Origin of the sequence: Cellulosimicrobium sp. E-16, from assembly GCF_049913115.1 — a bacterium.
Lineage (GTDB): Bacteria > Actinomycetota > Actinomycetes > Actinomycetales > Cellulomonadaceae > Cellulosimicrobium.
The window spans coordinates 964,582-1,022,252 of sequence record NZ_CP183974.1; the positions used below are offsets into that span (position 1 = coordinate 964,582).

Genomic DNA, 57,671 nt, shown 5'->3' on the forward strand with positions numbered 1-57,671 from the left:
CCGCGAGCGCTACCCGGACGTCGAGACCGTGACCGTCGGGTCGTTCCGCCCTCGGGTCGAGGGCGGCCGCGCCGCCGCCGACCTCGTCGTCGCGTCGGGCGCGACGGCGGTCCTCGCCTACAACGACCTCGTCGCCCTCGGCCTCGTGGCCCGCCTGCGCGAGCGCGGCGTCGACGTCCCGCGCGACCTCAGCGTCGTCGGGTTCGACGACACGTTCGTCGCGACCCTCGCCTCGCCCCCGCTCACCACGGTCCGCACCGACCTCGCGCGCCTCGGCGCCCGCGCCGTCGACCGCCTGGTCGCCGCGCTCGGCACGCGTCGCGGGGCGGCCGCCGACGCCGACGGGTCGCCCGACCCCACGGCCGCGCCCGACGACGTCCTCCCCGTCGAGCTCATGGTCCGCGACTCCACGACGCTCGCCCCCACCCGCGAGCTTCCCGCGAGATAGAGCCTCCGGTCTCGGCGTAGAGCTCGCCGGGCTCTACCTCGCGACGGGGACCTCTATCTCGCGCGCCACCTGAGTTCTCCCATGGCCGACGACGGACCCGGGGCCGCCTCGCGCGCCGGGTGGCGCGCGGGACGACCCCGGGTGCGGACCGAAGCGTCAGCCGCAGGACGGCTGGCCGTGCTCCGGTGTCGCGACGGTCTGCCGCTCGTCAGAGGTGTCGGACGGACGGGCGGTGACGGTCACGGATCCGGCCGCCGGGTCCTCCACGCCCCGGACGGCGAACGACTGGTAGGCGTTCTTGCCGGGGGCGACGTCGGTGAACGTCTTGGACCCGAACGGCGTGTCGAGGACGACGTCCAGAGGGACGGTGTCGTCGTTGACGGCGCGCACGGCGACGTACGGCGCGCCCGCGAGGCACCGGACCTCGGCGGTCGCGGTGACCGCGACCTCCTCCTGGCCGGGCTCCTCCACGCTGGGGAGGCGCTCGATCCAGATGTTGCGGAACCGCGGGTTGAGCCCGGGATCGCCGTGGTCCTGGAGCTTGATGTACCCCGACGTCGGGCCCTCGTTCTTGCCGTTGCCGGTCTTGCCGGTGACCGCGACGTCGTCGTGCACGACCTGCCCGTTCCACACGAGGGTGATGCGGGCGTCCTCGGTCTTCTTGCCGTCGGGGCCGTAGCGCGCCGCCCGGAACTCGAGGTCGTACGTCTGCCACGTGCCCATCGGGGTCGCCGCGTTCACGTCCGGGGCCTTCTGCAGGTAGATCGCCCCGGCGTCGTTGTTCTTGGGCGGGTCGATGCCGAAGGACTCGAGCACCTGCACCTCGTAGCGCTCCTGGATGTAGACGCCGCTGTTGCCGCGCGCCTGGCCCGTGACCTCGGGCGCGTGCTCCGGCTGGTACCACTCGACGTGCATCCGGAAGTCGTCGAACTTCTCCTTGGTGCGGATGTCGCCCCCGAGCGACTCGACGGACCCGTCGGCGATCGGCCACGTCGCGGGACCACCGCCGTTGACGGCTGCCCACCGGTCGAGGTCGTCGCCGTCGAAGAGCGCGATGCGCTCGGTCGGCGTGACGGTGAGGCTGTCGAGGTTGACGTGGCCGATGTCGTCGTCGTCGTGCCGGATCGTGATGGTGTTGGCGCCCTCGCGTAGCGGCACGGTCTCGACCTGGGTGGCCCAGGTGGACCACGCCACGGTGCTGTCGAACCAGACCTGCTTGAGCTTCTCGCCGTTGACGTAGAGGCTCAGGTTCCTCGGCAGCGGCGCGGGGTCGCTGTTCTGGCCGTTGGCGTAGCGGATCGCGAGGTCGTGCAGGCCGGCCTCCTCGGTGCGGACGGCGAACGTCGTCTGCGCACCCGGCTCCCAGTTGCGGTCGACGAACCCGGAGCCCGAGTAGCCGGCGTGGTTGCTGTTCCACCCGGCGCCGCCGCTGATGTCCGCGGCCTCGGCCTCGTAGACCGGCGGTGCGACGGACCCGTCGGGCAGGCGCGTGAGCGTGTACCAGGTCTCGGTGCTCCACAGCTCCTTGCCGCTCTCGGACGCGAACGGGCGCGGGGAGTGGACGTTCACGACGCGCCCCGGCTTGAGCCCGTCGATCTGGAGCGTGACCGTCTTCCGGTCCTCCGACACGGTCGCTGCCGTGACGTCGAGGTCCTCCTCGTCGACCTTCGGACCGCCGTACTGCGGGGTCGCGACGTAGCGCCACTGCGCGGCGGTGTACTTCGACGCGAGGTCCTCCGCCGTCTCCTCGGACAGGGGCTGCGTGTACTCGATCTCGAAGCCGCCCTCGACGGCGCGCATCGCGAGCATGTCGAACGCGTTGTTGTCGTCGTAGGTGAGCTTCTGCAGGCCGTAGGAGAGCTTGCCCGCCTGGCCCCAGTTGCCGGACCAGCCGATGCCGCCGACGTAGATCGCGCCGTCGGGCCCGACGCTCGTGCGGCTCACGCCCGACTCCAGGCCCTGCGTCATGCGGAAGACGGCGCCCTGCTCCTGTCCCGCGACGTCCTCGAGGTAGGCGCGCTGGAGCCCGCCGTACGTCACGTCGCCGATCGCGAGCTGACCGGCGAACACACCCTCGGTGAGCACGACCGGGTTGCTCGGCGAGTTCGAGATCTCGCTGTGCGGCATCCACAGGACCGGCTCGGTGACGGGCTGGTCGTCGTAGGGGCCGTCGGGGTTGGTGAAGTGGTTGTAGAACGCGCCCTCCTCGACGCGCACCAGCTTCGAGGTCGGGATGCGGACGCCCTGGTTGTCGGTGACGTACATGGCGCCGTCGGTACCCCAGCCGAGCCCGTTGGGGGTGCGCAGACCGCCCGCGACGTACTCGACCTCGCCGGTCTCCTTGCTGATCTTCATGACCGAGCCGCGGTTCTCCGCGAGCTGCGGGTCGAGCGAGTTGCCGCCCGGCACCATCGCGATGCCCGTGGTGACGTAGAAGTAGCCGTCCTCGTAGAGCAGGCCGAACGCGAACTCGTGGTAGTTGCCGCCGAACGGCCAGGTGGCGATCGTGTCGTACTCGTCGGCGACCTCGTCGCCGTCGGTGTCGACGAGCGCGGTCAGCCCGTCCTTCTCGGACACGTAGATCGTGCCGTCGACGTACTTGAGGCCCATCGGCTCCGTGAGCCCCTCGGCGACCTTGGTGTAGGTCACGTCGTCCGCGCCGGTGTCCCCCTGGACGTGGTCGATCAGGTAGACCTCTCCGCGCTGCGTGAGCCGGTCGCCGCCCCAGGTCGAGATGGCCAGACGGCCGTCGGGCAGCCAGTCCATGCCTGTCACCTGGGGCTGGAAGCCCTCGGGGCGCAGGTCGGTGAGCGTGTAGTCGGGGTGCACCTCGGTGAGCGGCAGCCCGTCGCCCGGGGCCTCCGTGACGCCCTCGCACTCCTTGCGGCCGGGCGAGGTGACGCGGGTGACGTCGGCGTCGGTGCTCAGCACCGAGTTGGGGACGACGACGTAGCCCGACGCGCCCGGCGGGCGCCACTCGAGCTTGAGCCGCTGGTCGAACTCGCCGTCGAAGTGGTCGACGCGCAGCGCGCGGTAGCCCGCGTCGAGCTGGATCGACCCCTCCTTGGGTGTCGCGCCGTGGCGGCCCGGGTGGTCGACCACGAGCTCGTCGTCCAGCAGCAGCCGCGCACCGTCGTCGTTCGTGATCCGGAAGTCGTACGTGCCGGCCTCGGGGACGTTCAGGTACCCCGTCACCTCGGTGACGAACTTGTCCGTGAGCCCGAAGTCGGCCGCCGTGGTCCAGTCGATGGTCGGCATGATCTTGTCGACGTTGGGCGTCTGGCCGGGCTTGAGCGTGCAGTAGTCGTCGAGGATGACCTGCACGTCGAACGTCCGCAGCGTGACGCCGGGTTCCTGGGGGCGGATGTCCGCCTGCGTCGCGGCGGGTGCGACGGCCGGCGCCGCGGTCGGGACGGCGGCCTGGGCCGTGAGGACGCCGGACGGCACGGCCAGGGCGGCGAGCGCGGCGACGACGGCGCGCCGTCTTCTGCGGCGGGGCCGGGCCGTGGCGTGCGGGGGCGGTGCGTCGGTCGAGGGGTGTTCCATCAGCCTGCCTCTCCATCGAGGACCGTGCGTCGGACTGCGCACAGGGCGCGCATCGGTGCGCTGTGCCGTCACTATCCGGGGGCGCGCGCGGTCCGGGCAACGAGTTGCCACTTGTTGCCCCTGGCCCGCCGGAGGCCGCGCCCGCGGGGTGCGGTCAGGCCGGGCGGGCGGTCGAGCCGCGCTCGACGAGCTTCGCCGGGAGCAGCGTCGGCCCGGCGGCGGGCGCGGGCGCCGTGCGGAGCTGGGCCAGGAGCCGCTGGACCGCGAACGACCCGAAGTGGCGCAGCGGTGCCGCGACGGTCGTGAGCGGCGGGGTGCAGAAGTCCGAGCCGAAGATGTTGTCGAACCCGACGATGCTCAGGTCGCGCGGGACCTCGACGCCGAGCCGCCGCAGGCCCCGCATCGCGCCGATCGCGATGAGGTCGTTGTACGCGACGGCCGCCGTCGCGGGGTGCTTGACGAGCGACTTGGCCGCGGAGAGCCCGCCGGCGAGCGTCGGCGCGAACGGGCCGATCCGCCGCGCCTGGACCTCGGCCTCGCGCGTCGCCTCCCGGAACGCGCGCCAGCGCATCCCGTCAGCCCACGACGCCTCAGGCCCCGCGACGTAGGCGAGGCTCGTGTGCCCGAGCCCGGCCAGGTGCTCGACGGCGCTGCGCATCCCCTGGGCGTTGTCCGTCAGGACGCTCGGCACATCGGTCATGTGCCGGTTCATGACGACGGTGGGCCGCTGCTTCGCGGCGACCCGGATCGAGGAGTCCGAGAGCCGGGAGGTCGCGAGGATCAGGCCCTCCACGAGGGGGAGCGTCCGGTCGAGCGCGCGGCGCTCCGCCTCGTCGGACTCGTGGGCGTCGACCATGAGCAGCGTGTACCCGGCGTCGCGGGCGGTCTTCTCCGCGCCGCGGATGATCTCGAAGAAGAACGGGTTGGTCACGTCGGCCACGACGATCGCGAGCAGCGACGTCCGGCCCGTCGGCAGGCCGCGGGCGAGCGGGTTCGTGCGGTAGCCGAGCTCGTTGGCGACCTGGCGGATGCGCTCCGCGGTCTGCGCGTTGACGCGGCCGGGCCGGGAGAACGTCCGGGACACGGTCGAGGGGGCGACGCCGGCCGCCTGGGCGACGTCGTAGATCGTCGGGCTGGCACCATTGCCGGCTGAGGTCATGCGGTCGGACTGTAACGCTCGTGACAGCGCTGGACAACAACCGCTTGTCGTCCTCGTGTCGCATGCGCGCGCCGCGACGACCGGATAGCCACTCCGTCCCGGGACCCGCGCGCGGCAGGTCCCGCGGCAACCGACGGCAACCGACGGCAACTCCTTGACGGCCCTTCGCGGGCGTCCTCCAATGGCTCCGTGATCTCGCGTGCGAACGCGTCCCCCCGCCCGACGGCGGCACGTGGGCGGCCAGGACCCGGCCCCTCCGGTGCCGCTCCGGTCGCGCCCGGCGGGCGGCGTCCATGAGCCGTACCGACCAGGCGCCGACGGTCGGCCTCGCCGTCGGCACGACGCGCGAGGGCGAGGCCGCCGTGCAGGTCGAGGCGGCCGAGAGCGAGCTGCGCCGGCTCGGCCTGGAGGACCTGCGGGTCCACCACCACGGGGAGCTCGCCCGGGTCGAGGCTCCCCAGGCCGAGCTGCCCGTGGTCGCCAGCGAGCCCCTGCGTGGCGAGGTCCTGCGGGCCGTCCGGTCGGCGGGATTCCGGCTCGTCGCGCTCGACCTCGGCACCCCGCCCGACCGCGTCGTCTGACGCACCGGCGCGCCCGGCGGCAGGGCCGCCGAGCGGGAGACGTCGCCCGGTCGGCGCCGACCGGTGGCAACCGACGGCAACCCCTCCGTCCTGCGTGAGTCGCGCCCACGTCAAGGTCCGGCTCCCGCGGATCCACGCGGTCCGCATCCGTCGGCCCGGTCTTGCGCTGTCAGGTGCAACAAATGGCAACTCGTTGTCCATGCCATGGCCCGCACCTACTGTCCATGCCAGGCGCACGGAGAACGAGCTCCGCGCGCAGGACCTCGACCACCGTCCCGTACGACCCCGCGTCCTCGCCCCCGGCCCCGCGCCGCCCCTCCGTACAGCCCCTCCTCGGGTCGGAGGCTGCGGCCAGCGGCTCACGGTGCCGGCCGCGGCGCCGCCCGGGGCCCTCAGCCATGGAAGGGAAGGCGCGCCATGTGGACGCTCTCGGGCTTCGCCGACGAGATCTCCCCCGACGTCGAGACGCAGTGCGTCGTCGCCTCCGAGCTCGGGCTGGGGTTCGTCGAGCTCCGCAGCGCGTGGGGCACCAACGTGCTCGACCTCGACGACGACCAGCGTGCGCGGGTCGCCAGCCTGCTGCGCCGGCACGACCTCCGCGTCTCCAGCATCGGGTCTCCCATCGGCAAGATCTTCGTCGACGACGACTTCGAGCCCCACCTCGACCGGATGCGGCACGCCGCCCGCGTCGCGCAAGAGTTCAAGGCCCCGTACGTGCGGGTGTTCTCGTTCTTCGTGCGCCCCGGGACGGACCCGGCGTCGTGGCGCGACGTCGTCCTGCGCCGGATGGCGGCGCTCGCCGAGGTCGCGCGCGCGGCCGACGTCGTGCTGGTCCACGAGAACGAGAAGGAGATCTACGGCGACACCCCGGAGCGGTGCCTGGACGTCGTGGAGTCCGTCGGGTCGCCGCACCTGGCGCTCGCGTGGGACTCGGCCAACTTCGTCCAGGTGGGTGTGCGGCCCCATACCGACGGCTACGCGCTGCTGCGCCCGTACCTGGAGTACGTCCAGGTGAAGGACGCGCTCGCGGCGACGGGCGCCGTCGTGCCCGCCGGGCGCGGGGACGGCGAGGTCCCCGAGACCGTGCGGGCCCTGCGCGACGACGGCTTCGACGGGTTCTTCTCCCTCGAGCCACACCTGAGCGAGGCCCACAGCCTCGGCGGGTTCTCCGGGCCGGAGCTGTTCACCGAGGCCTGGGAGGCCTTCACCACGATCCTCGACGCCGAGGCGGTGCCGTTCCGATGACCGACGCGCCCAGCCCGGACGTCCCGCCGACGACCAGGACCACGACCATGGAGGACCGCACGATGACGACTGCCCAGGAAGTGCGACCGGCCCGCCAGGCGGCGCGACCGCCCGCCGGGGCTGCCCGGCGCCCCGGCCCCCGCGGGCGCGGCACGACGTCGGCCGGCAGCCGGGTGGTCGCGGTCGCCGCGGCGGCCTGGCGCCCCGCGCTGGTGCTGCTCGCCCTGTTCGCCGTGTGGTGGTTCGTCGCGTGGCGCGAGCTCGTGCCGGCGTACCTGGTCCCGTCGCCGGGAGCCGTCTGGGACACGATGGTCGAGGACTGGGCCATGCTGGCCGAGCACACCTGGGTGACCACGATGGAGACGGTCGTCGGGTTCGTGCTCGCGTCCGTGATCGGCGTCGCGACCGCCGTCCTGCTCGTCTACTCGCCGACGGCCGAGAAGTCGCTCTACCCGCTCATCCTCTTCGCGCAGGTGATCCCTAAGATCGCGATCGCCCCGATCCTCGTGGTCTGGTTCGGGTTCGGCGCGGCCCCCAAGATCATCCTCGCGGTGCTCATCGCGTTCTTCCCGGTCGTCGTCTCCGCCGTCGCCGGGCTGCGGTCGATCGACCCCGAGCTGCTGGAGATGTCGGCGACCATGGGCGCGTCGCGCTGGAAGACGTTCCGCAAGATCCGCTTCCCGGGTTCGCTGCCGCAGCTCATGTCCGGGCTCAAGGTCGCGGTCACGCTCGCGGTCGTGGGCGCCGTCGTCGGCGAGTTCGTCGGCGCCGACCGCGGCCTCGGGTACGTGCTGCTCCTCGCGAGCGGCAACCTCGACGCACCGCTCCTGTTCGCCGACCTCATCCTCATGTCGCTCATCGGCGTCGTGCTGTTCCTCCTCGTCGAGCTGCTGGAGCGGCTCCTCATCCCGTGGCACGCGTCGCGGCGCGGGAACCTCGTCCTCGCGTCCTCCTGACGCACCCCTGACCCACCCCAGAGTTCGCCGCCCCGACGACGAGGCGGCGCGAGCAGAAGGAGTCTTCCCATGCGTGGTGCACGTCTGACAGTCTCGCTGGCCGTGGCCGGCGTCGTGGTGGCGGGGACGGCGGCCTGCGGGCAGTCGGCAGACCCGTCCGGGCCCGCGGAGGGCGAGGGCGGCCTCACGGAGGTCGCCGTCACCCTCAACTGGGTGCCCTACGGCGAGCACGCGCCGTTCTACTACGGCGTCGAGCAGGGGATCTTCGAGGAGGAGGGCATCGACCTCACGATCCAGCCGGGCAACGGGTCGGGGAACACGGTCCAGCAGGTCGCGCAGCGCAACACCGACTTCGGCTGGGCCGACACCCCGCCGCTCGCGAACGCCATCAGCTCGGGGATGCCGGTGCGCAGCGTGGGCGTGTTCCTCCAGACCGGGCCCAGCTCGGTGGAGTTCTTCGCCGAGCAGGGCATCACCGAGCCCGCCGACCTCGTGGGCAAGACGGTCGGCGGCATGCCGGGCGACGCGATGTACGGGACGTTCCCGGCCTGGCTGGAGCTCAACGGCGTCGACCCGGCGGACGTGACGGTGGTCAACGTCGACGCGGCGGGCAAGATCGCCGCGCTCATCGAGGGCAAGGTCGACGCGATCCAGGGCTTCCACCACGACCAGGCGCCGACGATCGAGAACCAGACCGGCGAGGAGGTCGACGCGCTGCCCTTCGCGGACTTCGGGATGAACCTGCTCGGCACCGGCCTGGTGGCGAACGAGGCGCTCATCGCGGACGACCCGGAGCTCGTCGAGGCGATGGTGCGCGCGACGTCGCGCTCGTTCCTCGCGGCGTCCGAGGACCCCGACGCGGCGGTCGCGGCGATGGCCGCGGGCGCGGAGCAGGCGCCCGACGAGGCGGTCCTGGCGGCCCAGCTCGCCGCGACGATCGACCTGCTGAACCTCGAGGACGCTCCTGCCCCCGGCGTGAACACCGAGGAGCAGTGGGCGGACACCCTGGCGTTCCTGTCCGAGAACACGGACTTCGACGGCGGCACGACCCCGGCCGACTTCTGGGACGGCGCGTTCGGGGCGGACCTGTGACCGCGACGGAGCTCGCCGCCCCCGTCGACGCGGTCGGCACCGACCCCATCATCGAGGTCCGCGACCTCACGATGCGCTTCACGTCGAAGCGGTCGGAGACCGTGGCGCTCGACGACGTCTCCCTGAGCGTCCAGCCGGGAGAGTTCGTCACGATCGTCGGGCCGTCCGGCTGCGGCAAGTCGACGCTGCTGAAGATCGTCGCGGGCCTCACCGCCTACACCGAGGGCGAGGTGCGCTTGTACGGGCAGCCCGTCACGCGGCCGCAGCGCGACATCGGGTTCGCGTTCCAGCGCTCGGCGTTGCTGGAGTGGCGCGGGGTGCGCAAGAACATCCTGCTCCAGGCGGAGATGCGGGGCATGGACAAGCGCCGGGCGCAGGAGCGTGCGGACGCGCTCATCGCGCTGACCGGGCTCACGGGCTTCGAGAAGGCGCTGCCGCACGAGCTGTCCGGCGGCATGCAGCAGCGCGTCGCGCTGTGCCGGGCCCTGCTGCACGAGCCGCGTGTCCTGCTCATGGACGAGCCGTTCGGTGCCCTCGACGCCCTGACGCGCGAGCAGATGAACATCGAGATGAACCGCATCTGGCGCGAGACGGGCACGACGATCGTGCTCGTCACGCACTCGGTGCCCGAGGCGGTCTTCCTGGGGAGCCGGATCGTGGTCATGAGCCCGCGCCCCGGGCGGATCGTCGAGACCCTCGAGCCCGGGCTGCCCGACGAGCGCGACTACGGCACGACGCTCGTCGACCCCCGGTTCACGGGGGCCGCCGAGCGGCTGCGCGACCTGCTCGGCGCCAGCCACGTCGCCGAGTGAGCGCGCTCGTGCGGGGGTCTGGCGTCGGCGTCGGCGTCGGCGTCGGCGTCGGGATCGTCGGGATGGGCAGCATCGGCGTGCTGCACGCGCGGGCGCTGCGCGACCTGGCGCCGCGGGCGCGGCTCGTCGCGTACAGCGGGGGCGCGGCCCTCGACGAGGACCTGACTCCGTCCGGGCGCGCAGTGCACCTGGCGCCGGACGAGGTGGTCCGCCACGAGGACGTCGACGTCGTGGCGGTCTGCACGCCGAGCGGGAGCCACGCGCGGCTCGCGCTCGCGGCGCTCGAGGCCGGCAAGCACGTCGTCGTCGAGAAGCCGCTCGCGGTGACCGTCGAGGACGCGCTCCTCGTCGAGCGCACGGCGCGCGAGCGCGGACTCGTCGTCTCGATGGTCTCGCAGCGCCGCTTCGAGCCCCAGCACCAGGCGCTCCGGTGCGCGCTCGACGACGGCGCGCTCGGCGAGCTGCGCCTCGTCGCCACGCACGTGCCCTGGTACCGCGACGACGACTACTACGCCGCGGCGCGGTGGCGGTCGTCCATGGCTGAGGGAGGTGGTTCGCTCATGAACCAGGGCGTGCACAACGTCGACCTCCTGCGCTGGCTGTGCGGGCCGGTCGAGTCCGTCACGGCCCAGGCGGGGACGCTCGCCCGCCCGGTGGACCGCGGGGCGGGGGCCGACGGCGACGCCGCCGAGGACACCACGGTCGCGACCCTGCGCCTCGCGTCGGGAGCGCTCGGCGTCGTCACGACGACGACGGCGACGCCCCCCGGGTTCCCGGCGACCCTCGCGCTCCACGGGTCCCGCGGCTCGGTGGAGCTCGCGCAGGACGAGGTGCTCTGCTGGGACGTGCCGGGCGTCCCGGCGCCCGCGTCGGGCAGCTCGACGGGCGGCGCGGCGGACCCGCTCGCGATCGGCCACGCCGGTCACCGCACCCAGTGGGAGCGGGTGCTCGCGGCCCTCGACGGCGCCGCGCCGCCTCCCGTGGGAGCCGCCGACGCGGTGGAGACCGTCCGGCTCCTGTGCGCGATCCGCGAGGCCGCCGCGACCGGACGGACCGTCCGCCCGGCCGACCTCGCGGTGCGGGGGCCGGCGACGCCGGTGCGGTGACGCTGCCGGCACGGCTACCACCCCCGAAGCGGGCCCTGGCACCCAGGTCGGTGCGAACGTTTGCACATCACGCTCGCAAGGCTCGTAGCGAACAGCGCCCTTATGGCTACAATCGTTCGCATCAGCAACCCGGGGCCCGGCCCCGTCCTCGACGACCCGGCGACACCGTCGCCGACCCGACACCGCAGGAGGTCGCGTGACCGCCCCGACCGACGTCCCGAGCCGACCCGGCCCGACGTCCCCCGCCGCACCGCCGGCCGACACCGCGCGACCGCGCCTGCACCGGGACGCGCACCCCGCGTTCCCGCCGGCTCCCGTCCGCCCGACGCAGGTGGGGATCGTCCACCTCGGGATCGGAGCGTTCCACCGCGCGCACCAGGCGGTCGTCACCGAGGACGCCGCGCGGGCGACGGGGGAGACGTCCTGGGGAATCCTCGGCGTGACGCAGCGCTCCGCGTCGGTGCGCGACCAGCTCCGGCCGCAGGGCGGGGTCTACACCGTGCTGACGGTCGGGCCCGACGGCGCGTCCCCGCGCGTCGTGGGGTCCGTGACCGACGTCGCGTGGCCGGCCGAGGAGACGCCCCGCGTCCTCGCGGCGCTCGCCGCGCCCACGACGCACGTCGTGACGCTCACCGTCACCGAGAAGGGGTACGCGCGTCGCGCTGACGGGCGTCTCGATGTCGACGCCGTCACGGCCGACCTCGACGTGCTGCGCTGCGAGGAGGAGCTCACCGGCGCGTCCGGCGCGGACGTCGCGAGCAGCGAGTCGGCGGCCGTCGCCCCAGCGACCAGCGCCGTCGGACTCCTCGTGCGCGGGCTGGCGGCGCGTCGTCGAGCCGGGGGCGCGCCGCTGACCGTGCTGAGCTGCGACAACCTCGCCGACAACGGGCACGTGCTCGCGCGCCTCGTGGAGGAGGCGGTCGTCGCCGCGCTCCCGGGCGCCGAGGGCGACGCGCTGCGCGCCTGGCTCGCGGCGTCGGTGACCTTCCCGTGCAGCATGGTCGACCGCATCGTGCCCGCGACCACGCCCGCGCAGCGCGACGAGGTCGAGACGCTGCTCGGCGCGCGCGACGAGGGTCTGGTCGTGGCCGAGCCGTTCGTGCAGTGGGTGATCGAGGACCGCTTCGCCGGTCCGCGCCCCGCGTGGGAGCGGGGCGGGGCGACCCTCACGAGCGACGTCGCGCCGTACGAGCGCGCGAAGCTGCGCCTGCTCAACGGCGCGCACTCCTACCTCGCGTACGCGGGCTCGCTGGCCGGGCACGCGACGATCGCCGGGGCCGTCGCCGACCCGGCGCTCGCCGCGGGCGTCCGAGCGCTCCAGGCCGACGCGCTCGCGACGCTCGAGGCGCCCGACGGCGTCGACCTCGCCGCGTACGCCGAGACGCTGCTCGACCGGTTCGCGAACCCCGCGACGGGGCACACGACCCGGCAGGTCGCGATGGACGGGACGCAGAAGATCCCGTTCCGCTGGGGCGCGACGCTCGCCGACCTCCTCGCCGCGCGGCCCGACGCCCCGGCGCCGCAGGGCGTCGTCGCGGCGCTCGCCGCGTGGGCCGGGTACGTCGTCGCGGAGGCGCGCGCGGGGCGCACGGTGGACGACCCGCGCGGCGACGGGCTGCGCGCGGTCGTGGAGAGCGCGTCGGACGACGCCGCGGCGGTCCGCGCGCTCGTCCTCCTCCCCGGCCTCCTGCCGGACGTCCCGGAAGGGCGCCTGCCCGAGGTCGCCGACGCGGTCGTCGCCGCGAGCGCGGACGCGGGCGGCACGACGACCACCACGAGGAACGAGGAGGCTGCCCCGTGAAGATGGGCTTTCGCTGGTACGGCGACGGGAACGACACGGTCACGCTCGACCACGTGCGCCAGGTGCCCGGCGTGGAGACGATCGTGTGGAGCCTGCACGGCAAGCAGGCGGGCGAGGTCTGGGAGCAGGCGGAGATCGACGCCGAGGTCGCGAAGATCACCGGGCTGAGCGACGAGGCCCGCGCGCGCGGGATCACCCGGACCTTCGACGCGGAGGTGGTCGAGTCGGTCAACGTGCACGAGTCGATCAAGCTCGGCAGGACCGTGCTCGGGCTGAGCCGCGACGAGGCGATCGAGAACTACGTGACGACCATCCGCCGGCTCGGCCGGGCCGGGGTGAAGGTCGTCTGCTACAACTTCATGCCCGTCTTCGACTGGCTGCGCACCGACCTGTGGCACCCGTTGCCCGACGGCTCGACCGCGCTGTTCTTCGAGCGCGCCGTCGTGGACGCGATGTCGCCGCAGAGCCTCATCGCGGACATGGAGGCGAACACGCACGGGCTGACGCTGCCCGGCTGGGAGCCCGAGCGGCTCGCGAGCTTCGCCGAGCTCGACGCGGCGTACGAGGGAGTCACGCGCGAGGACATGTACGCCCACTACCGGTACTTCCTCGACGCCGTGATCCCCGCGTGCGAGGAGGCCGGCGTCAAGCTGGGTGTGCACCCCGACGACCCGCCCTACGACGTCTTCGGGTGGCCCCGCGTCGTGTCGACCAAGGACGACCTGGCGCGCGTGCTGTCCCTGAACGACAGCCCGTACCACGGCCTGACCCTGTGCCTCGGCTCGTTCTCTGCGAACCCCGACCAGGACGCGGTCGACGCCGTGCGCACGTTCATGGACCGCATCCACTTCACCCACGTGCGCAACATCAAGCACCTCGGGAACGGCGACTTCACCGAGGTCGCGCACCGCGCGTGCGAGGGCAGCGTCGACACGACGGGCATCATGCGCGCGTACGCCGAGGCGGGCTATCAGGGCTACGTGCGTCCCGACCACGGCCGGCACCTGTGGGACGAGAACACGACCAACAAGCCCCGGCCCGGGTACGGCCTGTACGACCGCGCGCTCGGCATCCAGTACCTGCTCGGGGCGTGGGACGCGTTCCGCTACGGCGCCTGACGGTGGGGCCGGCGCCGGGGGAGCGGGCTACGCGTCCCCGGCGGCGGCCTTCGCCTCCCCCCAGCCGTACCAGCGCTCGACCTCGATCCACGCGCTGACGCGCGGGTTGTGCCGGTTCGCGTACTCGTGCCCCGTGTAGTGGCGCGAGATCCGGTCGATGTCGGCCAGGCCTTCGTCGACGCGCAGCTCCGCGACGCGGCCAATGAGCGTCACGTGCGTGTACCAGTTCTCGTCGAGGACGGTGAGCGAGACGCGCGGGTCGTTCTGCAGGTGCTTGAGGCGCACACGCGACTCGTCGAGGTTGACGAGCACACGGCCATCGTCCTCCCAGACGTACCAGGTCGCCGCGGTGACGGGCGCGCCGTCGGAGCGCACGGTCGCCATCACGGCGGCGTTCGGGCGGCGCAGCAGCTCGACGAGCGGGGCGGGCAGCGGGGGACGGGACACGGCGGTTCCTCCAGGGTCGGGACGGCGGGACCTCCCGACGCTACGTCACGCGGGGATCGTCAGCGCGTCCAGGGCGCGCCGAGCTCGGTGAACGTCCGGGCCGAGCGCGCGGCCTCCTCGCACCATCGCGCGACGTCGTCGACGACGGGGCGGCGGTCGTCGCCCTCACCCGTCCAGGTCACCGCCGCCGGGTCGAGGGGCCGCGGGTCCGCCGTCGTGCGCACGGCCTCCATGACGCGCATGAACGCGCCGGTGTCGCGCACGTCGCACGCGAGCCGGCGCTCCGGGTCGCGGCGCGCGGCGAGCAGGTCCTCCAGGAGACCGGTGCGGCCGTACGTCTTCTCGACGTGCGCCCGGGGGGTGCGGACGAGCACGCGGTCGTGCTCGTACTCGAGCGTGACCTCGCCGTCGGTCCCGAGCACGAGCACGCGGGCCGGGGTGCGCTCGGGCGCGCAGAGCGTGAGCCCGAACCCGTAGGGCAGGCCGTCGCGCGCGACGACGCGCAGCGCCGACGTGTCGTCGGACTCGATCGGGTTGGCACGCCAGAGGTCGGTCACGACGTGGGCCACGTCGTCGGCCGTGCGGGCGCCGCCGATGCGCAGCGCGGTCGCGACCGCGTGGGCGAGCGGGTTGGTGACGACGCCGTCCACGACGTCGCGCCCGTCGAGCCGGCGTCGGCCCGCCCACGGGGCGCGGCGCCAGTACCCGGTGGTCCGCACCCACGTGCCGACGGCCCCGATGCCCACGACGTCGCCGATCTCGCCGTCCGCGACGAGCTCGGCGACCGCGTCCACCGCGTGCGAGCCGAAGGTCTGGAAGCCCACCTGGCACCGGCGGCCCGTGCGCTCGGCCACCTCGACGAGCGCGAGGTGCTCCGCGAGGGACGCGGCGGTCGGCTTCTCGAGCAGGACGTCGACGCCCGCCTCCATCGCGGCGCGCGCGAGCGGGAGGTGGGTCGGGATCGGGGTCGAGATCACGACGACCTCGGGGCGGACGGCCGGGTCGGACGACGAGAGCAGGTCGCCGAGCGTGGGGAACCAGGGCGCGGGGGCGTCGTCGGGGCGGCGCGGGTCGACGACCGCGCTCAGCCGGACGCGGCCCTGCTCCGCGAGCGCGGCGACGGTGCGCAGGTGGGACCCGCCGTGGCCGTGGACCCCGAGGACGGCGACCGGGACGGCTGCCTGCGCCCGGTCGAGCACGTGGTTCGTCCCGGAGGCGGCCCGGGTCGAACCGGTCACCGGACGCGCTCCGCGAGCGCCGCGGCCTCGTCGAGGTCGAGCCCGCGGTCGACGAGCACGGCGCGAGCGCCCGTCTCGAGCGTGCCCCCTGCGGGGATCGTGCGGGGCGCGTCCCAGGCCAGGGCCGGACCGGCCCCGGGGTACTCGGACGCACGCAGGAACCACGGCACCGTCTCGCCCTGCTGGACGAGGAGCAGCGTCGTGGTGTGGGAGGGGTGCTCCTGCACGAACGCGACCCACGGGGACGTGCTGCCGTGAGCGCTCTCCTCGCCACGCCCGTGCGCGCTGAGCACGCTCGTCGAGGCCGCCGTGCGCAGGCGCCAGAAGAAGCCGCCGTACCCGGCGCCGGGTCGCCCGTTGGTCGCGGGCGAGCCGATGACGAGCGCACCACGCTCGGCGCGCAGGGTCGAGCGCCAGTCGAGGACCCAGGACTCGTCGTCGAGGATCCACGCGTCGAGGCGGCGGTCCTCCTCGAGCTGCGGGACGCCCTGCTCGTCGTGCCAGCGCACGCCGTCGTGCAGCAGGTGCTGCTCCACGGGGTCGACGGCGAGCGCGTGGCTCACCTGGCGGCCGTGGTTGGGCAGGAGCGTCGGGCCGACGTCGGCGACGAACGTGCGCCCGCCCCAGTAGGACGTCCCGTTGACGTCGGCGACGGCCATCGAGGCGCCGTAGTGGTGGCGGTGGTCGACGGGCCCGGCGTCGGTGAGCGGGACGCCGGCGAGGGTGTGGACCGGGTGCAGGTAGGAGCGCGGCGCGTGCACGGCGGGGATGCGGTCGCCCTGCTGGTAGCGCGCCAGGCGCAGGTCGCCGGCGCGCAGGACGACGGCCTCCCCGTCGGGGGTCCAGCGGACCTCGCGGGACGCGGGCTGGGCCGACCCGGCTCCGGAGCTCTCCGCGACGACCGCGCCGGCAGGCTCGGCCGGGGGGACCACGCGGGCGCGGGCGACCTGGCGCGGCACGGGCCCCGTCGTCGCGCGGACCTCGAGCCGGGGCTCGAACCGCGTCGTGCGGGACGCGGGCACGGTGTCGTCGATGAGCGCCGAGAGCTCCTTCCAGGCGTGCCGGCCGAGCTCGGCCTGCGGCACGGCGACCGTCGTGAGCGACGGCGTGGCGAAGCGGGCGAGGTCGATGTCGTCGAAGCCGACGACCGACATGTCCTTGGGCACGGCGACGCCGGCCTCGTTGAGCCCGGCGAGCAGGCCGAACGCGACGAGGTCGTTGAACGCGACGACAGCGGTCGGCCGGGCGGTGAGGACCTCGTCGACGGCGGCGTGGCCGGCGGCGATGTCGGGCCCGGCGGGGAGCTCGACGAGCTCGAGCTCGGGCGTGCGGTCGAGCACGCGGCGCAGCCCGGTGCGGCGCAGCGCGTCGGACGCGCTGCCGGGCGGACCGGCGAGGTAGGCGACCCGGCGGTGGCCGAGGGAGAGCAGGTGCTCGAGCACCTGGGCCGCGGCGTCGGCGTAGTCGACGACGAGCGACGGCACGGCCGCCTCACCCGTGTGCGCGAGCTCGCGGTTGACGAGCACCACGGGCGCGACGTCGGGGACGAGCTGCGCGAGCTCGGCCGCGGGCATGCGCGGCGAGACGAGCACGAGCGCGTCGCAGCGCAGCCGCGCCTCGAGCGCGATCGCGGCCTCCTCGGTGGGGTCCTCGGCGGTGTCCGCGACGAGGACGCGGTACCCGGCCGGGGCGGCCGCCGAGGTGACGCCGCGCAGGATCTGCTGGAAGACCGGGTTGCCCAGGTCGGGGACGACGAGCGCGACCGTGTTGGTCCGTCCGAGCGACAGGCTCCGCGCGACGTTGCTGGGTCGGTAGCTCAGGTCGGCGGCCGCCTGGCGGACGCGCGCGCTGATCTCCGGGTCGACCGTCGCGCGGCCGTTCATGACGCGCGACACCGTCGCCCGGGAGACGCCCGCGGCGGTCGCCACGTCGGCGATCGTCACCCCGCCTCGCCGTGTGCTCACGCTTGCCATCGTTCTCCCTCGAGTCGTGGTTCGCGCGCCGCGGGCACGCACGACTGCGTGGTGCCCGCGCTCGCCGGGGTCGGCCGGTGCCGCGCGATGACCTGACCGTACACCATGGGAAACCGGTTCCACATGTGCTACGGTCCTCACCCAGCAACCGGTTTCCCCTCGACGGGGGAACGCAGGACTACCGATCGACGACGACCGGAGGGTGACGGATGACCGGCACGAGGTGCGAGGAGGGTCTCGCATGGCGGTGACCGAGCTCGCGCGAGGGACCGCCACGCGGCGGCCCGCACGCAAGAAGGGGGACGGGAAGGCGGCGGCGCTCTTCCTCGCCCCCTGGTTCGTGGGCCTCGCGCTCATCACGGCGGGCCCGATGGCGGCGTCGCTGTACCTGTCCTTCACGGACTACAACCTGCTCCAGGCGCCGAGCTGGATCGGGTGGGACAACTACGAGCGGATGTTCGCCGACCCGCGGCTGCTCAACTCGCTCCAGGTGACGTTCACGTACGTGTTCGTCTCCGTGCCGCTCCAGCTCGCGGCGGCGCTCGGCCTCGCGCTCCTGCTCGACAAGGGCCTGCGCGGGCTCGCGGTCTACCGCTCGATCTACTACCTGCCCTCGCTCCTGGGCGGGAGCGTCGCGATCGCGATCCTCTGGCGCCAGGTCTTCGGCGCCGACGGGCTCATCAACCAGGTCCTGGCGCTCGTCGGGATCGAGGGGCAGGGCTGGGTCTCGCACCCCGACTACGCGCTGGGCACGCTCGTCGCCCTCAACGTGTGGACCTTCGGGGCGCCGATGATCATCTTCCTCGCCGGGCTGCGCCAGATCCCGCGCATGTACTACGAGGCGGCCTCGATCGACGGTGCCGGCCGGTGGCGCCAGTTCCGCTCGATCACGGTGCCGATGCTCACGCCGATCATCTTCTTCAACCTCGTGCTCCAGCTCATCAACGCGTTCCAGTCCTTCACGCAGGCGTTCGTCGTGAGCGGCGGGACCGGCGGGCCGGCGGACTCGACGATGTTCTACACGCTCTACCTCTACCTCAAGGGCTTCGGCTCGCTCGAGATGGGCTACGCGTCGGCGATGGCCTGGTTCCTGCTCCTGATCATCGGCGGGATGACGTTCGTCAACTTCCTCGCCTCGAAGTACTGGGTCTTCTACGATGACTGACACCACGCACCCCGCCACGGGGACCCCCACCGACGCCGCCGTCATCGAGGACGCGGCCCCCGGGACCCGCTCCCGGTCGACGCTCTCCCAGCTCGCGGCCGACGCGCCGCCCACCGCTCCGCGACCCCGGCGTCGTGCGCAGTCCGCGCGAGTCCGGTCGGTGCTCAAGCACGCGCTGCTCATCGCGTTCGGGCTCGTCATGCTGTACCCGCTGCTCTGGATGCTCGCGAGCTCGTTCAAGCCCTCGGCGCTGATCTTCCGCGAGCCGGGCCTCATCCCGTCCGCGGTCGACCTCGGCAACTACACCGACGGGTGGAACGCGCTCACCCACCCGTTCGGCCACTACCTGCTCAACTCCGCGGTCGTGGTGCTCGGGTCGGTGCTGGGCAACCTCGTCTCGTGCTCGCTCGCCGCCTACGCGTTCGCCCGGCTCCAGTTCCGGGGCCGCGGGGTCTGGTTCGCGATCATGCTCATGTCGATCATGCTGCCGATCCACGTCGTGATCGTGCCGCAGTACGTGCTGTTCTCCTCGCTCGAGTGGATCAACACGTTCCTGCCGCTCATCGTGCCCAAGCTGCTCGCGACCGACGCCTTCTTCATCTTCCTCATGGTCCAGTTCTTCCGCGGGATCCCCAAGGAGCTGGACGAGGCGGCGCGGCTCGACGGCTGCGGCCACGGCCGGATCTACCTGCGCATCATGATGCCGCTCGCGCTCCCGGCGCTCGCGACGACGGCGATCTTCACCTTCATCTGGACCTGGAACGACTTCTTCAGCCAGCTGATCTTCCTGACCAAGCCGGACATGTACACGGTCCCGATCGCGCTGCGCACCTTCGTGGACGCCACGGGCCAGAGCTCGTGGGGCCCGATGTTCGCCATGTCGATCGTCTCCCTGGTCCCCGTGTTCCTCGTCTTCCTCTTCGGTCAGAAGTACCTCGTCAAGGGCATCGCCACGACGGGGATCAAGTAGCTCCTCCGGCGCGGGGGCACCCGCCCGCGCGTCACCCGGTGCCGACCGGCACCGCTCCGCACGACAGAACGACGACGTCCCGTCACGCACAAGGAGAGTCATGAACACCTCGATCCACCGTCCGCGCCGGCCCGGCGCACGCCGCGCGGCGCTGGCCGCCGCACTGACCGTCGGTGCCCTCGCCCTGACCGCCTGCGGCGGCGACGGCGGCGTCGCGAACCCGGGCGGCGACGAGTCCTCGTCGTCCGAGGAGTCCGGGCCGGTCCAGATCCGCTTCTCGTGGTGGGGCTCGGACACGCGCCACCAGACGACGCAGCAGATCATCGACCTCTTCGAGGAGAAGAACCCCGACATCACGGTCGTCGCCGACTACACCGACTGGGGCGGGTACTGGGACAAGCTCGCGACCTCGGTCGCGGCCGGCGACGCGCCCGACGTCATCACGCAGGAGGAGCGATACCTCGCGGACTACGCCTCGCGCGGCGTCCTGGCGGACCTCGGGGCGCTCGACATCGACACGAGCTCGATCGACGAGTCGGTCGTCGGCTCGGGCGAGACGGGCGGGGCGCTCTACGGCATCCCCACCGGCGTCAACGCCTACGCGGTGCTCGCCGACCCGCAGGTGTTCGCCGACGCAGGTGTCGAGGTGCCGGACGACGCCACGTGGACGTGGGAGGACTACGTCGAGGTCTCGAACGCGGTGACCGCGGGCTCGACCGACGGCATCTACGGCACGCAGGACTACGGGTTCAACGAGGCCGGCCTGTCGATCCTCGCGCGCCAGCGCGGCGAGGCGCTGTACACCCCCGAGGGCGAGCTCGGCGTCTCCGCGGAGACCGTCGCGGACTTCTTCCAGCTCTCCCTCGACCTCCAGGCGGGCGGCGGCCAGCCCGACGCAGCGCGGTCCGTCGAGCTCGAGGGCGCCGGCCCGGAGGGCTCGCTCCTCGGGACCAACCAGGGCGCCATGGGCATGTGGTGGACCAACCAGCTCGGCGCCATCAGCACCGCGTCGGGTCGTGACCTGGAGCTCCTGCGCCTTCCGGGCGAGACCGAGGGCGAGCGCACGGGCATGTACTTCAAGCCCGCGATGTACTACTCGGTCGCCAAGACGTCCGAGCACCCCGAGGCGGCAGCGAAGTTCGTGGACTTCCTCCTCAACGACCCCGAGGCCGGGGCGCTCATGCTCTCCGACCGCGGCCTGCCCGCGAACACGGAGGTGCGCGCGGCCGTCAAGGACAGCCTCTCCCCGGCCGACAAGCAGGCCGCGGACTTCCTCGAGGCGCTCGGCGCCGACGTCGTGGACGGCCCGCCCGTCCCGCCGCAGGGCGCCGGCGACGTCGTCGAGATCCTCAAGCGCATCAACACCGAGGTGCTGTTCGAGCAGAAGTCTCCGCAGGACGCCGCGACGCAGTTCCTCGACGAGGTGGGCGCGGCCATCGGGCAGTAGCCCCGCCGTGGCGTACCGCCACCCCTGACCGGCCGGGCCGGTCCGTCGCCCCACGGACCGGCCCGGCCAGGCCCGACCAGGACTCGACCGGCACGACCCCCAGACCGTCGCGCACACCCCGTGGCCAGGACCCCGAGAGGACCGCAGACCCGTGCACCACCCCGGCACCACCCCGACCGAGACCGTGACGACCCGCCGCCCCCGGCGCTACGCCGTCGCCGGCACCGGGCACCGCGCCCGCATGTTCGTCGACGCGCTGCTCGGTGAGCACCGCGAGGACGGTCACCTGGTCGCGTGGTGCGAGCCCAACCCGGTGCGCGCCGCCTGGTACGACCGTCGCCTCGGGGCCGCGGGTCTCGTGCCGCTGCCGCGCTACGAGCCGTCCGACCTCGGTCGGATGCTCGCCGAGCAGGCCGTGGACGCACTGATCGTGACGACGCCCGACCACGCCCACGCGGACTACGTCGTCGCGGCGCTCGGGGCCGGTGTCGACGTGGTGTGCGAGAAGCCGCTCACGACCGACGCGGCCGGGATGGCACGGATCCGCGCGGCCGCCGAGCGCTCGTCGGCCACCCTCACCGTCACCTTCAACTACCGGTACTCGCCGCGCAACACCGCGCTGCGGCGCGTGATCGCCTCGGGCGAGATCGGCGACGTCGTCTCGGTGCACTTCGAGTGGCTGCTCGACACCGTGCACGGCGCCGACTACTTCCGCCGGTGGCACCGCGACAAGGCCGCCTCGGGCGGGCTCGCCGTGCACAAGGCGAGCCACCACTTCGACCTCGTCAACTGGTGGCTCGACGACGTCCCCGAGACCGTCGTCGCGCGCGGCGGCCTCCGCTTCTACGGCGACGACGGAGCCGGGCGCCCGCCGGGGGACCGCCCCGGCCTCGGGCGCGACGCCGCGCCGGACGACCCGTTCGGCATCGACCTCGCCGGGGACGACACGCTGCGCTCGCTCTACCTCGACGCGGAGGCCGAGGACGGCTACGTGCGCGACCGCGACGTGTTCGCGCCCGGCGTCACCATCGAGGACACGATCGGCGCGCTGGTCGGCTACCGCCGCGGCGCGACCCTCACCTACTCGCTCACCGCGCACAGCCCGTGGGAGGGGTACCGCGTCGCCGTCAACGGCACGCGCGGCCGGGTCGAGCTCGACGTCGTCGAGCGCGCCCACGTGGAGTCCGGGCACGCCGCCGAGGCCCTCGGGCCGGACGGCAAGCGGCGCCCGGTCGTGGACCCGAGCGCCGTGCACGACCCCGGTGCGGGCGACGTGCGACCCTACGGCGCGCGGCTCGTCGTGCAGCGGCACTGGGAGCCCGCGCGCGAGGTGGTCATCGAGGAGGGCGAGGGGTCGCACGGGGGCGGCGACCGCCTGCTCCTCTCCGACGTCTTCCGGGGGGCTGGCGAGGACCCGCTCGCCCGCGCGGCGGGCTACGTCGACGGCCTGCGCAGCGTCGCCGTCGGCGTAGCCGTGAACCGCTCGCTCGAGACAGGGCAGGTCGTGGCGACCGCCGACCTCGGGGTGTCGCTCGAGCGCGTCGCGGCGGCCCGGCCCGAGGCGGTGCCGTCGTGACCGCGGCTGCGCGCGCGACGGACACGCCGCTGCTCGTCCTGCGCCCCGAGGACGACGTCGCCGTCGCGACGCGCGACCTCGCGCCCGGGGACGTCGTCGACCGCCCCGGGGGCGGGACGGTCGCCGTGCTCGACGCCGTCCCGCGCGGGCACAAGGTCGCCCTGCGGGACGTCCCCTCCGCCGGTCCCGTGCGCAAGTACGGGCAGGTGATCGGCGTCGCGACGCGCGACGTCCGCGCAGGCGAGCACGTGCACACGCAGAACCTCGGGTACGCGCCGGGGGAGCGCGCGCACGAGCTCGCCACGGTGCACACCCCGCTGGCGGCGCCGCCCGGACCGCGCCCGACGTTCCGGGGCTACCGCCGCGCGAACGGCACGGTCGGCACGCGCAGCTACGTCGCGATCCTCACGTCGGTCAACTGCTCCGCGAGCACGGCCCGCATGATCGCCGACCAGTTCCGCGGCCTCGCGCTCGACGCCTACGACGACGTCCACGGCGTCGTCGCCCTCACGCACCAGTCGGGGTGCGGGCTCGTGCCGACGAGCGAGGGCGCCCAGGTGCTCCTGCGCACGCTGCGCGGGTACGCCGCCCACCCCAACGTCACGGGCGTCCTCGTGCTCGGCCTCGGCTGCGAGATGATCGCCGTCGACACCGTGCTCGCGGGGGCCGACCTGTCGCCGGACACGGTCGTGCGCACGCTGACCATCCAGGAGACGGGCGGTGTGCGGGCCACCGTCCGCGCAGGCGTCGACGCGGTGCGCGAGATGGTGGCGGAGATCGACGCGCGCTGGGAGCGCACCGACTGCGACGTCGCCGACCTCGTCCTGGGGCTCAACTGCGGTGGCTCCGACGGCTACTCCGGCATCACCGCGAACCCCGCGCTCGGGATCGCGTCCGACCGCCTCGTCGCGTACGGCGGCACGTCGGCGCTCGCGGAGACGCCCGAGGTGTTCGGTGCCGAGCACCTGCTCACGCGCCGGGCCGTCACGCCGGAGGTCGGGCAGCGCCTGCTCGACCGGCTCGAGTGGTGGCAGGGCTACGCCGCCGCGGGCGGCGGCACGCTCGACAACAACCCGTCGCCCGGCAACAAGGCCGGTGGTCTGACGACGATCCTCGAGAAGTCGCTCGGCGCCGTGGCCAAGGGCGGGCAGGCCGACCTCGCCGCCGTGCACGAGTACGCCGAGCCGCTCGACACGCGGGGCTTCGTCTTCATGGACACCCCCGGCTACGACCCCGTCTCCGTCACCGGGCTCGTCGCGGGCGGGGCGACCGTCGTGTGCTTCACCACGGGCCGCGGGTCCGTGTTCGGCTGCAAGCCCACGCCGAGCATCAAGCTCGGCACCAACAGCGAGCTCTACGCGCGCATGGGCGACGACGTGGACATCGACTGCGGGAGGATCGTCGACGGCGTCGCGACCCTGGAGGAGGTGGGCGACGAGATCTTCGCCCGCATCCTCGCGGTCGCCTCGGGGGAGGAGACGGCGAGCGAGGAGCTCGACCTCGGCGGCGAGGAGTTCGTCCCGTGGCAGCTCGGGACGGTCACCTGAGGCCTGGGGCCTGGGGTCGAGAGGTCGGTCGGGGCGCCCCCCGGTGCGTGACATGATCGACCTCATGCTCACTCCCGCCACCGGCGCGGCCGGGTCGCGCATCGCCGGCCTCGGTCACTTCCAGCCCGAGAAGACGCTGACGAACGACGACATCGCGCAGCTCGTCGAGACCAACGACGAGTGGATCCGCTCGCGGACGGGGATCGTCACGCGGCACGTCGCCGACGACGACACGACGGTCGCCGACATGGCCACCGCGGCCGCGCGCCACGCGCTCGCCGACGCGGGCGTCGACCCCGCCGAGGTCGACCTCGTGATCGTCGCGACGGCCACTGCGACCGACCGGTCGCCCAACACCGCGGGCCGCGTCGCCTACCACCTGCGCACCGGTGTGATGCCCGGGCAGTCCACGCCCGAGGAGGCGTCCGAGCTCGACCTGCGGGGCGTCGTCGGGCCCGCCGTGCTCGACGTCAACGTCGCCTGCTCCGGGTTCGCCCACTCCGTCGGCCTCGCCGACCAGGCGATCCGCGCCGGTTCCGCCCGCACCGCCGTCGTGATCGGCGCGGAGAAGCTCACCGCGTTCACCGACTGGACCGACCGCAGCACGTGCATCCTCACCGCCGACGGCGCGGGCGCGGCCGTGCTGCGCGCCACGGACGAGCCCGGCGTCGGGCCCGTGACCTGGGGCTCCGAGCCCGACCTCACGCCCGCCGTGCTCATCGAGTCGCCCGCCGACACGTTCGCCCAGGACGGCCGCGCCGTCTTCAAGTGGGCCATCACGCGCGCCGCCGACCGCGCGCGCTCCGTCGTGGAGCGCTCCGGCGTCTCGCTCGACGACATCGAGGTCCTCGTCGCGCACCAGGCGAACCTGCGCATCATCGAGCCGCTCGCGAAGTCGCTCGGGCTCGACTCCAAGATCGTCGTCACCGACATCGTCGAGTCGGGCAACACGTCCGCCGCGTCCATCCCGCTCGGGCTCTCCAAGTGGTGGCACGCCGGCAAGATCCCTGCAGGCGTCCCCGCCCTGCTCTTCGGCTTCGGCGGCGGGTTCGCGTGGGCGGGCCAGGTCGTGGAGACCCCGACCCGCTGACGCACGTCGCCGTCGACCCGGCCCCTGCACCGGGTCGACGGCGACGTCACCGCGTGCCTCGGACGGCCTACGGGTAGCTGACGACCTTCGCCGGGACGGTCTCGACGCCGCTGGCGCGGGGGCCGACGCCGTTGATGACGTGCTCGTAGGTGCCCACCCCGCCGAGCGAGACGGTCAGGAGCGAGTGCATCTTGACGCCCGGGGTGATCGGCACCTCGAACCCGTTGTCGGAGACGATCGACGCGTCGGACGTGAACACGCAGTAGGAGCCCAGGCCCCAGGCCTCGTGGTTCCGCACGTGGTCCGCGACCTTGTACGCCGCCCATCCGCGGATGCCGTCGTGGTTCCACGCGGCCTGGTTCGGCGGGTCGTACGGGAGCTCGTTCTGGTAGAAGATCGTGCGCCCCCGCTCGCCGTTCCACAGGGTGTTGTACTTCTGGTAGTGCTCGACGAAGAGGCCGTAGCCGTCGACGTCGTCGCCGTTGACCACCAGCCCGTAGTCGGCGGTGTTGACGTCCCAGCCGATGCCCTCGCCGTGGTCGCCGCGCCAGGACCAGATGTGGTCGACGATCGTGTCGTCCGCGTTGATGACGATCGCGCTGTCCACCTTGCCCGCGTGCGCGCCGCCGACGCGCACGAACACGTCGTGGATCGAGATCGGGTCGTCGGCGTGGTCCGCGCTCGAGCCGTCCGTGCCCACGGTGAGCATGCTCGGGGACTCGGCCGCCCCGGCGTCGAACAGGACGCTCGCGACCCGGACGCCGTCGACGTCGCCGACCTGGAGCGCCGTCTGCCCCGCGGAGGGCACGATCGTCGCGTACCCGAGGCCGAGCACGACCGTGTCGGCGCGGTTCACCTCGATCGTCTCGTCGAGGTGGTAGACGCCCGGGGTGAGCAGCAGGTGGAGGCCCTGGTCGAGCGCCGCGTTGATGTGCTCGGCGGTGTCGCCGGGGTGCGCGACGTAGAAGTCGTCGAGCGGGATCGACGTGCCGGGCGTGGAGCCGTTCTTCCACGTCGCGCCGCGCGTGCCCTCGCGCAGCGACGGGACGAAGACGGCGTAGTCGTCGCCGTCGAGGTAGAGGTACGGCTTCTCGCGGATCGTGCCCGTGGTGTCGAGCGTGGTGACGGCGGGCTCGGGGAACGTCGTCGGCGGGGCGTTCTCGGTGCCGGAGAACACCATGTTCCACAGCGTGCCGTCCCAGCCGCCCGTGAGCGTCGAGTCGCGCGTGTACCACTGCTGCTGCGTGTAGCCCCGCACCTGGCCGTCGACGATCGAGTCGGCGGTGAAGCCGCCCGACGCCCACCCGTAGCGCGACGAGTGCAGCATGAGGTTGCCCTTGACGTGGATGCGGCGCATGGGCGCGGCCTGCGAGACGGCCCAGCGCATGTCGCCGCCGGTCGGGGTGACGGCGAGGTTCTCGATGGAGCGCCAGAAGTTCTGCGTCGCGTTCCCCTCGAACCACTCCGCGTCGGCCCAGACGCCGCCCGTGATGTTCACGTCGTCGGGGTTCCGGCCGAGGCCGTTGACCGCGGTGTTGAAGCCGACGTTGACGTGCACCGGGTACGTACCGGGCTCGAAGAGGAACTGGTCGCGGCGCAGGCCGAACTGGCTCTCCTCCTGCGCCGCGTACGCGGCGTCGACGGCGGCCTGGATGTCGGCCACCGGGGTGCCGGGGCCGAACACGTGCACGTTCGGCCCGAGGTCCCCGCCGCCCTCGATCGGCTCGCCCGTGCCCGGGTTCGGTGTCCCGTCACCCGTGGTCAGCACGCGCAGCTCCCAGACCGAGTAGCCCCAACCGGTACCGCGCTCGGTGCCGACGAGCCGGACGTAGCGACCGGACCCGGTGACGTCGAGCGCCTGCTTGCCGCCCGTCCCGGCGGTCACCGTACGCAGCGTGCGCCACAGGGCGCCGTCGTCGGACGTCTCGACCCGGAAGCCCTTGCCGTAGGCGCCCTCCCAGTCGATCTCGATCCCGCACACCGGCTGGATCGAACCGAGGTCGACCTGGAGCCACTGCGCGTCGGAGAACTCGCTGCTCCAGCGCGTGTCGGCCTTGCCGTCCACCGCGAGGCCCGCGGCGTACGCGCCCTCGGCGGACGACGCCGTCGCCGCCTTCCCGAGCGCGGCGTTCGTGGTGCAGTCGTCGCCGGGCCCGCCCGGGTCGACCGTACCGCCGTCGGTCCCGGGTGTGCCGAACACCTGGAGCTCCCACAGCGAGTAGCCGTAACCGGTGCCGCGCTCGGTGCCGAGCAGGCGCACGTAGCGCCCGGTCCCGGACACGGGCAGCGTCTGCTGCCCGCCCGTGCCGTCGGTGACGGTCCGCAGCGTGCGCCAGGTCGAGCCGTCGTCGGACGCCTCGATGCGGAAGCCCTTGCCGTAGGCGCCCTCCCAGCTCAGGGCGACGGACGACAGCGTGGAGATCCGGCCGAGGTCGACCTGGAGCCACTGGCCCTCGGCGAACTCGCTGCCCCAGCGGGTGTTCAGGTCGCCGTCGACCGCCCGTGCGGCGGCGTAGTCGCCCTGCACGCTCGATGCTGTCGCGGGCTTGCCCTGGGAGAGGTTGACGGGGTCCGCCGCGGCCGCGACGGGCGCTGCGGCCGCCACGAGCGGGGCCGCGACGCACGCCGCGGTCAGCCCCGCGGCGAGGGAGGCCAGGCGGAGCCTGGCCGTGGGTCGGAGATGCATGGTCCTGCCTTCTTCGGGTCGGGAGGCCGTGCCACGGGCACGACCGTGCCCCGGACGCGGCGCCGTCGCGCTCGACGACGCCGCGCCAGTCGGGCGGTGGGTGTCAGCCGACGAGCTGGTAGCTCTCGTCGAGGACGGTGCCGCGGTGCGGCTTGTAGAGGTCGTAACCGCGCGGGTTGCACTGGAGCCCGCCGTTGATGCAGTGCTCCACGAGGCGCTCCAGCACCTCGGGCTCCCAGCCGTTGATGAAGTCGTAGTGCCACGACTGGTCGGAGCCGCTCACGAGCCGTACGTCGGACATGTCACCGCTCACCGGCCACGCGATCTTGAACTCGATCATCGGGACCGCGATCGGGTGCGTCATGGGGCACTGCCCGTCCACGGGGTACGCCATGTGCGCGCCGTGGCCCATGTGCGCGGACGCGTCGGGCGACAGGTGCATGCCGTCCCAGCAGCTCGGGGCCTGGTAGCGGATGTTCAGCTCGGTGCCCTCGGGGCAGTGGGCCGGGATGTCCCAGCTCTTCGAGATGTCGCCGCACTCCCAGCCCTCGACGGCGCCGGGCGCGGTCCGGAACTCGTCGTACGTCGCCATCATGTCGCCCGCGACGAACCGCAGACCCGGCGGGAAGGGCTTGACCTTCGTGTAGTCGTCGATCCCGGACTTGTAGTAGATCGTCATGGGGATGTCGGGCTCGATCGGGACGCCGTTCTTCTCGATCGCCGGGAACCAGTACGACGAGTGGTCCTGCGGGACCGTGCAGGTCGAGTCGGTGTTCTCGAACAGGTCCTCCGGGACCGTGAACGCGTCCGTCACGCGGTTGCCGACGAACGTGTGCAGGTGCGACCTCCCGGGCTGGCCCGGGAAGACGATCGGGTCGTCGGGCAGGAAGTGCGAGAACGAGCAGTTGGCCTGGAACTCGTGGTGCGTGACCTCGTCGTCCCACCCCGGCGGGTCCTCGGGGTCCGGCGCGTCGCCGTCGCCGAACACCTGGAGCTCGTACAGCGAGTAGCCGTACTGCGTGCCACGCTCCGTCCCGACGACCTGGACGTAGCGGCCCGTCGCGTCGACGTCGAACGACTGCACGCCGCCCGTCCCGTCGGCGACGGTGGCGACGGTCGTCCAGGACCGGCCGTCCTGCGACACCTGGACCGTGAAGTCCTTGCCGTACGCCGCCTCCCAGTCGAGGACGACGCGGTCGAGGTCGTGCGCCTCGCCGAGGTCGACGCGGAGCCACTGGTCGTCGCTCGGCTGGCTCGCCCAGCGGGTGGCCCGGTCTCCGTCGACCGCGAACCGGGGCCCCAGGCCGCCGGACTCGGAGCTCGACGCCGCCGTGAGCGCGCCCTGGGAGAGCAGGGTGTCCGGGGCGGCGGCGGCGCTCGTCGTGACGACGACCGAGGTCGACGCGACGAGGACGCCGGTCATCGTCGCCGCGACCCGGCGCCGGCCGGTCCCGGCGCGGCGTCGGCCGTGCCGGGGAGGCGATAGCGTGGTGGTGCGTGTCGTGCCGTGCATGCTTCCTCCTTCGAGGTCGTCGCGCGCTGCGGAGCCTCTCGGGCAGGAGCGCGCGACGCTGCGCGGATGATGGGCACGCCCGGCGTCTGTCACCGGGCGCCGTGCCGGGTGGGGGCGGTTGCCGCCGCCCCCACCCGGACGTCTGAGGGTGTCAGCGCTGGTAGACGCCGAGCTCGAACAGCGAGTAGCCCCACGCCGTGCCGCGCGCGTCGAGCTTGAGCCGCACGTAGCGGCCGTTGCCCGCGACGTCGAGGCTGTCGACCCCGCCGTCACCGTCGGTCACCGTGCGGACCGTGGTCCAGGACTGCTCGTCGTTCGACGTCTGGATCTGGTAGGCCTTGCCGAACGCCGACTCCCAGACGAGCTGGACGTGCTGGAACGCCTGGACGGAGCCGAGGTCGACCGTCAGCCACTCGTCGTCGTCCCAGTCGCTCGCCCAGCGCGTGCCCGGGTCGCCGTCGGTCGCCTGGCCGGGGGACCAGTTGCCGTTCCAGGGGTCGAAGCTCGACGCCGTCGTGGTCTTGCCCTGCGCGATGTTCGTCCCGGCGACGGGCGGCGCCACGACGCGGAACGAGCGCGTCTCGACCCCGACGTTCCCCTTGCCGTCCTCGGCCCAGACGTAGAGCTTCCACACGCCGAGCCGCGAGGGCGCGGTGACCGAGAACTTCCCCTGGCCCTTGCTCGTGAGATCGGTCCAGGCGAGGCCGCCGGCGCCGTCGACGTACTTGCTGTTGAAGAACGCGACGTAGTTGATCGGGTCGCCGTCGGGGTCGGTCGCGGCGAGGTCGAAGTCGAGCGTGGCGCCGGCCGTCACGGACGTCGAGCCCGGGATCGCCATGCCGGTGATCCGCGGGGCCGTGTTCACGCCCGTGAGGTCGACGCCCCAGGTCTTGGCGATCGCGTGGTAGCCGAGGCGCTTGTTGTTGCCGGGGGTGATGTTGAACCACACGCCGCCGAAGTCGCCCTCGACGCCGTAGTGGAAGAACGTCGCGCCGAGCGCCTTGCCCTCGTGCTCCATGAGGCACTTCCACGACAGCGGGAGCGCGCGGCTCTTCTCGATGTCGGTGGGCTCGTCCGGGACGCCGTTCGCGTCGTCCGGCACCTCCCACTCGCCGGCCGCGCCGCCCTCGGTGAGCACGTACGGCTTGCCGTAGCTCCCGGCCTCCCACGCCTCAGCGATGCTGCACACGTCGCCGTACGCGTTGATGGAGAGCAGGTCCAGGTCGGGTGCGTGGTCGCGGATGTACGGCCACGCACCGGTCCACGCGTCGGTGTTCGACGTCGGGTGGTTGGGGTCGATCGCGTGGATCGCGACGCTCACCTCGTTGACGAACGACGCGTACGCGTTGCGGATCTCCTCGAGGTCGGTGCCGGAGTAGCAGTTCTGCAGACCGAGGATCGCCTCGTTGCCGATGTTCCACATGAGCACGGCCGGGTGGTTCTTGTACTCCTCGACCCAGCGCAGGATGTCGGCCTTGGTCTCGTTCTTGTACGTCGTGTCGGTGCGGTAGTCGATGCAGCCGCCCGACCCCGGGCCGCCGCCCGGCATGAGCCAGAAGCCCGCGATGACGCGGACGTCGTGCTCGGCCGCGGCGTCGAAGATCGCGCGCGAGTCGGCGCCCGTGCCCCAGGTGCGGGTCGTGTTGCCGTTGATGTCGGCGAGGCCCTGCATGCGCGCACCGGTCTCCTCGGCGTTCGTGCCGCCCCACGTGAACCCGCGCACGGTGTACGGCTGGCCGTCCACCTGGAGGTCCCAGTCGCCATTCGCGCCGACGACCTCGACGACGCTCGGGCCCGAGTCCTTGACAGGGACCGTCGGGTGGCCCGGGTGCACGTAGTCGGGGAACGGGTCGGTCGGGTCACCGGGGTCGGTCGGGTCCGTGGGGTCGGTCGGACCCGAGCCGCCCGCCTCGCCGAAGACGCGGAACTCGTAGAGCGAGTGGCCGTAGCCGCCGGGGCGCGCGGTCGACAGGACGCGCACGTAGCGGCCCTTCCCGTCCACGTCGAGGACGTCCGTGCCGCCGTCGCCCTGGGTCGTGGAGTAGAGCGTCCGCCACGCCGAGCCGTCGTCGGAGACCTGGACCTGGTACGCGGAGGAGTACGCGCCCTCCCAGACCAGCTCGACCCGGTCGACGCTCGCGTCCTGCTGCAGGTCGACCCGGAGCCACTGGGGGTCGCTCCAGGCGCTGGACCAGCGCGTGCCGAGGTCGCCGTCGACCGCCTTGTCCGCGGCGTACCCGGCCCAGTCGTCCTGGACGGACGACGCGGTGGCGGGCTTGCCCTGGGACAGGAGCACCGGCTCGGCGCTCGCGGTCGTCGCGGGCACGACGAGCGCCGCGCCCGCGAGCGCGCCGGAGGCCAGCGTCGCGAGCGCGGCGCGGGCCGCTCGGCGTCTGCGGGGTCGCCCGGGGGCGGTGGGGGATGTGGTGCGCATCGTGTTCGTCTACCTCTCCGTCCGCCCCAGGTCTGCGTCGACCCGGGGCACAGTTCGTCGTCGAGCCGTGCCCTCAGCCGCGGCGCCGCGGCTGAGGTGTGAAGCAGGGAGAGCGCTCTTACCCGAGGCCCGAGTTTTCACCCGCTCACGGGGGCTGTCAAGCGCTGCTGGTGCTCCGGCGGGCGGGAATAAGCTCATAAATCGGGCTAAAAGGGGCGCTAAGTCTGACAAACTGGTTAGTAAGAAAAGGGGATGCGATCCGAGCTCGCCCCGAGACGGGGCGACCCGGGAAAGCGCTCTTACCCCTGCTATCGTCGGTGGCGTGAGCGAGGACGTGCAGCACCGGGCGCCGACGCTCGACGACGTCGCCCGGGTGGCAGGCGTGTCGCGCGCGACGGTCTCGCGCGTCGTCAACGGCAAGCGCAAGGTCGCGCCCGCCGTCCAGGAGGTCGTCCTGGAGGCCGTCGCGACGACCGGCTACGTCCCCAACCGTGCCGCCCGCTCGCTCGTCACACGGCGCACCGGGACGGTCGCCGTCGTCGTCTCCGGTGCCGAGCCGGCCCCCGACGACGGCCTGCACCTCCCGCGCCTGCTCGCCGACCCGTTCTTCGGCCGCGTCGTGGGGTCGTTCGTGCGGTCCCTGCGTCCGCACGACGTCCACCCGGTGCTCATGCTCGCCGACGGCGACGAGGCGAGACGGCAGGTCGTGTCGTACCTGCGGTTCGGCAACGCCGACGGCGCGCTCCTGGTCTCCACGCACGCCGACGACCCGCTCCCCGAGCAGCTCCTGGCCACGGGCAGACCCACGGTGCTCTTCGCCCGGCCGCCGCGGCCCCTCCCGGTGAGCTACGTCGACGTCGCGAACGCCGACGGCGCACGCCTCGCCGCGCACCACCTGCTGGACCGCGGCTGCCGGACGGTCGGCGTCGTCTCGGGGCCTCTCGACGTGCTCGCGGCCCGGGACCGCCTCGACGGCTTCCGCGACGCGATGGCCCGGCGGGGTCACGCGTACGTGCCGAGCGTCGAGGGCAACTTCACGGTCGAGAGCGGCGAGGCCGCGATGCTCGAGCTGTTGCGCACAGCGCCGGGGCTCGACGGCGTCTTCGTCTCGAACGACGTCATGGCGCAGGGCGCGGTCCACGCGCTGCGCGAGCAAGGGCGCCGGGTCCCCGACGACGTCGCCGTGGTGGGGTTCGACGACAGCCCCGCCGGCACGCTCACGCGCCCGGCCCTGACGACCGTGCGCCAACCCGTGGAGGAGATGGCGGCCGAGATGGCGCGCCTCCTGCTGGAGCAGGTCGAGACCGGTGAGCCGCGGGTCACGTCACGGATCTTCGACCCCGTGCTCGTCGTGCGGGACTCGGCCTAGCTCCCCGGGCGCGGGGAGGCAGAATGGGCACATGCCTCTCGCCCCGCGCTACGTCGCCGCCGACGACCGTTACGACACCATGACCTACCGCCGGACGGGGCGCAGCGGCCTCGACCTGCCCGCGATCTCGCTCGGTCTGTGGCACAACTTCGGCGACGTGAACCCGTTCGAGACGCAGCGCGCCGTCCTGCGCCGCGCCTTCGACCTCGGGATCACGCACTTCGACCTGGCCAACAACTACGGCCCGCCGTACGGCTCCGCGGAGGAGAACTTCGGCCGCCACCTCGCCCAGGACCTCGGCGCGTACCGCGACGAGCTCGTCATCTCCTCCAAGGCCGGGTACGACATGTGGCCCGGGCCCTACGGCGACGGCGGCTCGCGCAAGTACCTCCTGTCGTCGCTCGACCAGTCGCTGACGCGCATGGGCCTCGACTACGTGGACGTCTTCTACCACCACCGCCCGGACCCGAGCACGCCGCTCGAGGAGTCCATGCGGGCGCTGCACGACGCCGTCCAGCAGGGCAAGGCGCTCTACGTCGGCGTCTCCAACTACTCGCCGTCCCGCACGCGCGAGGCCGCCGCGATCCTCGCCGACCTCGGCACCCCGCTGCTCATCCACCAGCCCAGCTACTCGATGCTCAACCGCCACGTCGAGGACCCGGCGCACGAGGACCGCTACGACGGCGTCCAGAGCGAGTCGCTGCTCGACGTCGTGGGCGACCTCGGTGTCGGCACCATCGTGTTCTCGCCCCTCCAGCAGGGCCTGCTCACGGACCGCTACCTCTCCGGCTCCGCGCCCGAGGGGTCGCGCGCCGCACGCCCCGACTCCCCGTTCCTGTCCGAGCAGAACCTCGACGAGACCTACCTCGAGCGGGCCCGGGCGCTGAACGAGATCGCCGCCGGCCGCGACCAGACCCTCGCTCAGCTCGCCCTCGCCTGGGTGCTCCGCGACGACCGCGTCACGTCCGCCCTCGTCGGCGCGAGCAGCGTCCGCCAGCTCGAGAACAACGTCGCGGCCCTCTCGGCACCCCCGCTCACCCCCGACGAGTCGGCCGAGATCGAGTCCGTCCTCACGCGGTAGGGGAGCACGGCGGGCGGTGCGCCCTCCTCCCGCCGCCCTGCACGCCTCGCGCCTCGCCCTCGCGCCCCCTGCTCCGGGGCCCGCGCGCTCGGCGCGCGCCCTGGCGTGCGTGCGGGCGGGAGGTGCAGTGTCCTGGATGCAGGGGGCGTGCAGTGGTCGGTGGTCTCGTCAGCGGTGGATCCGCGCGGGACGGCGCACGCGCCTCCGGCCGCGGCGTCCCCCGAGCGGCCGCGCGGCGGCCGCCGAGAGGGCGGTCCGCCTGAGCGGGCTCCCGCCGAGGTGAGGAGGAGCCGATGACCAGGTCCAATCCCGTGGTCTGGCTGGGGCGCACGGCGCGACGCGGCCTGACCGACCTGCCGCGCAACATCCTGTGGTTGCTGGACACCGGGGTGGCGACGCCCGCCCGGTCCGCGGGCCACACCGTCCAGGCGGCAGGGCAACGCGCCGCGACGACCGTGGCGGACGCCAACCCGTTCACCTCGGGCACGGAGCGTCGGACGAGCCGCGTGGACGCGGCGATGGAGCGCGTCCGAGAGCTCGAGCTGCGAGCCCACGACGCGGCCCGGGAGGCCAAGGAGCGGGACGACGCCGCCCGCGACGTCGAGGCGGAGGGCGGCAGACGGCTCGAGGAGGCCCGTGACGAGGGAGAGCGCGACGTCGCTCAGGTGGTCGCGGACGCCCAGCGCGAGGCCGACCAGTACGTGGCGGCGAAGAGGGCTCGGGCGCAGGAGGACGCGGCTCGCCGCGTGGCGGAGATGCAGGGGCAGGTCCGCAGCCGCGTGGAGCAGGCGCAGCAGCAGGCCGAGAAGGCGCGCGGCCGGGCCGAGGAGGCGATCGAGCATGCTCGCCAGGAGATGGCCACGGCGCGCGAGCTGGCGGAAGAGGCTGCCGCGGAGGCCCGTCGAGCAGCCGACGAGGCTCGCGCCCGCGCCGAGCGCCTGGCGGGAGAGGCCGAGGAAGAGGCCGAGGCGGCACGACGGAGGGTGGAGGACGCGGACGACCGACGGAGGGCGGCGACCGCGGAGGGCCGCAGGCTCGGGGCCGACGCCGACACGGACCCGCTCAACCTCGACGAGATGACCAAGGAGAAGCTGCTCGCGCTCGGCACGGAGATGGGTCTCGAGCTGACCACGTCGATGCGCAAGCAGGCGATCGTCACGGCGATCCGCAGGCACTCGGCCGAGCACGACCAGAAGGTGGGAGCGTCATGAGCGCGTTGTTCCGGAAGAAGACTTTCCTCGACCGGGTGAAGGAGTCGCTCCGGCACCAGCAGAAGCGGGTCGGCACCGGTGCGGTGCGGACCGGCCTGATCACGCTCGGGTCGGTGGCGGCGGTCACGGCCGCCAGCGCGGCGGTCTCGGCCGTACGGAGTCGCCAAGGATCGGACGACGGCGATGCTCGGCAGTAAGACCCTGGGCCGTGTGGCCTTCTTCGGGCTGGGGTACCTGCTGGGCACCCGGGCAGGGCGGGAGCGGTACGCCCAGATCGAGGCGGGCGCGAAGGCCGTCGTCGCACAGGTACGGGCTCGTCTCGCCGAGGCGGACGTGACGACGTCGGCTTCCCAGTCCTCGTCCGGGGCGGACGACGCGCCCGACCGGGACCGTGAGATCCGGCTCGGCGACTAGACGGGCGCCATGGACATCGAGATCCGCCTCCTGGCACGCCTGCTCCGTATCCCGCTGCTCAGGGTCGAGGGAGTCGTCGCGATCCGCGACGACGGCGACCTCGGCGAGCTCGGCGGGCGTCGTGCGACGCGCGGGACGTCGGTCGTCGACGCCTCGCCGCAGCGCGCCCCGGCGCGGCGGCCCGACCCGACGTCCGGGGCGCCGCTGGGACGTGACCTCGCGGCTGCCGAGGCGCTCCTCGCCGCGCTGAGCGTGCCGGGACGGCGAGGAGACGTCCGCTCGCTCGGCTGACCGGACCGGGCTCACGGTGCCGGGTCCACGTCGTGCCGCCGCGCGCCCGTCGTCGAGGACGCGGCGGCGGCCCGTTCCAGCAGGAGCTGACGCTCGTGGCGGGTCGGCGCGAGACCGGCGGCGCTCTCGAGGACGACCGCGGCCTCGGCGTGCCGGCCCAGCCGGGTCAGGAGGTCGCCGCGCACGGCGCCGTAGAGGTGGTGGCGCGCGAGGCGCGGGTCGTCCGCGACGGCGTCGAGCACGACGAGCGCGGCCTCGGGACCGTCCGCGTAGCCCACGGCCACGGCGCGGTTGAGCTCGACCACGGGGGAGGGCGCGACGGACGCGAGCGCGTCGTAGAGCGCGACGATCGCCTCCCAGTCGGTGTCGGCCCACGTCGCGGCGCGCGCGTGGCACGCGGCGATGGCCGCCTGGAGCGAGTAGGGGCCGAGGGCCTTCCCGGCGCGCGTGCCGAGCGCGAGCGCGCGGTCGAGCGCGGCGAGGCCGTGGCGGACGAGGAGCCGGTCCCAGCGCGACCGGTCCTGGTCCTCGAGGAGCACGGGCTCGCCGTCCGGGCCGGGGCCGGTGCGGGCCGCGAACCGCGACGCCTGGAGCTCCATGAGCGCGACGAGCCCGTGCACCTCCGGCTCGCCCGGCAGCAGCCCGGCGAGCACGCGGCCGAGCCGCATGGCGTCCTCGGCGAGCTCGCGCCGCACCCACGTGTCGCCCGACGTCGCGGCGTATCCCTCGGTGAAGACGAGGTACACGACCTCGAGCGCCGCGGGGATGCGTGCGGCGAGCTCGTCGGCCTGCGGGACGTCGAAGGGGACGTTCGCCTCGGCGAGCGTCCGCTTGGCGCGGGAGATGCGCTGCCCCACGGTCGCGGACGGGACGAGGAACGCGCGGGCGATCTCGTCGGTCGTCAGGCCCCCCACGAGGCGCAGCGTGAGCGCGACGCGGGACTCGCGCGGCAGCACCGGGTGGCACGCGACGAGGACGAGCGCGAGCAGGTCGTCGCCCACGGGGTCGTCGACGATCGCGTCGGTGGCCGGGACCGACCCGACGAGGACCGCGCCGCCGTCGTCGGCGTGCGCGACCGTCGTCGTCCCCCTGCCGGACCTCGCACCGGGCGCGGCGAGACCCGCCGCGAGCCGCGCGTACTTCTCGTCGCGCGTGCGCTCGCGGCGGACCAGGTCGACGGCGCGGCGGCGCGCGACGGTCGTCAGCCACGCGCCCGGGTTGTCCGGGACGCCCTGCTCGGGCCACTGCTCGAGCGCGGCGACGAACGCCTCCTGGGCGACCTCCTCGGCGAGGCCGATGTCCCGCAGGGTCCGCGCCAGGCCCGCGACGAGCCGCGGCGACTCGATGCGCCACACGGCCTCGACGGTGCGGGAGACGTCGGTCATCGCCGTGCCCGTCCTCGCCCCGATGAGCCTCAGGAGCCCTGCTGGGCGCGGATCTGCTCCGCGAGGCGCTCGTCCTTCGCGCGCTGCGCCGGGGTGTACTCGGCGCCGAAGTCCTCGAGCTCGAAGATCGGGCGGATCTCGAGCACCTCCTCCAGCCCTGCGCTGGGGTCGCTCGGGCACTTGCGCGCCCACTCGACGGCCTCCTCGAGCGAGGAGACCTGCCAGATCCAGTACCCGGCGACGATCTCCTTGGACTCGGTGAAGGGCCCGTCGACGACCGACGTCTCGCCCCCGCTGAACACGACGCGCGCGGCCTTGGCCGTGGGCTGGAGGCCCTGGCCGTCGAGCATGATGCCCGCCTTGACGAGCTCCTCGTTGTACGCGCCCATCTGGGCGAGCATCTCCTGCGTGGGGGCGATCTTGTCCTCGTCGGCCCCGTTGCCCGTGATCATGACCATGACTCGCATGACGTTCCTCCTCGGTGAGTGCCTCCTCGACCCTAGTGTCGTGAAGGCGCGTTCACCCTGACGTCGTACGGAGACCCCCGGTCTTCGACACGCGTCGCCGACGAGTTTCCCGGAGCGTCAGCGGAAGCGCTGGACGGCGAGCGGCGCGGCCTCCGCGAGCCCCCGCACGGCCGGGTGGTCGGCGCCCGGGGCGGTGCCGGCGAAGACGTCGCGCAGCGCCCCGGCGGCGACGAACGTCCCGTCGGCGAGCACGTGGACGGAGGGGCACATCCGCTCGACGAGCTCCAGGTCGTGCGAGACGAGCAGCACCGCGGTGCCGAGCTCGGCGGTCGCGTCGGCGAGGCGCCGCACGACGTCGCCCCGCATCGCCGGGTCGACGGCGGTGAGCGGCTCGTCGAGCAGCAGGGCGCGCGGGCGGGTCGCGAGCGCGACGGCGAGCGCGACCCGCTGCTTCTCCCCGCCCGAGAGCGAGTGGATCGTGCGCGGCGCGTACCGGGGCTCGAGCGCGACGTCGCCGAGCAGGTCCTCGACGGATCGTCCGCTGGGGCGACCGGCCTTGCGGGCGTCCTTGAGCGCGGCGGACAGCGTGCGGTCGACGGTCCAGCGCGGGTCGATCCCGATCCCGGCGAGGCCGTCCTGGGAGACGCGGCGGACGTCGGCGGTGAACTGCTTCTTGTCCCGGCGCGACAGCTTGGTGACCGTGCGCCCGGCGTACGTGACGTGTCCGGCGGTCGGCCGCACGAGCCCGACGAGCGCGCGCACGACCGTGGACTTCCCGGCGCCCGACTCGCCGACGATCCCGACCGGCAGGGCGCCGGGCACGACGTCGAGGTCGATGCCGTGCACGACGTCGGGCCCTCCGTAGCCGGCCGCGAGGCCGGTGGCGCGCAGGATCGGGGTCGTCGTCGTGCTCATGGGTCACCTTCTGGTTCGTCGGGGCCGGGCGGGCGGTCCGGGGCCCCGCTCGTCCGACGAACGACGCTACCGCGGAGTTCCGTGGTGTCGCTCACGCAGGGCCGCCGGGTGGATCGTGCCTGGACAGAACGATCGGGCCGGGGCGCCGGGCGCGGTAGCCTGGGGCACTCGACCCGGATCCTCGAGCCCAGGTGGTCCGTCGACCCGCACCGAGGCATCGTGCCTGCGTGCGGCGACCCGGACGGAGGACCACGTGACCAGGACGGTCGACGAGCCGGAGCTGCTGGCGCCCGGCGAGGCGGTGGATCTCGACAACTGCGCGCGCGAGCCCATCCACGTCCCCGGCATGATCCAGCCGCGCGGCGTCCTGCTCGTCGTCCGCGAGGCGGACGGCGTGCTGCTCCAGGCGTCGGCCAACGTCGAGCGGCACCTGGGGAGGTCCGCCGAGGCGCTCGTGGGCCGCCCGCTCGCCGACGCGCTGGGCGCGGGCCCGGCGCGCCGCGTGCTCGACCACGCCACGAACGTCGGCGACCTCGCGACGCGCAACCCCGTGACGCTGGAGCTCGACCGCTGGGACGGGGCGTCCCTCGCCGTGGACGCCGTGCTCCACCGCCCCCCGCTGCCCCCGGACGGGCCGGAGACCGAGCCGGTGCTCGTCGTCGAGCTCGAGACCGCGGCGGGCGCGCGCCCCCTGACGTTCCCCAACACGTACCTGTCCGTGCGGCACGCGCTGCGCGACCTCGAGCGCGCCGCGACCCTCGACGAGCTGTACGACGACGCGGCCCGGCACGTGCGCGCGCTCACCGGGTTCGACCGCGTGATGATCTACCGCTTCGACGACGCGTACAACGGCGAGGTGGTCGCCGAGGCGCGCCGTGCGGACCTCAACGCGTTCCTGGGCCTGCACTACCCGGCGTCGGACATCCCGCCGCAGGCCCGCGCGCTGTACGAGAAGAACTGGATCCGCCTCATCGCGGACGTCGACTACGAGCCGCAGCCGATCGTGCCGACGCTGCTGCCGACGACGGGCGCGCCCCTCGACCTCACGTACTCCACGCTGCGCAGTGTCTCGCCGATCCACCTGGAGTACCTGCGCAACATGGGCGTGCGCGCGTCGATGTCGATCTCGCTGCTGCGCGAGGGGAAGCTGTGGGGGCTCATCGCGTGCCACCACTACGCCGGCCCGCACGAGCCGCCGTACGAGGTGCGCACGGCCGCGGAGTTCCTCGGGTCGGCGCTGTCCGTCCGGCTCGTCGCGCAGGCCGAGGACGAGCGCGAGGCCGAGGTGCGGCGCGCGGAGGGCGTCCTCGCCCACCTCGCCGCCGACAGCCGCGACGAGAGCGTCCCGATCGGTACCGCGCTCACCCGCTCGGGGTGGCTGCGGCGCCTCGTCCGGGCCGACGGCGCGGTCGTCGTCGCGGAGGGCGGTCTCATCAAGGTCGGCAACGCCCCCGACGAGGACGGGTGCCGCGCGCTCGTGGCGTGGGTGCTGGGCCACGGCGAGGACCTGGTCGCGACCGAGGCGCTGGGTCGCGACGCGCCCGAGGTGGCGGCGCTCGTTCCCGACGTCGCCGGGGTGCTGGGCATCGTGCTCCCCGAGGGCCAGGTCGTCGTGTGGGTGCGCGACGAGGTGCTGCGGCACGTCGACTGGGGCGGGGACCCGTACAACAAGGCGATCGCGAGGCGCGAGGGCGACGCGGTCCGGCTGAGCCCGCGCAAGTCGTTCCAGCGCTGGCGTGAGGTCGTGCGCGGCCAGAGCGTGCCGTGGACGTCGGACCAGACGGACGTCGCGACGTCGCTGCGCGGCCACCTCGTGGAGGCCCTCTACCTGCGCGGGCGCAAGGCCGTGCGGGCGACGGAGGAGCTCCAGCGCAGCCTCCTGCCGGCGCTCCTGCCCGACGTCCCGGGCTGGACCCTCCAGTCCCGCTACGAGTCCGCCGGCACCGGCCTGGTCGGCGGCGACTGGTACGACGCCCTCGTGCTCCCCTCGGGCCGGCTCGCGCTCGTGGTCGGCGACGTCACGGGGCACGGGCTCCAGGCGGCCGCGACGATGGGCCAGCTCGGCACGACGCTGCGCGCGGCGCTCGTGAGCACGGGATCGGCGGTCGAGGCGGTGGCGCGGCTGGCCGAGGTCGCCCGCTGGACGCTGCCGGGCGAGGTCGCGACGCTCGCGGTCGCGCTGCTGGACACGGTGAGCGGCGTCGTCGAGCACGTGTCGGTGGGCCACCCGCCCCTGCTCGTCGTCGGCCCCGACGGCAGCACGGCCTGGACCGAGAGCGCGAGCGTGCCGCCCCTCGGGCTCGTCGACCGGGTCCCGCCCGCCCAGCGTGTGCAGGTACCGCGCGGGGGTGCGCTCGTGCTCTACAGCGACGGTCTGATCGAGCGGCGGGGAGAGTCGATCCGGGACGGCCTGGACAGGCTCGCGGCGGTCTTCTCGACGGGCCCGGACGTGGACGTCGACGGGATCGTCTCCGCGGCGCGCGACCCGCGCTCCGCCGACGACGCGACGCTGCTCCTGGTGCGTCGCGACGCCTGAGGCGGCCGCTCCGGTAGACGCTCAGCCGACGGGGAGGAGCGCGCTGCGCACCGAGGCCCCGGCACGGAAGACCGGGACGTCGAACCGCGCCCACACGTGCTTCTCACCCGTGCCGGTCCGGCACCAGCCGACGGCCGTCGACGCCCGCTGCGCGAGCACGAGGCCGAACCCGCCCGCGCCCGGTGAGCGCCGTCCGGCGACCACCGGCGCGTCCGGCGAGTGGTCGACGACGTCGACCACGAGCTCGCGACCGTCGCTGAGCAGCCGGACGCGCGTGGGCGGCAGGCCGTGGCGCAGGGCGTTGGTGGCGAGCTCGCTCGCGACGAGGACGACACGTTCGGGCGTCGCCTCGAGCGCGCGGTCGGGCGGGAGCGGACTGCCGGTGAGCAGGCGGTGCAGACCCTCGCGCAGCGTCGCGAGGTCGCCCAGGCCCCGCAGCGGCCAGGAGCCGATCTCGACGAAGCCGACGGGGAGCGCGGCGTGCTCGACGCTCACGCGCCGTCCTCGTCGGTCGGGTCGTCCGCGAGCTCGAAGAGGTCGACGACCCCGCTGAGCTCCAGCAGGTCGCGGACGCGGCGCGGGACGCGTTCCAGCACGGGGGCTCCCGAGCCCGCGGTCGCGGCGTGGTACAGCAGCCGCAGGCCGCCCGAGTCCATGAAGGTCACCTCGCCGAGGTCGACGTGGATGCGCTCGTTCGCGGACTGTGCGATCCGCAGCAGCTCGTCCTCGCGCCGGGCCTGGACCGCGGCGTCGATCTCGCCCCGCATCGTCCAGCGCGTACCGCCGCTCGTCGTCAGGACGTCGCCGCTCGTCGTCGGGGTCACCGTGGTGCGCTCCTCCTCGTCCCGACACCGTGCCGGGCACCCGGGACACGGTACGCGGACCTGCCGACGCTCGCTCTGCGATCCGGCGCGTGGCGCGGATCTGTCCGGACCCAAACCCGGGTCTCGGTCCGCCAGACACCGACGGGCCCGGACGACGTCGCGGACGACGTCGGCCGGGCCCGTGGTGGGACCGGACGGCTCAGCAGGTGCGCGCGTCGAACGCGACCTCGACGGGATCGAACCCGTCCACCGTCACGACGGCCGTCCCGGCGGGGACGGACGCCGCGCGCGACGCGAACGACTGGTACGCGCTCGCGCCCGGGGCGACGCCGGTGAACGTCCGCGAGCCGTACGGCGTCGCGAGCGTCACGTCGAGCGGCGCGTCGCCGTCGTTCGTGGCGCGGACCGCGACGTAGACCTTGCCGGCCAGGCACCGCGTCTCGGCGACGGCCGTCACCGGCGCCGCGCCGGCGTCGGCCGTCCAGCGCAGCTCGTACGCCTGCTCCGTCCCGTCCTCGGCGGTGACGCGCACCGTCGTCGTCCCCGGCACGGCGTCGGCGGCCTCGACCGCGACGGTCGCGTACGGGTCGTGCGCGACCGCCTCGACGGCGGGCACCGTGCCCGTGACGGGCACGTCGTACGCCGTCACCGCGGGGTCGAACCCGGCGAGAGGCTCGCCGGCCACGGTGATGCCCGACGCCGTGGCGTCGGTCCCCGTGCCCGGCACCTTGGCGAGGACCTCGATCTCGGAGACGACCAGGTGGGTGTTCGCCCGTGCCGTGAGGACGACGCGCACGGACGACGTCCGCACGTCGGCGGGGACCTCGACCGCAGGCGCGGGGCCGTCGGGCGAGGCATCCACCGTGACGGGAGCACCGACGTCGGTCCACGTGCCGCCCACGAGGGCCTGGAGCCGGACGGACTGCGCCCAGCTCGCGCTGGACCCGTCCTTCCAGAACCGCGTCACGACACCCGTGACGTCCCGGTCGGCCGGGAGCGTGACGGTGAGCGTGTCGGACGACCGCTTGGTGCCGGACACCCAGTTCGACCAGGCCTTGTCCGTGAGGTTGCCGTTGACGACGCCCCCGACGGCGTAGCCCGGCTCGGTGAACGTCGCGCTCGCCGTCGTGCCCGCGGCGAGCGCGCCGTTGGCGGACGCGGCCTCGGTCACCTGGACGCGCACGGTGGCCGGGAGCGTGGCACCCGCCCCGGCGTCGGCCGTGCCCGTGAGCGAGACGACCCCGACGGCGTCGTACGCGCCCGCGGGGGCGTCGTCCCAGACCACGGGACGCTGCACCTCGGCGCCGCCGGCCGCGACCGCCGTGACGGTCGTCGGGAGGGCGGGCGACCCGCCCGCGTACGCCTTGGCGCGCGCCGGGAGGGTCGACGTGAGCTCGTCGACGACGACGGTCGCCGTCGCGGCGACCTCGCCTCCGGTCGGGGTCGCCACCGTGCCCGCGACCTCGACGGTGCCCGCCGCGGCCCACGCATCGTCGCCCGGGAGCTCCCAGGTCACGGGGAGCGCTCCGCGCGCCCCGTCGCGGTAGACGGGCGTGACGGTCGCGGGGAGCTCGGGCGTGGTGCCCGGCGTCGTGAACGCCTCGACCGGCTCGGTTCCCAGGACCGTCTCGTCGACGATCCGCCAGCGCTGGTTCACGCCGGAGTTCGCGAGGTACGTGCCCACGGGGGACCCGTCGGCCGTCGCCTGCCCGCCGACCTCGAGGAGGGTCTTCGAGGACACGTTGACGAGCGTGAAGGTGCCGTCGCCGGTCGTCGAGAGGATCCACTGCGCGGCGAGCGGGGTGTCCGCGACGTCGGCCGGGGCGTCCTGGAGGACGGCGGACGTGTCGGCCGCGACGGCGAGCTGGCGGCCCGTCGCCGCGTTCGTCACGGCGTAGCGCGTGCGGTGCGTGCCGGAGCCCTCGGGGGCGCCGAGCGCCGTGAGCTCCCACGCCTGCTCCGCGACCGGCGCGTCGGTGCGGATCACGACGCCCGTGCCCGACGCCGACGGCGCGAGCGAGCGGTCCGCCTGGACGCCGTCGAGACGGTACGCGTGACCGTCCTGGACGAGCGCGGCGTCGTCCGCGACACCCGACACGCCGTCGACGACGAACGTCGTCACGGACTCGGCCGGCACGACGAGCGTCGCGCTCGGACCGTTCTCGCCCGTCGTGACGGCCACCGGCTCGCCCTCGACGAGATAGCCGGCCGTGCTCGTGACCACGGGGGTGACGGTCGCATCGGACCCGACCGCACCGAACTTCGACAGGTCGAGCGTCACGGCGCGCTCGGCCTTCGTGGCATTCACGTGCACGACCGTCGCGGACGTGCCGTCGGCCGACACCGCGGCCGTGCTGCTGGCGTCGTCCGAGCGGATCAGCGAGTCTCCCGGCTCGATGTAGTGCGTGAAGTTCTGGGTCGCCCAGTACTTCGTGTTCGTGTAGATCGGGCACGTCTCGAGCGTGTCCTCGGCCGTGCAGTCGAACGGGATCTGGATCTCGCCCCAGTTCATGCCGTTCGCGCTCTCGCCGCCGGGCGCCATGTTGGCGTAGTCCTCGACCGGCTGCCAGAACACCCACGCGCTCGGCTCGAGCTCGCGCAGGTCGTCGACGATGTGCTGAGCGCTGCCCAGGCCGGACTCCATGGTCTCGAAGTCCTGGCCGGTCGAGCTCCAGTTGCCGCCGACCTCGCTCATCCACAGCGGCTTGTCCTCGCCCTTGGCGATGTCGCGGACCGTCGTGCGCTGGCCCGTGCCGTACGTGTGGACGTTGAGCTGCGACACCTGGTCGCGGACGGACTGCGGGTACGCGTTCCAGTTCGTCGCGAACGTGCCGGGGTTCGTCTCGTCCATCGCCGAGATCACGGCGTCGGTCGAGGAGCCCTCGAGCGCCGCGGCGAGGGCCGGGACGACCTTCGCCTGGAGCCCCGGACCCATGTGGGCGCCCTCCTGGCGGCCCCCGGCCGGGTTGCCGTCGCCGCCGAGCTGGGTGCCCCAGTAGTTGGTGTTGGGCTCGTTGAACGGGTCGATCGTGTCGACCTCGATGCCGTGCGCGTCCTCGAGGCGCTCGGTCACGCCGACCATGTAGGCCGCGAAGTCGTCGATGCTCTCCGTCTTGAGCTGGTCCGCGGTCGAGCTGAATCCGCCGGACACGTACCCGCTCACGGTCATGAACCAGGGCGGGGAGTTGCTGAACGTCTCCCAGTGCGTGACGTCGTCCTTGATGCGGTCGACCCACCAGCGCTGCGTCGCGTCCGCGTCCTCGTCCCAGTGGTCCGGGTTCTCCGGGTCCCACCAGTCGACGTCGGTGCGCGTCGTGCCCTCGGGCGCCTTCCACCAGCCGTCGACGGCCCCGCCGGCGCGCAGGTAGTCCGGCACGTCGGGCGCGTTGCCGCCCCCCACGTTGTAGCGCGCGATGTTGAGGTTGAGGCCCTCGTCGCCGAACACCATGTCCGCGAGCCGGTCGCGGATCTCGTCGGGGTAGCCGCCCGTGGCGTTGGCGAACCACACGAGGCTCGTGCCCCAGCCCTCGAACGGCGCGCCCGCGTACGACGGGTCGGGCGTCACGGTGACGCCCGCGACGTCGGCCGCGGCCGCCGTCGTGCCCGCCGCGGAGACCGCGCCGAGGGGCGAGGCCTGCGCGGGCAGGGCCGCGAGCGCGCAGCCCGCGACGAGCGCCCCGGCGCCGAGGCCCGCCACGACGCGGGCCCCCGTCCGGCGGGCGGCCGGGCCGCCCGGGCTCGTGCGGCGAGGACCGGGTGGTCCACCCCGCGTGGTCGTGTCGGTGTCGGTCGGGCTCATCCCTGAGCCACCTCCTTCGCGTCGCTGCGAACCGGCGGGGTGCACCGGGTGCGGGTCGTTCCCGCGGGGTCTGTTCTGCCGAGGTAGAGGCCCGGTTTCGGCTACCAGGCCTCTACCTCGTGGTACCGGGGCTCTACCTCGGCGAGGTCGGCTCGGCCGGGCGGCGGACGACGGCGACGCCGCGCGGCTCGAGCAGGAGCGCGCCGTCCGCCGTGCCGGACGGCGCGAGGCGACGGCCGGCGAGGACCTCGCCCGCGACGTCGGGCACCTCGACCGGGCGGGCGGTGCGGTTGACGAGGAACCAGAAGTCGTCGGTGCCGTCCGTGCGCACGGCGAGCTCGACGTCGCCGCGCACGGCGGCGGGCAGCTCGCTGCGCACGCCCGCGTCGTCGAGCAGGCGGGAGAGCACCGGGACGAGGCCGAGGCGGCCGAACCGCGTGGAGACGTACGCTGCGGAGCCGGCGCTCTCGCCCGTCCGGACCGTGCGGCGCGTCACCGCGGCGCGCCCGGACTGCTCGCCGGTCTTGTACCAGCCCAGCACCTCGACGTCCGGGTCGACGACGTCGACCGGCTCGGTCCACAGCGTCCCCTCGAGCTGCTCGCCCGCGAGCTCGACCGTCGCGCTCTCGCCGTCCAGCAGCGGGGCGAACTCCTCGACGCGGATCCCGAGCAGGTCGCGGAGCGCGCCCGGGTAGCCGCCGAGCCACGCGTGGTCGTCCTGGTCGACGACGCCCGAGAAGTACGTCGTCACGAGGTGGCCGCCGCCCTCGACGAACGCCGTGAGACGGTCGCGCAGCTCCGCGGGGACGACGTGCAGGACGGGCGCCACGACGACGTCGTACCCCGCGAGGTCCGTCGCCGTCGGCACGACGTCGGTACGCACGCCGAGCGCGAGGAACGCCGAGTACCAGTCGAGCGCCTCCTGCCGGTAGCGCAGCCGGTCGGTGGGGTGGGAGTCGAGCTCGCTCGTCCACCACGAGTCCCAGTCGAAGACGATCGCGGCGCGCGCGGGCTTCTGCTCGCTGCCCGCGACGGGCGCGAGGTCGCGCAGCGTCGCGCCGAGCGCGACGACGTCGCGGAAGAGCCGCGAGCGCTCGCCCGCGTGCGGGAGCATGCCCGAGTGGTACTTCTCCGCACCCGCCGCGGACTGGCGCCACTGGAAGTAGCAGACCGCGTCGGCGCCGTGCGCGACGTGCGTGAGCGAGTCGCGCGCGAGCTCTCCCGGCTTCTTCGCGACGTTGACGGGCTGCCAGTTCACCGCGCTCGTCGAGTGCTCCATGAGGAACCACGGCTTGTGCCGGGCGATGCCGCCCGTGAGGTTCGCGGAGAACGACAGCTCGTCCAGGGCCTGCGGCCCGGGGAGCACGTAGTGGTCGTTGGAGACGAAGTCGAGCTCGTCCGCCCAGGCCGCGTAGTCCATGCCCTTCGTCTCGCCCATGACCATGAAGTTCGTCGTCACGGGGACGTCCGGCGTGAGGCGGCGCAGGATCTCGGCCTCTGCGCGCAGGTACTGCCGCAGCGCGTCGGAGGAGAAGCGCTTGAAGTCGAGCTGCTGCGTCGGGTTCGGGTGCGACGCGGCCAGTCGCGGCGGCAGGATCTGCTCCCACGCGCTGTACCGCTGCGACCAGAACGCGGTGCCCCACGCGTCGTTCAGCGCGTCGAGGGTCGTGTAGCGCTCGCGCAGCCACGCGCGGAAGGCCGCGGCCGCGTCGTCGGAGAAGTCGTCGACGTTGTGGCAGCCCAGCTCGTTGGAGACGTGCCAGGCGACGAGCGCCGGGTGGTCCCCGTACCGCTCGGCCATGCGCTCCACGAGGTGCAGCGCGTGCGACCGGAAGATCGGCGACGTCGGGCGCCACTGCTGGCGCGCGCCGGGCCACAGCGTCTCGCCCGTGCGGGTCTGCGGCAGGATCTCCGGGTGCTTCGTCGTGAGCCACGGCGGCGGCGACGCCGTCGCCGTCGCGAGGTCGACGGTGATGCCGTTCGCGTGGAGCAGGTCCATGATCTCGTCGAGCCACGCGAAGTCCCACGTGTGCTCCGTCGGCTGGATCCGCGCCCACGAGAAGATCGCGAGCGAGACCACCGTCACGCCCGCCTCGCGCATGAGGCGCACGTCCTCGTCCCAGACCTCGCGCGGCCACTGGTCCGGGTTGTAGTCCGCGCCGTAGGACAGACCGGACGGCGCGTAGGCGTCGGCCGTGGCGGCGGGTGACGCCGTCGTGCCCGGCGGCGTGTGCGGCCCGGGACGGCGCAGCCAGCGGAACGGGGTGGGGGTGGACATGCAGGCTCCTCAGGTGCTCGCAGAGCGGTGGGCGGCAGGCGGGCCGCCGGTGGGGGCCGCGTGGTCGTGCCGGGGGTGCACGACCACGCGGCGGCTTGTGCAGGGTCCGCCGGGCGCCCCGGCAGGCGCCCGGCGGGGATCAGGTCACTCGTTGACGGTGAAGCCCTGCTCGGTGCCGTACTTCGCGGACGCGTCCTGCCAGGCCTTCAGGCCGTCGGCGAGGGTCGTGCTCGACACGTACGCCTGGCCGACCGTGTCGTTGAAGATCGAGTTCGCGTAGACCTGGAAGGGCAGGTACGACCAGCCCTCGACGACGTCGGAGGCCGACTGCGCGAGGACCTCGTTGATCTTCTGGCCGCCGAAGTACTCGGACTCGTAGCCCTGGAACTCGTCCGACCCGAGCTCGGCCGTCGTGGCCGGGAACGCGCCGCCGTCGACGCGCGCCTGCACGCCGTCGCCCGCGTTCGCGTACTCGAGGAAGCCGTAGGCGAGCGCCTGCTGCGAGCTCGCGGCGGTCACGGACAGGGCGGAGCCGCCGTTCTCCGAGCTGGCCGACGCACCCTCCTCCCACTGCGGGAGCGGGGCGACGCGCCACTTGCCGGCGCCGTCGGGCACACCGGACTCGAGGTTCGCGGGCATCCACGCGCCGATCGCGAGCGTCGCGATCGTGCCGTTGCCGAGGCCCTGGTACCACTCGTCGCTCCACGAGCTGACCGGCGCGAGCAGGTCCTCGTCGATGAGCGTCTGCCAGGTCTCGGCGAACTGCGTGCTGCCCTCGTCCGCGAGGTCGATGGTCACGTCCGTGCCGTCGACCTGGAACGGCTGGCCGCCGGCCTGCCAGATGAGCGATGTCGTGAAGCCCGCGTCACCGGTGTCGTTGGTGATGTAGACGTTCGGGTCCGCGGCGTGCAGCGCGCGGGCCGCCTCGACGAAGCCGTCCCACGTCGTCGGCACCTCGATGCCGTGCTGCGTGAAGACCTCCTCGTTGTAGAAGAGGGCCATGGGGCCGGAGTCCATGGGGAGGCCGAAGATGCCCTCGCCCTGCTGGACGGCGTTCCACGGTCCCGGCGTGAACGTGCCGTCGAGCTCGTCCGCGCCGAGCGAGGAGAGGTCGGCCAGCGCGTCGGAGAGCGCGAACTGGGGGAGCGCGTAGTACTCGACCTGCGCGACGTCGGGCACGCCCTTGCCGGCCGCGATCGCGTTCTGGAGCGCCGTGTACTGGTCGTTGCCGGTGCCGGCGTTGACGAGCTCGACGTCGACGTTCGGGTACTTCGCCTCGAAGTCGGTGACGACCTGCTCGAGCGTGGGCTCCCAGGCCCACACCGTGAGGCTGCCGCCCTCCTCGAGAGCCGCTGCGACGTCGTCGGCCGAGCCGGCGTCCGCGCCGGAGTCGTTGCCGCCGCCGGAGCTGCAGGCGGCCAGGGCGAGCGCGACGACGCCGGTGGCGGCGACGGCACGCAGGGCGCGGGTGGTGCGGATGGACATGAGGGTTCCTCTCACTTCGTCGTCAGACGGATCGGGCGGGGTGGGTGTCGGGGGTGGTGCAGGGCGTGGAGACGGCGTGGGTGCGCGTCACTCCTTGACGGACCCGGCCGCGAGGCCGGACTGCCAGTAGCGCTGGAGGAGCAGGAAGGCCGCGACGAGCGGGAGGATCGTCAGCAGCGAGCCGGTGATCACGAGGTCGAAGATCGCCTCGCCGCCGGCGGTCGCGGCCTGCGCGTTCCACGCGTTGAGGCCGAGCGTCAGGGGGTACCAGTCGGGGTCCTTGAGCATGATCAGCGGCAGGAAGTAGTTGTTCCAGGTCGCGACCATGGTGAAGAGCAGGACCGTGACGATCCCGGGCGCGAGCAGCGGCAGGGAGACCTGGAAGAACGTGCGGCCCTCGCTCGACCCGTCCACGCGCGCCGCCTCGAGCAGCTCCGTCGGGATCGACTCCGCGGCGAACACCCACATGAGGTAGAGGCCGAACGGCGAGATGAGCGACGGGATGATGACGGCCCACGGGGTGTTGGTGAGGCCCATCTGGCTGAACATGAGGAACGTCGGGACGGCGAGCGCGGTGCCCGGGACGGCGACCGCGCCGATGACGGTCGCGAACACGCCGCGCTTGCCCGGGAAGTCGAACTTGGCGAGCGCGTACCCGCCGAGCACGGCGAGGAAGGTCGCGCCGCCCGCGCCGAGCACGACGTACAGCAGCGTGTTGGCGAACCAGCGGCCGAAGATGCCGTCGTCGTAGGTGAGCGTGCGCGCGATGTTGTCGAAGAGCGCGAAGTCGCCGCTGAACCACAGGCCGAACGAGCTGAACAGGCTCGACTGCGTCTTGGACGCGTTGACGACGAGCCAGAAGAGCGGCACGAGCGCGTAGAGCAGGACGATCCCGGTGAGGACGGTCATCAGGACGCTGCGGCGCGGGCGGGCCACGCTGTGCGGGGCGCGCGAGCGCAGGCGGACGGGCTTGCGCGTCGTGGTGCCCGTCGTCGTGCGGGAGCCGGCGGGGACCGCCGGGGTCGAGGGGGTCGTGGCGGTCATCGTCAGGCCTCCTTGCGCATGCCGCGCAGCTGGACGACGTAGGCCACGATCATCGTGAGGACGCCCATGATGATGGCGACGGTCGCCGAGTAGTTGTACTGCTGGCCGGAGAAGGACAGCGAGTACGCGTACAGGTTCGGGGTGAAGTACGTCGTGATCGCGTTCGGGGCCAGGCTCTGCAGGATGCTCGGCTCGTTGAAGAGCTGGAACGATCCGATGATCGAGAAGATCGTGGCGATGACCAGCGAGCCGCGGATCGCGGGGATCTTGATGGCCCGCACGACCTGCCACTGGGACGCGCCGTCGAGCTCGGCCGCCTCGTAGAGCGACGTGGGCACGACGCGCAGCGCCGAGTAGAAGATGAGCATGTTGTAGCCCACGAACTCCCAGGTGACGATGTTGCCGATCGACAGCAGCACCCAGTCGGGGGAGAGCGGGTTGGGGATCGCCGTGCCGAGCGCGTCGTTGATGTTGGCGACGAGGCCGAAGCGCGTCCCGTACATGAACCCCCACATGAGCGTCGCGACGACGGCCGGGACGGCGTAGGGGAGGAAGATCGAGATCCGGAAGAAGTTGCGGCCGTAGAGCCGGCCCGAGTCGATCGCCAGGGCGACGAGCAGGGCGATGCCCAGCATGATCGGCACCTGGACCACGAGGAACAGCCCGACGCGCGACACGCCCGACCAGAACTGCGGGTCGGAGAACGCTCGCGCGTAGTTCTCGAACCCGACGAACTGGGTGCCGCCGACCATCTGGGTGCGGAACAGGCTGAGGTAGATCGAGTAGGCGATCGGCGCGAGGAACACGAGCGCGAAGACCGCCATGAACGGCCCCACGAAGCCCCAGCCGGTCCACGAGCGCCGTCGGCGCCGTGCCGGGAGGGACGAAGGAGCGCCGACCGGTGGCCGGTGCCCTGCCACGGGTGGGGACGTCGTCGTCATGCTGGGGGTCCTCGTCATCGGGGGACGGCGACGTCGGTCGTCGCCGGTGTTTGCGTAAACATGAGCATGGCACGAGGTTCGGTGTTTACGCAAACATCGCCTACGCTGGTCCGTGACCGGCCACGATGTCGGTCCGGCCCAGGTACTGTGCCGACACCACGAGGACGAGGACGCCATGACCGACGGGCTCGACGACGAGACCCCCGCCCTGACGCGCACCGGGGGAGCTGCCGTCCGCACGGCACGGCGCGTCTCGATGGCCGACGTCGCACGCGTCGCCGGGGTCTCCGCGCAGACCGTCTCCCGCGTCTCCAACGGGCACCCGGGTGTCGTCGAGGCGACGCGGTCGCGCGTGCTCGAGGCCATGACCGAGCTCGGCTACCGCCCCAACAGCGCCGCCCGCGCCCTCAAGAGCGGGTCCTTCCGCACCATCGGCGTGATCCTCTTCTCGCTCGCGACCACGGGCAACGTCCGCACGCTCGAGGCCATCGCGACGTCCGCCGCCGCCGAGGGCTACGCCATCACCGTCATCCCCGTGGCCGCGCCCACGCAGGACGGCGTGCACGGTGCGTTCACGCGTCTCGGGGAGCTCGCCGTCGACGCGATCATCCTGCTCATGGAGGTCCACCTCCTCGACGTCGCGCGGGTCAGCCTCCCGCCCGGCGTCCAGGTCGTCGTCGCGGACTCCGACGCCGGCGAGAGCTACGCGGTCGTGGACACCGACCAGGCCGACGGCACGCGCCAGGCCGTGCAGCACCTGCTCGACCTCGGCCACGAGACGGTGCACCACCTCGCCGGACCGGCGCTCTCGTTCGCGGCCGAGCGTCGCACCTCCGCCTGGCGCGCCACGCTCGAGGAGGCCGGCCGCGAGGTGCCGCCCATCGAGCGGGGCGACTGGTCGCCGTCGTCCGGGTACGAGGCCGGGCTGCGTCTCGCGCAGCGCGACGACGTGACCGCCGTGTTCGTCGCGAACGACCAGATGGCCCTCGGGCTCGTGCGCGCCCTCCACGACGCGGGCCGGCGCGTGCCGCAGGACGTGAGCGTCGTCGGGTTCGACGACCTGCCCGAGTCGAGCGAGTTCCTGCCCCCGCTCACGACGGTCCACCAGGACTTCGCCGAGGTCGGGCGCCGGCTCGTCGAGCAGGTGCTCCGCCAGGTCCGCGAGGGCGTCCACGAGGCCGGCACCCGCCTGGTCCCCACCCGCCTCGTCGAGCGCGCGAGCACCGCCCCGCCCCCGCGATAGACCCGCTCCGGGGCGCCGAGCACGGGGTTGTCGCCCGGTCTCGGAGGTTCACGGGCCGTCGCCGCATGCTCGGAGGGGGTGTCAGTCCTCGGCGACCCAGGCGCTCGGGTCCTCGACGACGCCGCGCAGGACCTCGCGCGCGCCGCCGGTGAGGGCCGCGTGGTCGCCGACGGGGGCCGGGAGCAGCACGACGTCGGTCCACGGCGCCGCCAGGACGCGCGCGCGCAGCTCGGCCTCGGCCGTGGCGCGCAGGTACGGCAGCAGCGCGGGGTAGATGCCGCCGAGCAGCACCGTGTCGATGTCGACGAGGTTCACGTAGTCGGCGAGCGCGCTGCCGAGCGCGGTCCCGGCCCGCTCGACGACGGCGAGCGCTGCGGGCTCCGCGGCGTCGAGCGCGGCGACGAGCGTCTCGGTGGGGGCGTCGACCGGCAGGCCCGCCCCGCGCAGGAGCGCGTCCTTGCCCGCGTACTGCTCGAGGCAGCCGGTCGCGCCGCAGCGGCAGCGCGGGCCGCGCGGGTCCACGACGACGTGCCCGACCTCGCCGGTCCAGCCGTGGCGGCCGTGGAAGAGCCGCCGGTCGACGACGATCGCGGACCCGATGCCGACGTCGCCCGACACGTAGAGGTACGTGGAGGGAGCGGGCTCGGTCGCGCCGTCGGGCACGACGCCGCGGCTCGCCTGGGCGAGCGCGGCGAGCTTGGCCTCGTTGCCGATCTCGACGGGGAGGTCCGGGCCGAGGCCGAGGAGGGCTGCGGGGTCGAGGTGGGACCAGCCGAGGTTGGGCGCGACCTCGAGCCGCCCGGCACGCGTGTCGACGAGGCCGGGCAGGGCGAGGCGTGCGCCGGCGACGGTCATGCCGTCGGCGCGGACGGTCGCGAGGAGGTCGCGCGCGATGCGCCCGAGCCGGGCGAGCACCTCGGCGGGGTCGCTGTCGTGCAGGTCGTCGGGGTCGACGTGCTCGGCGACGACGGCGCCGGTGAGGTCGAGCACGCGGCCGCCGAGGTAGTCGACGTTCACCTCGAGGCCGAGCCCGACGAGCGAGCGCGGCGCGGGTGCGAGGGGGACCGCGGGCCGACCGGCGCGCTGCGGGGTCGCCGGGGGGAGCTCGGCGACGATGGCCGCGGCGACGAGCCGGTCCACCAGGGTCGACACGGTCGCGCGCGTGAGGCCGCTCGCGGCGGCGATGTCGGCGCGCGAGCAGGGCTGGGCGGACTCGAAGACCGCGCGGGCGACGAGGGCGAGGTTGTGCTCGCGCAGCGTGGCCTGCCGGGCTGCTGGGGGACCCGTGCGGGTCGCGACGCTGCGGTTCACGGTCTTGACCTTACCGACCCGGGCGGATAAGTTCATCCGTAAGACAAAAATAGGCCGTCGGCGCGAGGACCGCGCCACGGCCCTCTCGACGAGGAGACCACCGTGGCCGACGAGACCACCCGACACGACACAGACATCAACTTCTCCTTCGGTCTGTGGACCGTGGGCTGGACCGCGCAGGACCAGTTCGGCAGTGCGAGCCGTCCCGCGCTCGACCCGGCCGAGTCCGTGCGCCGCCTGGCCGACCTCGGTGCGTGGGGCTTCACGTTCCACGACGACGACGTCGTGCCGTTCGGTGCCGACGACGCCGAGCGCACCAAGCGCCTCGACTCCGTGCGCCAGGCGGCGCAGGACACGGGCCTGGTCATCGAGATGGTGACGACCAACCTGTTCAGCCACCCCGTCTTCAAGGACGGCGGCCTCACGTCGAACGACCGCGGCGTGCGCCGCTACGCGCTGCGCAAGGTGCTGCGCAACGTCGACCTGACGGCCGAGCTGGGCGCCAAGACGTTCGTCATGTGGGGTGGCCGCGAGGGCACCGAGTACGACGGCGCCAAGGACCTGCACTCCGCGCACGAGCGCTACGCCGAGGGCCTCGACCTCACCGCGGCGTACATCAAGGAGAAGGGCTACGACCTCAAGATCGCGCTCGAGCCCAAGCCGAACGAGCCCCGCGGCGACATCTTCCTGCCGACGATCGGCCACGCGCTCGGCCTCATCGCGAAGCTCGACAACGGCGACATCGTGGGCCTCAACCCGGAGACGGGCCACGAGCAGATGGCGGGCCTCAACTACACGCACGGCCTCGCGCAGGCGCTGTGGGCGGGCAAGCTCTTCCACATCGACCTCAACGGCCAGCGCTCGATCAAGTTCGACCAGGACCTCGTGTTCGGCCACGGCGACCTGCTGTCGGCGTTCTTCACGGTCGACCTGCTCGAGAACGGCTTCCCGAACGGCGGCCCCACGTACACGGGCCCGCGCCACTTCGACTACAAGCCGTCGCGCACCGAGAACGAGGTCGGCGTGTGGGACTCCGCGCGCGCCAACATGGAGACCTACCGCCTGCTCGCGCGCAAGGCCGCGGCGTACCGCGCCGACAGCCGCGTCCAGGAGGCGTTCGCGCACTCGGGCGTGTTCGAGCTCGGCCAGTCGACGCTGGGCGAGGGCGAGTCCGTGGCGGACCTGCTCGCGGACCGCAGCGCGTACGAGGACTTCGACGTCGACGCCGCGGCGAACCGCGACTTCGGCTTCGTGCGCCTCAACCAGCTCGCGCTCGAGCACCTGATCGGCTGAGGTGACGACCGACGCCCGGACGTCCGACGCCGGCGGCGAGCGCACGCTCGTCGCCGGCGTCGACACGTCCACGCAGTCCTGCAAGGTCGTCCTGCGCGACGCCGCGACGGGCGCGCTCGTGCGCACGGGATCGGCCAAGCACCCCGACGGCACGGAGGTCCACCCCGACGCGTGGTGGGACGCGTTCCGCGAGGCCGCGTCTGCGGTGGGCGGGCTGGACGACGTCGCGGCGCTCGCCGTCGGCGGTCAGCAGCACGGCCTCGTCGCGCTCGACGCCGAGGGGAACGTCGTGCGCGATGCGCTCCTGTGGAACGACACACGCTCGGCCCCGGCCGCGCGCGACCTGATCCGTGAGCTCGGCGAGGCCCGCCTCCCCGAGGGCGTCCCCGACGCCCGCGACCGCGTCGAGTCCGCGACCGAGGCGGGCGCCCAGGCGTGGGCGGACGCGATCGGGTCCGTGCCGGTCGCCTCGCTCACGGTGACCAAGCTGCGCTGGCTGCGCGACGCGGAGCCGGAGAACGCGGCGCGCGTCGCCGCCGTCGCGCTGCCGCACGACTGGCTCACGTGGCGCATCGCGGGGTACGGCCCGGCGGGCGACGAGTCCGCGCCGCTCGGCCCGGACCTCGACGCGCTCGTCACCGACGCGTCCGACGCGTCCGGCACCGGCTACTACGACGCGACGCGCGGCGACGGGCCCGACGGCCGGGGCGCGTACCGTCTCGACCTGCTCGAGCTCGCGTTCGGCCGGACGGATGTCGTGCTGCCGCGCGTCGTCGCACCCTCGGCCGTGGCGGGCGTCGCGCACGCCTCGGTCGCCGGTGCAGCGGTCGAGGGCGGCACGCTGCTCGGTCCGGGCGCGGGCGACAACGCCGGAGCGGCCCTCGGCCTCGGCATGGTCGCGGGCGACGTCGCGGTGTCGATCGGGACGTCGGGCGTCGTGTCCGCCGTGACCGACGACCGCACCGCCGACGGGTCGGGCCTCGTCAACGGGTTCTCCGACGCGACGGGCCGGTACCTGCTGCTCGCGGTGACGCTCAACGCGAGCCGCGTGCTCGACGCGGCGCGCGCGGTGCTCGGCGTCGACCACGCGGGGCTGTCGCGGCTCGCGCTCCAGGCGCCGCCCGGCGCGGACGGGCTCGTGCTCGTGCCGTACCTGGAGGGCGAGCGCATGCCCAACCGCCCCGACGCGTCGGGCACGCTGCACGGCATCCGGCTCGGCACGTCGACGCCGGAGCACCTGGCGCGCGCGTACGTCGAGGGCATGCTGTGCGGGCTCGCGGACGGGCTCGACGCGCTGCGCGCGCTCGGCGTGCGGGTCGAGCGCGTGCAGCTCATCGGGGGCGGTGCGCAGTCCGAGGCGGTCCGGCGCATCGCGCCGCAGGTCCTCGGCCTGCCCGTCACGGTCCCTGAGCCCGGCGAGTACGTGGCCGACGGCGCGGCGCGCCAGGCGGCCTGGGTCCTCGCCGCGCACGCGGCAGGCGGCACCGGGAGGGACGTCGCCCCGCCCACCTGGGCGTCGTCGTCGGCCACGGTGGTCGAGGCCGACCCGGTCCCGGCCATCCGCGAGCAGTACGCGGCGGTCCGCGACCTCGTCTGACCCAGAACCCACCCCGCCCCGCTGAGTGCATGAAATAGTCGCGCCCGAAGGTCTCGGACGCGACTATTTCATGCACTCAGCGGGGGCGGGGGAGGGTGGTCAGAGGACGCGGACGACGGGGCCCGTCACGCCGGCCTTGCGGCCCACCGCGGCGGCGCCGGTGACGCCCCAGACCGGCCCGGCGATCTCCACCGACGCGACCGACGTCGTCGAGACCGAACGGTTGAGGTTCATCCC

At 73.5% G+C, this 57,671-nt stretch carries 45 protein-coding genes (2 of these 45 only partly in view); 25 read left to right on the forward strand and 20 right to left on the reverse strand.

The window, feature by feature from the left end; all coding sequences use genetic code 11:
* Positions 1-448 carry the end of a LacI family DNA-binding transcriptional regulator gene (locus ACN9MS_RS04290; RefSeq protein WP_426310874.1) on the forward strand. 587 nt of this gene lie to the left of the window's left edge, so only the last 448 of its 1,035 coding nucleotides appear in the window; its start codon lies off the left edge, out of view; its stop codon occupies positions 446-448.
* Between the two features lie 156 nt (positions 449-604).
* Here ACN9MS_RS04290 and ACN9MS_RS04295 read toward each other — a convergent pair whose 3' ends face one another.
* Entirely contained in the window at positions 605-3,994 is a 3,390-nt protein-coding gene (locus tag ACN9MS_RS04295; protein ID WP_426310875.1) for a family 16 glycoside hydrolase, read from the reverse strand.
* A 154-nt stretch (positions 3,995-4,148) separates the two neighbouring features.
* A complete protein-coding gene (locus ACN9MS_RS04300; RefSeq protein ID WP_426310876.1) occupies positions 4,149-5,153 on the reverse strand; it encodes a LacI family DNA-binding transcriptional regulator in 1,005 nt (334 codons plus the stop codon).
* A 293-nt stretch (positions 5,154-5,446) separates the two neighbouring features.
* Between ACN9MS_RS04300 and ACN9MS_RS04305 the strand changes: the two genes are divergently transcribed.
* The 8 genes from ACN9MS_RS04305 (at position 5,447) to ACN9MS_RS04340 (ending at position 13,864) form a co-directional block, all read left to right on the forward strand.
* Entirely contained in the window at positions 5,447-5,734 is a 288-nt protein-coding gene (locus ACN9MS_RS04305) for a hypothetical protein (protein WP_426310877.1), read from the forward strand.
* Between the two features lie 417 nt (positions 5,735-6,151).
* Positions 6,152-6,979: a sugar phosphate isomerase/epimerase family protein gene (locus ACN9MS_RS04310; protein ID WP_426310878.1), complete on the forward strand. Its 828-nt coding sequence runs from the start codon at positions 6,152-6,154 to the stop codon at positions 6,977-6,979.
* Entirely contained in the window at positions 6,976-7,935 is a 960-nt protein-coding gene (locus tag ACN9MS_RS04315; protein WP_426310879.1) for an ABC transporter permease, read from the forward strand. The genes ACN9MS_RS04310 and ACN9MS_RS04315 overlap by 4 nt, the downstream gene beginning before the upstream one ends.
* A 69-nt stretch (positions 7,936-8,004) precedes the next feature.
* Positions 8,005-9,027, forward strand: a complete 1,023-nt coding sequence (locus tag ACN9MS_RS04320) for an ABC transporter substrate-binding protein (RefSeq protein WP_426310880.1) — start codon at positions 8,005-8,007, stop codon at positions 9,025-9,027.
* A complete protein-coding gene (locus ACN9MS_RS04325; RefSeq protein ID WP_426310881.1) occupies positions 9,024-9,839 on the forward strand; it encodes an ABC transporter ATP-binding protein in 816 nt (271 codons plus the stop codon). The genes ACN9MS_RS04320 and ACN9MS_RS04325 overlap by 4 nt, the downstream gene beginning before the upstream one ends.
* Positions 9,836-10,945 (forward strand): Gfo/Idh/MocA family protein, encoded by a 1,110-nt coding sequence (locus ACN9MS_RS04330; protein WP_426310882.1) that lies wholly within the window; start codon positions 9,836-9,838, stop codon positions 10,943-10,945. The genes ACN9MS_RS04325 and ACN9MS_RS04330 overlap by 4 nt, the downstream gene beginning before the upstream one ends.
* A gap of 196 nt (positions 10,946-11,141) precedes the next feature.
* On the forward strand, positions 11,142-12,746 hold the full coding sequence (locus tag ACN9MS_RS04335; protein WP_426310883.1) for a mannitol dehydrogenase family protein: 1,605 nt from the start codon (positions 11,142-11,144) through the stop codon (positions 12,744-12,746).
* A gap of 2 nt (positions 12,747-12,748) precedes the next feature.
* Complete coding sequence (locus ACN9MS_RS04340; RefSeq protein ID WP_426311822.1) at positions 12,749-13,864, forward strand: mannonate dehydratase; 1,116 nt, start codon at positions 12,749-12,751, stop codon at positions 13,862-13,864.
* Between the two features lie 27 nt (positions 13,865-13,891).
* Here ACN9MS_RS04340 and ACN9MS_RS04345 read toward each other — a convergent pair whose 3' ends face one another.
* The 3 genes from ACN9MS_RS04345 to ACN9MS_RS04355 are packed head-to-tail and all read right to left on the reverse strand — an operon-like array spanning position 13,892 to position 17,522.
* Positions 13,892-14,311 carry a TIGR03618 family F420-dependent PPOX class oxidoreductase gene (locus tag ACN9MS_RS04345; protein WP_426310884.1) on the reverse strand — a complete coding sequence of 140 codons (420 nt, stop codon included), beginning with the start codon at positions 14,309-14,311 and terminating at the stop codon, positions 13,892-13,894.
* A gap of 59 nt (positions 14,312-14,370) precedes the next feature.
* Complete coding sequence (locus tag ACN9MS_RS04350; protein WP_426310885.1) at positions 14,371-15,549, reverse strand: Gfo/Idh/MocA family protein; 1,179 nt, start codon at positions 15,547-15,549, stop codon at positions 14,371-14,373.
* On the reverse strand, positions 15,546-17,522 hold the full coding sequence (locus ACN9MS_RS04355) for a DUF6807 family protein (RefSeq protein ID WP_426310886.1): 1,977 nt from the start codon (positions 17,520-17,522) through the stop codon (positions 15,546-15,548). The genes ACN9MS_RS04350 and ACN9MS_RS04355 overlap by 4 nt, the downstream gene beginning before the upstream one ends.
* Positions 17,523-17,763: 241 nt before the next feature.
* On the opposite strand from ACN9MS_RS04355, the gene ACN9MS_RS04360 reads away from it, so the two are divergent.
* The 6 genes from ACN9MS_RS04360 (at position 17,764) to ACN9MS_RS04385 (ending at position 25,317) form a co-directional block, all read left to right on the forward strand.
* Positions 17,764-18,687: a carbohydrate ABC transporter permease gene (locus ACN9MS_RS04360; protein WP_047231473.1), complete on the forward strand. Its 924-nt coding sequence runs from the start codon at positions 17,764-17,766 to the stop codon at positions 18,685-18,687.
* Entirely contained in the window at positions 18,680-19,657 is a 978-nt protein-coding gene (locus tag ACN9MS_RS04365) for a carbohydrate ABC transporter permease (protein WP_378230674.1), read from the forward strand. The genes ACN9MS_RS04360 and ACN9MS_RS04365 overlap by 8 nt, the downstream gene beginning before the upstream one ends.
* Positions 19,658-19,757: 100 nt before the next feature.
* Positions 19,758-21,104 (forward strand): ABC transporter substrate-binding protein, encoded by a 1,347-nt coding sequence (locus ACN9MS_RS04370; RefSeq protein WP_426310887.1) that lies wholly within the window; start codon positions 19,758-19,760, stop codon positions 21,102-21,104.
* Between the two features lie 151 nt (positions 21,105-21,255).
* A complete protein-coding gene (locus ACN9MS_RS04375) occupies positions 21,256-22,680 on the forward strand; it encodes a Gfo/Idh/MocA family oxidoreductase (RefSeq protein WP_426310888.1) in 1,425 nt (474 codons plus the stop codon).
* Complete coding sequence (locus ACN9MS_RS04380; RefSeq protein WP_426310889.1) at positions 22,677-24,227, forward strand: UxaA family hydrolase; 1,551 nt, start codon at positions 22,677-22,679, stop codon at positions 24,225-24,227. Before ACN9MS_RS04375 ends, ACN9MS_RS04380 begins: the two co-directional genes overlap by 4 nt.
* 64 nt (positions 24,228-24,291) lie before the next feature.
* Positions 24,292-25,317, forward strand: coding sequence for a 3-oxoacyl-[acyl-carrier-protein] synthase III C-terminal domain-containing protein (locus ACN9MS_RS04385; RefSeq protein ID WP_426310890.1), 1,026 nt, complete (start codon positions 24,292-24,294; stop codon positions 25,315-25,317).
* Between the two features lie 67 nt (positions 25,318-25,384).
* Here ACN9MS_RS04385 and ACN9MS_RS04390 read toward each other — a convergent pair whose 3' ends face one another.
* The 3 genes from ACN9MS_RS04390 to ACN9MS_RS04400 all read right to left on the reverse strand — a co-directional run bounded on the left by ACN9MS_RS04390 (position 25,385) and on the right by ACN9MS_RS04400 (position 31,950).
* The gene (locus ACN9MS_RS04390; protein ID WP_426310891.1) at positions 25,385-28,003 is read right to left on the reverse strand and encodes a discoidin domain-containing protein; all 2,619 of its coding nucleotides are present in this window, start codon (positions 28,001-28,003) and stop codon (positions 25,385-25,387) included.
* A 103-nt stretch (positions 28,004-28,106) separates the two neighbouring features.
* The gene (locus ACN9MS_RS04395; RefSeq protein WP_426310892.1) at positions 28,107-29,426 is read right to left on the reverse strand and encodes a DUF1996 domain-containing protein; all 1,320 of its coding nucleotides are present in this window, start codon (positions 29,424-29,426) and stop codon (positions 28,107-28,109) included.
* A 241-nt stretch (positions 29,427-29,667) separates the two neighbouring features.
* On the reverse strand, positions 29,668-31,950 hold the full coding sequence (locus tag ACN9MS_RS04400; RefSeq protein WP_426310893.1) for a discoidin domain-containing protein: 2,283 nt from the start codon (positions 31,948-31,950) through the stop codon (positions 29,668-29,670).
* 322 nt (positions 31,951-32,272) lie between these two features.
* Here ACN9MS_RS04400 and ACN9MS_RS04405 point away from each other — a divergent pair, with 322 nt between their 5' ends.
* From ACN9MS_RS04405 to ACN9MS_RS04430, 6 genes are all read left to right on the forward strand, one after another.
* Entirely contained in the window at positions 32,273-33,319 is a 1,047-nt protein-coding gene (locus ACN9MS_RS04405; protein ID WP_426310894.1) for a LacI family DNA-binding transcriptional regulator, read from the forward strand.
* A 31-nt stretch (positions 33,320-33,350) separates the two neighbouring features.
* Positions 33,351-34,400, forward strand: a complete 1,050-nt coding sequence (locus ACN9MS_RS04410) for an aldo/keto reductase (RefSeq protein WP_426310895.1) — start codon at positions 33,351-33,353, stop codon at positions 34,398-34,400.
* Between the two features lie 293 nt (positions 34,401-34,693).
* Complete coding sequence (locus tag ACN9MS_RS04415) at positions 34,694-35,611, forward strand: hypothetical protein (RefSeq protein WP_426310896.1); 918 nt, start codon at positions 34,694-34,696, stop codon at positions 35,609-35,611.
* The gene (locus ACN9MS_RS04420) at positions 35,608-35,808 is read left to right on the forward strand and encodes a hypothetical protein (protein WP_426310897.1); all 201 of its coding nucleotides are present in this window, start codon (positions 35,608-35,610) and stop codon (positions 35,806-35,808) included. Before ACN9MS_RS04415 ends, ACN9MS_RS04420 begins: the two co-directional genes overlap by 4 nt.
* Complete coding sequence (locus ACN9MS_RS04425) at positions 35,795-36,025, forward strand: hypothetical protein (protein WP_426310898.1); 231 nt, start codon at positions 35,795-35,797, stop codon at positions 36,023-36,025. The genes ACN9MS_RS04420 and ACN9MS_RS04425 overlap by 14 nt, the downstream gene beginning before the upstream one ends.
* 9 nt (positions 36,026-36,034) lie before the next feature.
* Entirely contained in the window at positions 36,035-36,316 is a 282-nt protein-coding gene (locus ACN9MS_RS04430) for a hypothetical protein (protein ID WP_426310899.1), read from the forward strand.
* 11 nt (positions 36,317-36,327) lie between these two features.
* On the opposite strand, the gene ACN9MS_RS04435 is transcribed toward ACN9MS_RS04430, so the two are convergent.
* The 3 genes from ACN9MS_RS04435 to ACN9MS_RS04445 all read right to left on the reverse strand — a co-directional run bounded on the left by ACN9MS_RS04435 (position 36,328) and on the right by ACN9MS_RS04445 (position 39,083).
* Positions 36,328-37,701: an RNA polymerase sigma factor gene (locus tag ACN9MS_RS04435; RefSeq protein WP_426310900.1), complete on the reverse strand. Its 1,374-nt coding sequence runs from the start codon at positions 37,699-37,701 to the stop codon at positions 36,328-36,330.
* A gap of 29 nt (positions 37,702-37,730) precedes the next feature.
* A complete protein-coding gene (locus ACN9MS_RS04440) occupies positions 37,731-38,168 on the reverse strand; it encodes a YciI family protein (protein WP_426310901.1) in 438 nt (145 codons plus the stop codon).
* 117 nt (positions 38,169-38,285) lie between these two features.
* Positions 38,286-39,083: an ABC transporter ATP-binding protein gene (locus tag ACN9MS_RS04445; RefSeq protein ID WP_426310902.1), complete on the reverse strand. Its 798-nt coding sequence runs from the start codon at positions 39,081-39,083 to the stop codon at positions 38,286-38,288.
* A 253-nt stretch (positions 39,084-39,336) separates the two neighbouring features.
* Here ACN9MS_RS04445 and ACN9MS_RS04450 point away from each other — a divergent pair, with 253 nt between their 5' ends.
* Positions 39,337-41,619 carry a SpoIIE family protein phosphatase gene (locus ACN9MS_RS04450; protein WP_426310903.1) on the forward strand — a complete coding sequence of 761 codons (2,283 nt, stop codon included), beginning with the start codon at positions 39,337-39,339 and terminating at the stop codon, positions 41,617-41,619.
* 21 nt (positions 41,620-41,640) lie between these two features.
* Here the strand turns inward: ACN9MS_RS04450 and ACN9MS_RS04455 are convergent, their stop codons facing one another.
* From ACN9MS_RS04455 to ACN9MS_RS04485, 7 genes are all read right to left on the reverse strand, one after another.
* Positions 41,641-42,114, reverse strand: a complete 474-nt coding sequence (locus tag ACN9MS_RS04455; protein WP_426310904.1) for an ATP-binding protein — start codon at positions 42,112-42,114, stop codon at positions 41,641-41,643.
* Complete coding sequence (locus tag ACN9MS_RS04460) at positions 42,111-42,443, reverse strand: STAS domain-containing protein (RefSeq protein ID WP_426310905.1); 333 nt, start codon at positions 42,441-42,443, stop codon at positions 42,111-42,113. The genes ACN9MS_RS04455 and ACN9MS_RS04460 overlap by 4 nt, the downstream gene beginning before the upstream one ends.
* A gap of 199 nt (positions 42,444-42,642) precedes the next feature.
* Complete coding sequence (locus ACN9MS_RS04465; RefSeq protein WP_426310906.1) at positions 42,643-46,242, reverse strand: Ig-like domain-containing protein; 3,600 nt, start codon at positions 46,240-46,242, stop codon at positions 42,643-42,645.
* Between the two features lie 133 nt (positions 46,243-46,375).
* On the reverse strand, positions 46,376-48,520 hold the full coding sequence (locus tag ACN9MS_RS04470) for a beta-galactosidase (protein WP_426310907.1): 2,145 nt from the start codon (positions 48,518-48,520) through the stop codon (positions 46,376-46,378).
* Positions 48,521-48,664: 144 nt separating this feature from the next.
* Positions 48,665-50,005, reverse strand: a complete 1,341-nt coding sequence (locus ACN9MS_RS04475) for an ABC transporter substrate-binding protein (protein WP_426310908.1) — start codon at positions 50,003-50,005, stop codon at positions 48,665-48,667.
* 87 nt (positions 50,006-50,092) lie between these two features.
* Complete coding sequence (locus tag ACN9MS_RS04480; protein ID WP_378230628.1) at positions 50,093-51,049, reverse strand: carbohydrate ABC transporter permease; 957 nt, start codon at positions 51,047-51,049, stop codon at positions 50,093-50,095.
* 2 nt (positions 51,050-51,051) lie between these two features.
* Positions 51,052-51,990, reverse strand: coding sequence for a carbohydrate ABC transporter permease (locus tag ACN9MS_RS04485; protein ID WP_064315143.1), 939 nt, complete (start codon positions 51,988-51,990; stop codon positions 51,052-51,054).
* A 175-nt stretch (positions 51,991-52,165) separates the two neighbouring features.
* On the opposite strand from ACN9MS_RS04485, the gene ACN9MS_RS04490 reads away from it, so the two are divergent.
* On the forward strand, positions 52,166-53,233 hold the full coding sequence (locus tag ACN9MS_RS04490) for a LacI family DNA-binding transcriptional regulator (protein ID WP_426310909.1): 1,068 nt from the start codon (positions 52,166-52,168) through the stop codon (positions 53,231-53,233).
* Between the two features lie 81 nt (positions 53,234-53,314).
* Here the strand turns inward: ACN9MS_RS04490 and ACN9MS_RS04495 are convergent, their stop codons facing one another.
* Positions 53,315-54,544, reverse strand: coding sequence for an ROK family transcriptional regulator (locus ACN9MS_RS04495; RefSeq protein ID WP_426310910.1), 1,230 nt, complete (start codon positions 54,542-54,544; stop codon positions 53,315-53,317).
* Positions 54,545-54,646: 102 nt separating this feature from the next.
* Here ACN9MS_RS04495 and xylA point away from each other — a divergent pair, with 102 nt between their 5' ends.
* Together xylA and ACN9MS_RS04505 are read left to right on the forward strand one after the other, a co-directional pair.
* Positions 54,647-55,837, forward strand: a complete 1,191-nt coding sequence (gene xylA / locus ACN9MS_RS04500; protein WP_426310911.1) for a xylose isomerase — start codon at positions 54,647-54,649, stop codon at positions 55,835-55,837.
* 1 nt (position 55,838) lies between these two features.
* Complete coding sequence (locus ACN9MS_RS04505; protein WP_426310912.1) at positions 55,839-57,434, forward strand: xylulokinase; 1,596 nt, start codon at positions 55,839-55,841, stop codon at positions 57,432-57,434.
* 99 nt (positions 57,435-57,533) lie between these two features.
* On the opposite strand, the gene ACN9MS_RS04510 is transcribed toward ACN9MS_RS04505, so the two are convergent.
* A protein-coding gene (locus tag ACN9MS_RS04510; RefSeq protein ID WP_378230619.1) for a hypothetical protein crosses the window boundary here: on the reverse strand, positions 57,534-57,671 show its 3' end. It continues 195 nt past the right edge of the window; the window shows 138 of its 333 coding nt (coding positions 196-333); the start codon falls outside the window, past its right edge; its stop codon occupies positions 57,534-57,536.

What these genes read in the sequence shown, in the direction of transcription:
- ACN9MS_RS04295 (WP_426310875.1), bottom strand. Translation starts at nt 3,994, where the DNA reads ATGGAACACCCCTCGACCGACGCACCGCCCCCGCACGCCACGGCCCGG.
- ACN9MS_RS04300 (WP_426310876.1), bottom strand. Translation starts at nt 5,153, where the DNA reads ATGACCTCAGCCGGCAATGGTGCCAGCCCGACGATCTACGACGTCGCC.
- ACN9MS_RS04305 (WP_426310877.1), top strand. Translation starts at nt 5,447, where the DNA reads ATGAGCCGTACCGACCAGGCGCCGACGGTCGGCCTCGCCGTCGGCACG.
- ACN9MS_RS04310 (WP_426310878.1), top strand. Translation starts at nt 6,152, where the DNA reads ATGTGGACGCTCTCGGGCTTCGCCGACGAGATCTCCCCCGACGTCGAG.
- ACN9MS_RS04315 (WP_426310879.1), top strand. Translation starts at nt 6,976, where the DNA reads ATGACCGACGCGCCCAGCCCGGACGTCCCGCCGACGACCAGGACCACG.
- ACN9MS_RS04320 (WP_426310880.1), top strand. Translation starts at nt 8,005, where the DNA reads ATGCGTGGTGCACGTCTGACAGTCTCGCTGGCCGTGGCCGGCGTCGTG.
- ACN9MS_RS04340 (WP_426311822.1), top strand. Translation starts at nt 12,749, where the DNA reads ATGGGCTTTCGCTGGTACGGCGACGGGAACGACACGGTCACGCTCGAC.
- ACN9MS_RS04355 (WP_426310886.1), bottom strand. Translation starts at nt 17,522, where the DNA reads ATGGCAAGCGTGAGCACACGGCGAGGCGGGGTGACGATCGCCGACGTG.
- ACN9MS_RS04360 (WP_047231473.1), top strand. Translation starts at nt 17,764, where the DNA reads ATGGCGGTGACCGAGCTCGCGCGAGGGACCGCCACGCGGCGGCCCGCA.
- ACN9MS_RS04365 (WP_378230674.1), top strand. Translation starts at nt 18,680, where the DNA reads ATGACTGACACCACGCACCCCGCCACGGGGACCCCCACCGACGCCGCC.
- ACN9MS_RS04370 (WP_426310887.1), top strand. Translation starts at nt 19,758, where the DNA reads ATGAACACCTCGATCCACCGTCCGCGCCGGCCCGGCGCACGCCGCGCG.
- ACN9MS_RS04385 (WP_426310890.1), top strand. Translation starts at nt 24,292, where the DNA reads ATGCTCACTCCCGCCACCGGCGCGGCCGGGTCGCGCATCGCCGGCCTC.
- ACN9MS_RS04390 (WP_426310891.1), bottom strand. Translation starts at nt 28,003, where the DNA reads ATGCATCTCCGACCCACGGCCAGGCTCCGCCTGGCCTCCCTCGCCGCG.
- ACN9MS_RS04395 (WP_426310892.1), bottom strand. Translation starts at nt 29,426, where the DNA reads ATGACCGGCGTCCTCGTCGCGTCGACCTCGGTCGTCGTCACGACGAGC.
- ACN9MS_RS04400 (WP_426310893.1), bottom strand. Translation starts at nt 31,950, where the DNA reads ATGCGCACCACATCCCCCACCGCCCCCGGGCGACCCCGCAGACGCCGA.
- ACN9MS_RS04410 (WP_426310895.1), top strand. Translation starts at nt 33,351, where the DNA reads ATGCCTCTCGCCCCGCGCTACGTCGCCGCCGACGACCGTTACGACACC.
- ACN9MS_RS04415 (WP_426310896.1), top strand. Translation starts at nt 34,694, where the DNA reads ATGACCAGGTCCAATCCCGTGGTCTGGCTGGGGCGCACGGCGCGACGC.
- ACN9MS_RS04420 (WP_426310897.1), top strand. Translation starts at nt 35,608, where the DNA reads ATGAGCGCGTTGTTCCGGAAGAAGACTTTCCTCGACCGGGTGAAGGAG.
- ACN9MS_RS04425 (WP_426310898.1), top strand. Translation starts at nt 35,795, where the DNA reads ATGCTCGGCAGTAAGACCCTGGGCCGTGTGGCCTTCTTCGGGCTGGGG.
- ACN9MS_RS04430 (WP_426310899.1), top strand. Translation starts at nt 36,035, where the DNA reads ATGGACATCGAGATCCGCCTCCTGGCACGCCTGCTCCGTATCCCGCTG.
- ACN9MS_RS04435 (WP_426310900.1), bottom strand. Translation starts at nt 37,701, where the DNA reads ATGACCGACGTCTCCCGCACCGTCGAGGCCGTGTGGCGCATCGAGTCG.
- ACN9MS_RS04440 (WP_426310901.1), bottom strand. Translation starts at nt 38,168, where the DNA reads ATGCGAGTCATGGTCATGATCACGGGCAACGGGGCCGACGAGGACAAG.
- ACN9MS_RS04445 (WP_426310902.1), bottom strand. Translation starts at nt 39,083, where the DNA reads ATGAGCACGACGACGACCCCGATCCTGCGCGCCACCGGCCTCGCGGCC.
- ACN9MS_RS04465 (WP_426310906.1), bottom strand. Translation starts at nt 46,242, where the DNA reads ATGAGCCCGACCGACACCGACACGACCACGCGGGGTGGACCACCCGGT.
- ACN9MS_RS04470 (WP_426310907.1), bottom strand. Translation starts at nt 48,520, where the DNA reads ATGTCCACCCCCACCCCGTTCCGCTGGCTGCGCCGTCCCGGGCCGCAC.
- ACN9MS_RS04475 (WP_426310908.1), bottom strand. Translation starts at nt 50,005, where the DNA reads ATGTCCATCCGCACCACCCGCGCCCTGCGTGCCGTCGCCGCCACCGGC.
- ACN9MS_RS04480 (WP_378230628.1), bottom strand. Translation starts at nt 51,049, where the DNA reads ATGACCGCCACGACCCCCTCGACCCCGGCGGTCCCCGCCGGCTCCCGC.
- ACN9MS_RS04485 (WP_064315143.1), bottom strand. Translation starts at nt 51,990, where the DNA reads ATGACGACGACGTCCCCACCCGTGGCAGGGCACCGGCCACCGGTCGGC.
- ACN9MS_RS04490 (WP_426310909.1), top strand. Translation starts at nt 52,166, where the DNA reads ATGACCGACGGGCTCGACGACGAGACCCCCGCCCTGACGCGCACCGGG.